This window comes from Pseudomonas sp. S1(2024), assembly GCF_046557535.1.
On the sequence record NZ_JBKGFP010000077.1, the window covers coordinates 1 to 57,671 of the forward strand.

Genomic DNA, 57,671 nt, shown 5'->3' on the forward strand with positions numbered 1-57,671 from the left:
TCGATAACAAAAGACATTTTCCAGGGACACTCCCTTCCCTTGGGGGGGGTTTTTTTGTTTCCCGATGGGCTGCAAAGCAGCCCCAAAGACCCCAACGCCCTACACCTTCCCCGGCCGACCCGCTACAATCGCGCCCTTCCCCCGCAGTCTCCAAGGATCGCCGATGTCCGGCCTTGAACTCATCGCCGCCGTCCTCGGCGTCACCGCTGTCTGGCTCACGGTCAAGCAGAACGTCTGGTGCTGGCCCATCGGTCTGGTCATGGTGCTGATCTATGGCTGGCTGTTCTACGAGGTGAAGCTGTACTCCGGCATGTTGCTGCAACTGGCCTATGCCATCCTGCAGGTCTACGGCTGGTGGCAATGGAAGCGCCCGGGCCATGCTGAAGACGCCCGCCAGGTCACCCGCCTGCAGCGCCCGGCATTGCTCGTCGGTTTGGCCGGCGGGGTGCTGTTGAGCGCCACCTTGGGCGCGGCGATGGCCACCTGGACCGACGCCGCCCTGCCCTGGCTGGACGCCACCCTGACCGGCTTCAGCCTGGTGGCACAACTGTGGATGGCGCAGAAGCGCCTGCAGTGCTGGCCGCTGTGGGTAGTGGTAGATATCGTCTACGTGGGCCAGTACCTGCACCAGCAGTTGTACTTCACCGCCGGTTTCTTCGCCGTGCTCACCCTGATTGCCGTGCGCGGCTGGCTGGAATGGCGCCGTGACCCGGCGTTGGTGCAGCCATGAGCGCGGCACAATCAATGAAGGTACTGGTGCTGTGCGGCCCGGAATCCAGTGGCAAGAGCTGGCTCAGCGGTGTGATCCAGGCGCATTTCGGCGGCGTGGTGGTGGCCGAATACGTGCGCCACTTCATCGATCAGGAACGCCGCGACACCTGCTATGCCGATATCCCTGCCATCGCTCGTGGTCAGCTGGCCTGGGAAGACCAGGCCCGTGAGCAGGCACCGTCGCTACTGATTCTCGACACTCACCTGCTCAGCAACATGCTCTGGAGCCACGCCCTGTTCGGCGACTGCCCGGCCTGGCTGGAACAGGCGTTGCTGGCGCGGCATTACCACCTGCACCTGCTGCTGAGCCCGCAAGGCGTGGATTGGGTTGCCGATGGCCAGCGCAGCCAGCCGGAACTGCGCGACCGCCAGCGCTTTTTCGACGACAGCCTGCACTGGCTGCAACGGCATGAGCAGGCGTACAAAATAATTGAGGGCAATTGGCCACAACGCCAGTTGCTGGCACTGCAAACAGTCGCTAAGCTCATTGATAGCGATACGCCATCCTGCCCCACCGAGTGTTAACCCACTGACACACCCTTGTGGGGCGAAGCCCCTGAAAACATGAGGTCTTGCGGGGCGTCGAAAGTAATGTCAAGGCGCTGAAACACTCCTGCAAAAACCCTTCCAATCAAGGCCGACACTGGCTTTGCCTGCACCACTCGCGGCTGCCTGTTTCAGCCCTGAGACAGAATATGCCGCAGCTTGTCATGGTGCCTACCTTAACCTTTTGATCTGAAACCGCTTCTCGAAAGCGGCACACCTTCTGCTCCCTCGTTCACATCGCCGAACAGGGCCAGCGCTCATTGAAGGAGTTGCCGTCGTGAGGAAAACTGACAAACGCCTTTATCACCTGCTGCTGATGGGCTATGTGCTGGGTTCGTTGAGCCTGACGGCCCAGGCCGACAACGGCATCATCGTGATAACCCGTGATGTGCAGACACGCAACGCTGTGGTCCCGCCGTTAAGACCCGACCCCAACCCCACCACCGTCAATGCCAATCCTTCCGCTCACATCCTCAAGCAAACCAACGAACTGAGTGATGGCGACTTCGCCAACATCAGCAGCGGTGCGGGCATCAGCACCCTGATTACCCAGCAGACCAACAACCTGGGCGGCAACCTCAATAACCAGTCCCAACTGCCCAACCTGGCCGGTGGCCGCGGTACAGGCTCGGGAAATGGCATCTCGAACATGGTCAACTCGAGTGTGCAGCGCGGCCTGGCGCCGCTGCAGATCCTGACCGGAGGCAAGTGAGATGAAGCACACGCTGCTGATCCTGGTCACGCTGTGCAGTACATCGGCCTTCGCGCAATCCCCGGTCCCCGTGATCAACAACGCCGACATCGACAGCTCGGGCAGCCGTTACCAGGGCAACCTGTCGGTCAACCAGGCAGCCGGCGACCAACAGCAACAGGCCAACGCGCGCGCCTTCGCCGCAGGGCCCGAGGCTGGCGCCACCACGCAGATCCGCCAACGGCTGAACGCCCCCGCAACTTCCGCGATGGACGCGCGCGCGACCATACAGGGCGACGCCTTCAGCAACGGTAGCGGCGCCCTGGGGGTCAACCAGAGCGCCGGCGCCAACACCCAGCAAGCGAACGCACTGAGCATCAGTCTCGGTGCCCAGCCGCAAAGCATCGACGACAGCGTCCTCATGCAACAGAACGTGGCGCTGCTCAACAACTCCGGTCCGATTGACACTTCAACTGGCAATCGCCAGGTCACCACAAGTGACCAGGCCTTCACCGGTAGCCGTGGAGTGATTCAGTTGAACCAGAGTGCCGGGGTGGGAAACCGAATGGCCAACACCTTGAGCATCCGGGTCGCGGATTGACCCATCCAGTTAAGAACAACACTTAACCTAAAAGTACGGAGAATCACCATGAAACCCTCGATGGCAATCAAGCCTCTGGTTTTCGCAATTGCTGCGGTCATGGCTGTTGCTGTACAAGCTGATCAGAACGACCGGCGTGGCGGGCACCACAATGGTCACCACAATAACGGGCATCACACCCCTCCTCCCACCCGGATCCCTGTGTATGCCACAGCCAACGCCATGGACAGCCAACGCAGCACGGGTAACACCATCACCAACCAAGGCACCATCAACGAAGCCGAAATGAGCAGCTCGGCCACGGGTGCAAGCGGCAACGTGGGTGTCAACGTGGCAGCCGGTAACGGCAACCAGCAGGACAATGCTGCGGCTATTGCCAATGCATCGTCCGAGTCCAGCCTGGACAACAGCTTCGTGTTCGGCACCGCCGAAGCCACCGCTGACGTTCGCCAGTTCAGCAACAACAACCGTGTCGACAACTGGTCCACCCAGAACTCGGCAGTCATGGCCGGCTCGGCCGATGGTGCGGAGGGTAACGTCGGCATCAACATCGCTGGCGGCGACCTGAACCAGCAGAAGAACACCATGGCCATCGCCAACACCGGTGCCCCGCTGGGCAATGCCACTGCCACCGCCTCTGCCGACCAGAACGGCCCAGGCCTGACGGTGAACAACGGCGCCGACCGCACCTACCGGGTGGACACGCTGACCATCACCACCACCAAGAGCGGTTCCAGCTCGCGTGAGGGCACGTTCAATTCGACCGACGACCGCAGCTCGTCCTCGAGCTTCAGCGTGGCCGGCTCGCGAAGTGCCAGTTCCAGTGGCTCCAGTGGCTGGAACTCCAGCGGTTCGAGCAGCATGAACGCCAGCGGCTCGCACAGTTCCACTGCCAGCGGCTCCAACAGCTGGAACGCCAGTGGTTCGATGGCCGGCAACTCCAGTTCGTCCAGCAGTGCCAGCCTGAGCGCCTCCTTGGCCGCGGCAGCCGATGCGACCCGCACCACGACCACCGATTACGGCCGTCACGAGCGCACTCGCACCGACAGCTTCGATGCCTCGCTCAATGCATCGCTCAATGTGGATGTCGACCACTCGCGGGAAAGCTCTTACGACAAGTCGTTCGAGAAGGCATTCGACTCGTCGTATGACAAGGCTCGCCAATCGAGCTACGAGAAGTCTCGCGACTCCTCGTATGAGAAGGCTCACGAGTCGTCCTATGCCAATGCATCGGAATCGGCGTTTGAAAAGTCTGGCGAGAAATCGTCTCAATCGTCGAACGACGTGTCGAAGAGCTACAGCGAAAGCAGTGCCTACGACTTGAGCAATACCGTGTCCTTCCAAGTGCTGACCCCGACCGGATGGGCAAACCCTGTTACCAACACTGCAACCCTTAGTGGTTCGGTGAATGGCGGCAGTGGCAACCTGGGCGTGAACGTGGCAGCCGGTGTGGGCAACCAGCAGAGCAACTCGCTGGCCATCTCCAACACCTCGTTCTGATCGCTGTGCTTGAGGCCCCCTTCGGGGGGCCTTTCTTCAACAGAACCGGAAGGCATCCGATCATGCGCATCATTGCCCTGGCGTTTTTGCTGTGCCTGGCCAGCATGAGCGAAGCTGCACAAATGCCGCTGTCCGTCCTGCCGGGCGGCGCCGTGGTGTTCAAGCCCATCCAGAGCATACGCGAGCGCAAGTTCGCCGACCTGGTGCAACAGAAAACCGACTTCAGCTGCGGCGCCGCCGCGCTGGCCACCATCCTGCGCCAGGCCTACTGGCTGGATGTGGACGAGCAACAGATCATCGAAGGCATGCTGGCCCACGCCGACCAGGACCTGGTGCGCACGCAAGGCTTCTCGATGCTCGACATGAAACGCTACGTGGAAAGCCTGGGGATGCGTGCCCGCGGCTACCGGGTGGCACCCGAGACCCTGCACAGCGTGCGCATCCCGGTCGTGGTGCTGATGGACGTGCGCGGCTACAAGCACTTCGTGGTCATGCAGAAGGTCGACAAGGGTTGGGTGTATATCGGTGACCCGGTACTGGGCCACAAGCGCTACAAAGTCGAAGATTTTCTCAAGGGCTGGAACGGCATCATCTTCGCCGTCATCGGCCAAGGCTACGACAAGAACAACATCCTGCTTGACCCGCCCCTGCCGCTGACCGCCAAGGGCCGGGTGAACAACTTCACCCCGGTGCAGGATGCAGAGCTGCTGGACTTCGGTTTCATCAAAAGCGACTTCTTCTAACGACTCTTGCAACGACAAGGAGCACGAGGCTCCGGGGAGCACCCCAATGAAGAACCCATTCTGGCTCGCGATCGCATGCCTGGCCGTCAGCCTTCCCACCCATGCCGAAACGTTCAAGCCCATCGAGCTGAAGGACCATGAGTTGGCGACCCTGCGTGGCCGCTACGTGATGCCGGGGCGGATCGTGAGTTTCGGCATTGTCATGTCCAGCACCTGGCAGAATGCCAAAGGGGACGTGATCGGTGCCACGAGCACGATGCAGATTCAGCAGTCGACCATCAAACCGCAATTCTATGTGTCGTTGATCGACGAAAGCGGCACCGGCACAGCGTCAGCTGGATCCACCGCACCAGGTACCGGTACCGTCACGGGCGGTGCCGGCCTCAACACCACAGAGGGTGTTACCCAGGTGGTACGCGCCGCTGGCGACAACAACACCGCCTACAACGATGTCGCCATCAATGTCTCCAAGGCCAACCAGGCGCCCGCCATGCAGCCGCAGGGCCAAGCACTGGCCAACGGCCAGACGCTGACGGGCGAAAACGGCGCGGGTGCGCTGAGTGTGTCTGCCAGCGGCGTAGGGGTGCAGTTCAATATCAATGCCAATAACAACCAGGGCAGCAGCGTGCAGCGTCTGGCGCAGGGTGGCTTGATGCAGAACTCGACGCTGCTGGGCAATGGCAACCGGGTGAACAACGTCACCACGCTCAATGTGGTGATGCGTGAAAGCGTGCCAACAGCCGCTTCGCTGAACGGTAGCCTCGATCAGCTCAAAGGTCTTCGCACATTCGGATACTGATCTACGCTCAGTCTCATCAAAAGAAGTCGGCAGGGACGGCAATTCCATGCACCGATCTTTATCGCTCAAAGTTTTTGTGTGTTTGACCACCTTGGCCCCGGCCACATTGCTCTACGCCGCCTCCGACCCACAGGTTGAGGCTCTCAAGCAGGAACTGATGGAACTGAAACGTCGCTACGAAGCCCAGCAGCAAGCGCTGATGGTGCTGGAGCAGCGCGTACGCCAGGTCGAGGAAACCCCGGCAGCACCACCGCCCAAACGCCTGGTCAGGTCCCCGGCCGAAGGGGTCAAGGGCGCACAGACGGTGGCATCGGGTGCACCGGGCACCACCGGCAGCTCCTATGGTCAGGCGCTGACCGCCGACGCCGAACCGGCACAGAGCGTGTCCAACCTGTATGACGAGGCCAGCGGCTTCTTCGGCGGCGGCAAGTTCAGCTTCGAGACCGGTGTCACCTATACCCACTACGATACTCGGGCGCTGGTGCTCAACGGCTTCCTGGCACTGGACTCGATCTTCCTCGGCAGTATCAACCTTGACCGGGTGAAGGCAGATAACTGGACCCTGGACATGACTGCCCGCTACAACCTCGCCCAGCGTTGGCAGTTCGACATCAACGTCCCGGTGGTGTACCGCGAATCCACTTATTCTTCCGGCGGTGCAGGGGGAGCCGGGGCGAGCACCTCGGACGAAACCGTAACCCGCGACCCGGAAATTGGCGACGTCAACGTCGGCGTCGCCTACAAGTTCCTCGACGAAGACGAGACCTGGCCTGACGCCGTCGCTACCTTGCGCATAAAGGCACCGACCGGCAAAGACCCGTATGGCATCAAATTGCGCCAGGTCGAGGGCAACGACAACCTGTCGGTACCGGAAAGCCTGCCGACCGGCAACGGCGTCTGGTCGATCACGCCGGGCATCTCGCTGGTCAAGACGTTCGACCCGGCCGTGCTCTTCGGCAGCCTGTCGTATACCTACAACATGGAAGACTCGTTCAGCGACATCAGCCCACAGGTCAACAGCAAGGTGCCCGGCGACGTGAAGCTGGGCGACTCCTGGCAGATCGGCGGCGGTATCGCCTTTGCCCTGAACGAGAAGATGAGCATGTCGTTCTCGGTGTCCGACCAGTTCGCCCGCAAGAGCAAGATAAAGCCGGATGGTGGTGACTGGCAGTCGATCTCCAACAGCGACTACAACGCAGCCAACTTCAACATCGGCATGACCTTCGCCGCCACCGACAACCTGACCATCGTGCCCAACCTGTCCATTGGTCTGACCGATGACGCACCGGACTTTTCCTTCAGCCTGAAATTCCCCTACTACTTCTGATACTTGCCATCGGCCGGGCCCGCGCTAAAGGGCCCGGTTTTGGTTACCAGCCTTGTCCCGGACCGCCTTCCATGCCACGGCCTGTTATCATCAAGCACAGTTGCATGACGATTTAATGGCAAAAGGGATGTTTTCGTGAAGAACCTGTCAGACCACCCACGTACCCGGCTTGTCGCCCTGGCGACCCTGGTACTGGTGATCCCACTGGGTACGCGCGCCATGCTGGGTTGGTCCAACCCGCTCGGTTACCTGTCCGACCTCGCACTCGGCAGCCTGCTGGTCTTGCTGCTGCACCGTCGGCCGTGGTGGTTGGCGCTCCCCGTATTGCTGGCCTGGGCGGCCCTCTGGGTGGCTTCGGCCGAACTGGTCAGCGCGGTTGGCCGTTTGCCCACCAGCGCTGACCTCACATACCTGCTCGACCCGCAGTTCATGGAAAACTCGACCGGTGGTGGCCTGGCCCATGCCTGGCTGCCCTTGATCATGGGCACCGGCCTGCTGGGCTGGCTGGCCATCGCCTGGCGCAGCCGTAGCCAACGCAGCCAGCCGGTGCCCATGATCAAGGGCAGCCAGGCCTGGGCCATTCCGCTGCTGCTGTTTGGCGCCCATTGGGGCAGCCAGCAACTGGTACCTTCCGACGCCGACCAATGGCGGCAATACAACCTCACCCACCAGTTGCTGTCGGCCGGGGCCGGCAACCTGCAGCGCCAGGTCGAAGGCTGGATGGGCCGCACACATACCTTCACCCCTCTGGCCAGTACCGGCCTGACCCAGTCCGACCTGCATGGCCAGCGGCTGCTCGCCGGGCCAGGCAACGCCCGCAACCTGCTGATCATCACCGTGGAAGGCATCCCCGGGGCCTACCTGCGGCCCAACCGCCACGCCCTGCACAGCCGCTTCGACGAAGAGCTGATGCCAAAGCTCAGCCAGTGGGCCGAGCGCGGCATGAACACCCCGGACTACGTGCTGCATACCCACCAGACCATCCGTGGCCTGTACGCGATGCTCTGCGGTGACTATGACAAACTGGCCAACGGCACGCCCAAGGGCATGGAGCTGCTGACCCAGAACGATCGCAACCAGGCCTGCCTGCCGGCGCAGTTGCGCCAGGCCGGTTTCACTACCCACTACCTGCAGGGTGCCGGCCTGCGCTTCATGGCCAAGGACCGCATCATGCCGCACATCGGCTTTGACTCGGTGCACGGCCAGGAGTGGTTCCGCAACAAGAACTACCTGGACTTCCCCTGGGGCAAGGATGATCGCTCCTTCTTCGAGGGGGCGCTGGACTACGTCGGCCAGCTGCAAAAGCAGGACAAGCCATGGATGCTGACCCTGCTCACCGTGGGCACCCACCAGCCCTACTCGGCGCCGTTCGAGTACATGGAGCGCTACGACACGCCGAAACAGGCGGCAGTCGCCTACCTGGACGATGCGCTCGGTGCATTCCTCGACAACCTCGAACGCCAGGGCGTACTCAAGGACACCCTGGTGGTGGTGACTTCCGACGAGTCCCACGGCATCGACGGTGTGCGCCTGGCCTCGTCCTGGGGCTTCAACCTTACTCTGGCGCCGGAGCAGGCGCAGTTGCCACGGATCAAGCGGGGTACCTACGGCCATATCGACCTGGCCACCTCCCTGCTCGACTATTTTGCGCTGCCCATCCCCATGGCGCTCGGCGGTCGCTCGCTGTACCGCGATTACGACAGCGGTCGTGAAATGATCTCCTACACCAACGGCATGCTGCGCTATCACGACGGCCGGGGTGTGTTCACCGAATGCGATTTCCAGCAGCGCTGCCGGCGTTACGCCAGCGAGGGCTTCATCGCCGACCAGGCACGTTACCTTGGGCTGGGCGACAGCCTGCTGGGCCAGCAGATCGGTGCCCTCGCGGGGGTGCTCGACCAGTCCCTGCTGCAGACACCGCTCAACCTGCGTTACCAGTTCGGCGGCCCATCGCCGATCCAGCTGCGCAAGCGCATCAAAGATGACTGGGCCGACAACCTGATCGGCGCCCAGTACCTGGAAATGCCCGAGGGTTCGCATACCCGCGTACGGGTCAAGGTACGATCGCTGGACCCCAAGCGCGCAGCCTATATCCAGCTCAAGGCCAAACAGCTGGAGCAGGACGTACCGCTAGGCTTGCCTTACGAAGTGAAAGTCACCGCCGACGAGCCGCTGGAAATGGAGTTCAGCTTCGACAACCCGACCGCGCGCAAAGCGTTTTCCTTCCATTTGCTGGGCTATGGTGGTGGCCAGGTGGAAATCAGCGACTTCAGTGTGATAACCGCGCTGCCAGGGGAAGATGAAGCAGCGGATGAGCTGACCGAAGGGCATATCGCCCATTCGGGCTGAACGGTACCACTCATCGCCGGGCCGCCGCGACCTGTCGATTCAACCCGCCCGTGCTCGACTAGTGTGTGAATCACCCAATGTGGAGATAACACCATGAGCACGAGCGAAAGCAGGCACCCGGTGGTTTCCCGCAGCCAGTGGCTGGCGGCCCGCCGGCAGCTGTGGCTGCACGAAAAGGCCTTCACCCACCACCGCGACGCGCTGTCCGCAGCCCGTCGCGCCCTGCCCTGGGTCAAGGTGGAGCACGACTATCGCTTCCAGGGGCCCGACGGCGAACTGAGCCTGGCCGACCTGTTCGCAGGCCGCAGCCAACTGCTGGTTTACCACTTCATGTTCGCCGAAGGCTGGAGCGAAGGTTGCCACGGCTGCTCATTCCTGGCCGACCACTTTGACGGCGCCAACCTGCACCTGGCCCATCACGACGTGTCGCTGGTGGCGGTGTCGCGTGCGCCGTATGCCGAGTTCCAGGCATTCCGCCGGCGCATGAGCTGGCAGTTTCCCTGGTATTCGTCACATGGCAGCGGCTTCAACGAGGACTTTGGCGTCAGCGTCGGCAGCGAGGGCCAGCGGCAGTACAACTATGAGCCATATGAGGGCGATGAAAGCGAGCTTCCCGGGCTGAGTGCGTTCTACCGCGAGCCGGACGGCAGCGTGTACCACACCTACTCGACCTATGCCCGCGGGCTGGACATCCTGGTCAACACCTACAACTTCCTCGACATCGCGCCACTGGGGCGCAACGAGGCCGGGACCATGGACTGGGTGCGGCACCACGACCGTTATGAAGGGCAGCCGGACAAGCCTAACTGCTGCCACAAATAACGTGAGGCAACACATATCCCTTGTGGAAGCGGGCATGCCCGCGAACACCGGCAAAGCCGGTGCCAGGCACCGCATCGCCTGTTTCGCGGGCGCGCCCGCTCCCACTGGGGCCGCGGTATGTCAGCCGCGCACACCCAGCATCCCGCGCTCGACGATGAAGTCGATCACCGCCTGCAGCCCCTCGCCCTTCTTCAGGTTGCTGAAGGTCCATGGCCGCTCCGGGCGCATGCGCTGGGTATCGCGCTCCATCACTTCCAGCGAAGCCCCCACATAGGGCGCCAGGTCGGTCTTGTTGATCACCAGGAAGTCCGACTTGGTAATCCCTGGCCCACCCTTGCGCGGGATCTTCTCCCCTTCGGCCACGTCGATCACGTAGATGGTCAGGTCGGCCAGCTCAGGGCTGAAGGTGGCACTCAGGTTGTCACCGCCGCTTTCGACAAAGATAACCTCGAGGTTGCCAAATTTGCGCGCCAGTGCTTCGACCGCCGCCAGGTTCATCGAGGCGTCTTCACGTATCGCCGTGTGCGGGCAGCCGCCGGTTTCCACGCCGACGATGCGCTCCGGCTCGAGGGCCCCGGCTTCGGTCAGGATGCGCTGGTCTTCCTTGGTGTAGATATCGTTGGTGACCACTGCGATCTGGTAATGGTCGCGCATGGCCTTGCACAAGGCTTCGAGCAGCGCCGTCTTGCCGGAGCCGACCGGGCCGCCGACACCGACGCGCAGGGGTTGTTGATAGCTTTGCATGCAGGCAGTCCTCAGGAACGGAACAAACGGGTGTATTGGGTTTCGTGACGCGATGAGGCAATGGCCAGCAATGGCAGGCCACCGCCAAGCTGGTCATCGCCCAGGCCCAGTGCCTGGTCGAGGGCCGCGGGCAGCCCTGCCCCCAGGTCGCGCAGCAAGGTCTGGGCGGCCTGCTGGCCGAACGGCACCAGCTTGACCCCGGCCATTACCGCGCCCTCCAGCCAGGCAAAACCATGGCCCAGGGCCAACTGGCGCAGTGGGATCGCCCAGTGCGCAGCCAGCCAGGCCATACCGCCCAGCTGGGTGAGTTCTAGGCTGGCCCGCCAGGCCGGCGCCTGGCCCAGTTGCCAGCCGTCCAGCAGCCGTGCCAGCGCCGCGCCGCGCTGCTGTTCTTCCAGGCGCAGCTCGGCGGTTTCACGGTTGGCCAGCAGAAAGCGGCTCCAGTGGCCGAAGGCTTCGGCGTCCTCGGCCTGGCAGGCGTGGTACAAGCGCGCCAGCACCGGCCAGTCGAGGCAGGCCAGGGTGTCGTCGATCTGCTCGCGCTGCCAGGCAGCGAAACCATCCACGTCCCGTACCCAGCCCGCCTCGACCGCCCACTCCAGGCCTTGCGAGTAGGTGAAGCCACCCACCGGCAAGCCAGGGCTGGCCAGCTGCAGCAGGCGCAACAGCGCCAGGTCGCTGTCCATCAACCAGCCAGTACCAGCGCGGCGCCGGCCAGCAGGCCGCCGCCAAAGGCCTTCTGCAGGCCGCTATGCCTGCGCAACAGGCAACCGACCGCAAAGCCGGCCGCCAGCAACAGGCCGCTGACCGTGACGAAGCCGGCGCTGAACTGCCAGAACGCGCTTGGCGTGGCTTCCACGCCATGGGCCCAGCCATGGAACAGGGCGAACACCGGCATGGCCATTGCCAGCAGCAGCTGGCGGCTGGGCAGCAGCACGGCACCGGCAGCCACCAGCAGCGACACAGCAATCAGGGTTTCCATACCCAGTACATCGCCGAACAGGTGGCCGCACACCGCGCCGCCAAACATCGCCGCCAGGGTTGCCAGGGGTAGCGTCAGGTTGCGCCGGGTCAGCGCGGCGAGCGCACCGGTGCCCAGCAGCATCAGCAGGTGGTCAAGACCGGTCAGCGGGTGTAGCAGGCCGTCCTGCAGCGGGTTGGCGTCGTGCCCGGGGTGGGCGAAGGCAGGCAGAGCCAGCATCAGCAGAAACAGGGCGAAAGTCTTTTTCATCGGTTGCTCCAGGCAGTTCAGGAATGGGCAGGCAGGCGCACGAACGGGTGATCGTGGCCGTGGGCATGGCTATGGCTGTGGCTGTGCGGTGCGCTCTGGTAGGCGCCCGCTTCAGGCTCGAACGGCGCCTGTTCGGCCTCTACCGTCAGGCCCAGGCCACGCAACATGTCGTCCAGCACGTGGTCGTGCTGGAAGCGCAACAGGCCGGGTTCGATCTGCAGCGGTACATGGCGGTTGCCCAGGTGATAGGCCGCGCGGGCCAGCAGGTGCGGGTCGGCGCAGCGCACCGTGGACACCGCCTCGGGCGCCGCCAGCACACGGATCAGCTGGGTGCCCTCGGCATCGGCCAGCAGTTCGCCTCCGCGCAGCAGGTGGCCGCGTTCGAGCATCAGCCCGGCCTCGCGACCATCATCCAGGGTCACCCGCAGGCGGCTCTTGATGCGGCTGTCCACGTCCAGGGTGACGGTGCCGGTTTCGCCCAGCTGGCCGGGCTCGGTGATACGGCGGGTCAAGACAATCATCGGTGCTCCTTCAGAACAGGAAGTAACGCTGGGCCAGCGGCAGTTCGCGGGCCGGTTCGCAGACCAGCAGTTCACCGTCGGCACGCACCTGGTAGGTCTGCGCATCGACCTCGATCAGCGGCTGCAAGGTGTTGTGGACCATGTCGGGCTTGCGCACCCGGCGGCAGCCGTGGGCCACGCCGATCAGGCTGCGCAGGTTCAACTCCTCGGCCAGGCCACGGTCCATCGCCGCCTGGGGCAGGAAGGTCATGCGCGTGGCATGCCGCGCCGCGCCCAGGGCGCCGAACATCGGGCGGTAATGCACCGGTTGCGGCGTGGGGATGGAACCGTTGATGTCCCCCATGGGCGCGGTGACGATCATCCCGCCCTTGATGACCAGGGCCGGCTTGACCGCAAAGAACGCTGGCGCCCACAGCACCAGGTCGGCCAGTTTGCCGACTTCCACCGAGCCCACTTCGTGGCCGATGCCGTGGGTCAGGGCCGGGTTGATGGTGTACTTGGCGATGTAGCGCTTGACCCGGAAGTTGTCGCTGTAGCTGGTGTCCGGCGCCAGTGGCCCGCGGCGCAGCTTCATCTGGTGGGCCACCTGCCAGGTGCGCAGCACCACCTCGCCAACCCGGCCCATGGCCTGGGAGTCGGACGAAGTCATGGCAAAGGCGCCCATGTCGTGGAGGATGTCCTCGGCGGCGATGGTTTCGCGGCGGATGCGCGACTCGGCAAAGGCCACGTCTTCGGCGATGCTCGGGTCCAGATGGTGGCAGACCATGAGCATGTCCAGGTGCTCGTCCACGGTGTTGACCGTGTACGGCAGGGTCGGGTTGGTCGAGGACGGCAACACGTTGGCCTGCCCTGCCGCGCGGATGATGTCCGGGGCGTGACCGCCACCAGCACCCTCGGTGTGGAAGGTGTGGATGGTGCGGTCGCCGATCGCCGACAGGGTGTCTTCGATGCAGCCGGACTCGTTGAGGGTGTCGGTGTGGATCGCCACCTGGATGTCCATTTCCTCGGCCACGCCCAGGCAGCAGTCGATGGCTGCTGGTGTCGAACCCCAGTCTTCGTGCAGCTTGAGGCCCACGGCGCCGGCTGCGATCTGCTCGCGCAGCGCTTCCGGCCGCGAGGCGTTGCCCTTGCCCAGCAAGCCGATGTTGATCGGCAGGCTGTCGGCAGCCTGGAGCATGCGCGCCAGGTACCAGGGGCCGGGCGTGCAGGTGGTGGCGTTGGTGCCGGTGGCCGGCCCGGTACCGCCGCCGATGAAGGTGGTGACACCGCTGTTCAGCGCCTCGTCCACCTGTTGCGGGCAGATGAAGTGGATGTGCGAGTCGACACCACCGGCGGTGACGATCTTGCCCTCGGCCGCGATCACCTCGGTGCCGGGGCCCACTGGCACGTTCACGCCCGGCTGCACATCGGGGTTGCCAGCCTTGCCGATCACCGCGATACGCCCGTGCTTGATACCGATATCGGCCTTGACGATGCCCCAGTGGTCGATGATCAGGGCATTGGTCAGTACCAGGTCCATGGCTTCGGCAGCCAGCATCTGGCCCTGCCCCATGCCATCGCGGATGACCTTGCCGCCACCGAACTTCACCTCTTCGCCATAGATGGTGAAGTCGTGCTCCACCTCGACCCACAGCGCGGTGTCGGCCAGGCGCACGCGGTCGCCCACGGTGGGGCCGAACATGTCGGCATAGGCCTGGCGGGAAATGCGGCTCATGCCCTGCCCTCCAGCGCGCCCATCACCTTGCCCTGGAAGCCGTAGACCTCGCGCTTGCCGGCGTATGCCACCAGTTGCACGGTACGCGCCTGGCCAGGCTCGAAGCGCACGGCGGTACCCGCGGGGATGTCCAGACGAAAGCCCAGCGTAGGCGCGCGCTCGAACACCAGCGCCTCGTTGACTTCGTAAAAGTGGTAGTGCGAGCCGACCTGCACCGGCCGGTCGCCATGGTTGGCCACGCTGACGCTGACTGTCGCGCGGCCGCTGTTCAGCTCGATGTCGCCGGCGGCGACCTGGATTTCACCTGGGATCATGCGGGGCTCCTGGGCAACTTCAAACGATGGGGTCATGCACGGTCACCAGCTTGGTGCCATCCGGGAAGGTCGCTTCGACCTGCACGTCGTGGAGCATTTCGGCGATGCCAGGCATTACCTGCTCGCGGCTCAATACTTCACGCCCCAGGCTCATCAGCTCGGCGACGGTGCGGCCATCACGGGCGCCTTCGAGCACGGCGGCACTGATCAACGCCACCGCTTCCGGGTAGTTGAGTTTCAGGCCACGGGCCAGGCGCCGCTCCGCCAGCAGCGCGGCGGTGAACAGCAGCAGTTTGTCTTTCTCTCTCGGGGTCAGCTCCATGGCGCTCTCTCAGGTGGCCCAGATACGCGGCGGGCAGGCCGGCAGGCCGAGGACGGCCGGGCGCAGCACATGCCACAGGCGTTGCAGGGTGCGTTGCAGGTGTTGGTTGTCATGGTCGAGCACGCGAATCACCAGCAACGACCCGAGCAGGGTCGCGCCGGCCGGGTTGGCCATCTCATCGAGCAGCGGGCGCACCAGATCCAGCACGGCCTGGTCGGCGGGTGCGGCGCAGAAGGTGGCCAGCAGCGGATGCCCGCCAAGCTTGCTCAGGCGCCCGCCTTCGACGCGTAGGCGCTCGTGCAGGCCCACTTCGTCGGGCAGTTCGATGTGCAAGCGGCTGTCGAGGGCTCCGTGATCGAACCGCTCGCTCATCACCGGGCGCCCCAGGCACAGGGTTTCCCAGGCCAGCAGGCGCGCCCCCGGTTCGAGGGTGAAACGGCTGTCGAGGCTGGCGCGGGCGCCGGAGAAGAAGATGCTGTCCTGCGGCAGCCACTCCAGGGTGCTGTCGGCGCCCAGGTGAAAACGCTGGACCAGCCGCGCGGTCGGGCCGATGCTGCGGTAGAACTTGCTGGCGCCGGGCATGGTCAGCAGCGCGTGGCTGCCCGGCTCCAGCTGGATATCCAGCTCCAGGCGGTCGCCAGCGACGATCCCTCCAGGAGGGTGCAGCACGTAGACATGGCACGGTGCACCTTCCGGATAGAACGGTCGCTGCACCAAAAGAGGTCCGAAATGCCGCCACGCACCAAGGCGGGTCACCTTGTCGCGTCTGACGAAGCGCAACTGCAGGTGAGCACTCCAGCCGGCATCGTCGTGTTGTTGTTCGATCTGCTCCGCGAGCGACATCCTGCGGCCCCTGAAATCCGTGGCCTGCTGGCCGTTTAGAGTGGCAGGCACGCACGGCTACGGCGTGCGCGCCCTGACCACTCGATCAAATTCGCAGGCTGGATATAGCAGGTTGCGGGCCAACTCCGCAGGTGAACGAAGATGAAGGATTTGCCATGGCCGCTCTGGCATCGGGCATACGGGGGGATGGCGCACAAGGCAGGGGCGTGCTTCGGCCCTGTTTCGGTGCCGGAGCAAGGTGAAAATGGGGCTGCGTTGCAGCCCTTCGCGGGCGCGCCCGCTCCCACAGGATGGGTGGGTGGTGGGGGGTTGTGTGGTACTCTTGGGGGTGGAGGAGCTCGCGAAGGGGCGCAAAGCGGCCCCAACTATCAAAACTCAGTAATCGAAGCGGTCCACCGCACGTCGGCGTTCGTTGTCGTCACGCCGGTCATAGATGGCGGTGGTCTGGATATTGGCGTGATGCGCCAGCTTCTGCGCAATGGACAGGTCGTGCTCTTCGATCACCCGGGTGATGAACGCGCGACGGAAGTCGTGCGGCATGATCTTCACGCCCACCTGCGCACCACGCTGGCGGGCGATGTAGTAAATGGCATGCTTGGTGATGCGCGCTCGGGTTATATGGCTGCCACGGCGGATGCGGTTGAACAGGAATGGGTCGTCTTCGGCCCCTGCGGGCAAGTCCTGGCGGCGCAGGTCCAGCCACGCCTGCAACTTCTCGAACGCCCATGGCGGGGCGTACTTGATCAACTGGCGGTTGCCCTTGCCCAGCACCTGCAGGCTGCGCGCCTCGAAGTCGACCTGGTCCAGGTCGATGTCCACCGATTCCGACTTGCGCATGCCGGTGCCGTACAGCAAGGCGATGATCGCCGCGTCACGCACACCCTGCGGCCGTGGGTCGGCCGCACACACATCCATCAGCTCGCGAATCAGGCTGCGGCGCAGGTTGCGCCCCGGCGGCAGGCGGCTGCCGGTGGCCGGCTTGACCTCGCGAATGCGCAGCAACTGCTCGTGATCGATCAGGCCCTGGCGCCAGGCTTCGTTCATCACACCGCGAATGGCGTTGACGTACAGCGACGAACTGTTGGGGGCGTAACCGTCCGCACGCAGCGCCGCCACCAGGGCGATCACATGGCCGGGCTCGAGCCGATGCCAGGGCACATCGACGATATTGCAGTCGACAAAACCCAGCCGATCGGCGGCGTCCTGAAGTATGTAGCGCATGGTTTGCTGGCTGGATGGGGCCAGGCGGGCCATGTACTGCAGCAGCGGATTTTTCGAGAGATCGGACAAAACGTGAATCCTGTAGCGAAGCGTTGGCCAGCGGCGAACCGGCCAGACCCTGAAGCAAGTCAATACGACATACAAGCAGGTCCAAATAACAGCGGAATACACATGTCATTCGGACCCGGAGAAGTGCCATCACCTTGATATACAAGGGGTTCGGAGCTGGCACGGATCGTGATCTTACCCCAATTGAGCCCACTGAACGAACGAAGGTCAGCCCATGCTTGTGCAGCCGATCGATTCACGCCCACGCCAGGCCGTCTGGGGCCTGGGTTTCCGCCCATTCTTCCTGGGTGGCAGTTTGTTTGCGCTGCTCGCCTTGCTGTTGTGGGGCGGCGTACTGGCCGGTGCGCTGGAGCCCACGCCCCCCGGCGGCATGCTCGCCTGGCACCGCCACGAAATGCTCTATGGCTTTGCTGCTGCCATCATCGCGGGTTTCCTGCTGACCGCCGTACAGAACTGGAGCGGCATCCCAGGCTTGAACGGGCGCGCGCTACAGGGTTTGTTCCTGCTTTGGCTGCTGGGCCGGGTGAGCTGGTTCCTGCCACTACCGGGCGGCCTGCTGGTAGTGATCGAGGGCAGCTTCCTGCCACTGGTGGCACTAGCCCTGGCACGGCCGATCGTGCAACGGCGCTTGCGTAACAACTACCCGATCGTCGGCCTGGTGCTGTTGATCGCCGCCTGCCAGTGGCTGACCCTGGCCGGCTGGCTGCGCCAGGACGAACTGTGGCAGCGCCGCGGGGTGTTTGCCGGGTTATGGCTGGTGGCCGCGGTGATGACCGTGCTTGGCGGGCGGGTGATCCCGTTCTTCACCCGGCGCGGCCTGGGCAACATGGCACCGACCCCTGCCCGCCCCTGGCTGGACCGGGCCTGCCTGCTGCTGAGCGTGGCGGTACCGCTGGCCTTTGCTTCGGGTTTGGCCGATACGCCGCATATCGGCCTGGCCGTGCTGTTCGGCACCTTGTTTGCCTTGCATACGGCCCGCCTGACCTTGTGGCATGACCGCGGCCTGTGGCGTGTACCCCTGCTGTGGTCGCTGCATCTGGCCTATGCCTGGATTGCCATTGCCTGCCTGGGCATGACGCTGTGGCATGCCGGGGTGGCGCTGGGCCCGAGCCTGGTGACCCACGCCCTGACCGTGGGCGCCATGAGCGGGCTGATCCTGGCGATGATGGCACGGGTCAGCCTGGGCCACACCGGCAGGCCGCTGCAGGTGCCGACCAGCATTGCCTGGGCCTTTGCCTTGATCCAACTGGCGACGCTGGCGCGGGTGGTGCTGCCGCTGTTCACGCCGCTGGGGGTGAGCCTTTCAGTAGTTTGCTGGAGCCTGGCGCTGCTGCTGTTCCTGCGCCACTACCTGCCCATCCTTCTGCAGCCACGGGCTGACGGTATGCCGGGCTAGCCTTGATGCCTAGATTGGGGCCGCTTTGCGGCCCATCGCCGGCAAGCCAACTCCCACACCGACCGCGCCGACCTCAAGGCCAGCGCTGTACCTGTGGGAGCTGGCTTGCCGGCGATGGGCTGCGAAGCAGCCCCAAGGTTTCAGCACAGATGCACAAATTGCCGGGGCCGCGTTAACCTCCCGGCGCCGGCCACCACCCCGGGAACATCTGCTGCACCCGGGGTTCGGCGAAGCGCTCGTCGATCAAGACCAGAACGCCACGGTCCTGGTCGCCCCGGATGACCCGGCCTGCCGCCTGGATAACCTTGCGCACGCCCGGGTAGAGATAGGCGTAATCGAACCCCGCACCAAACTGCCGCCCCAGGCGCTGCTTGAACTGCTCGTTGACCGGGTTGACCTGGGGTAGCCCGAGGGTGGCGACAAACGCGCCGATCAGCCGTGTGCCCGGCAAGTCCACCCCCTCCCCGAATGCACCACCCAGCACCGCAAAACCCACGCCGCGGCCATCCGCCACAAAACGGTCGAGAAAGCCCTGGCGGGCCGCTTCGTCCATGCCTGGTTCCTGGGCCCACATGGGTATCTGGGCATGCCGCTCGGCCAGCAGCCCGGCCACCTGTTGCAGGTACTCGAAACTGCTGAAGAACGCCAGGTAGTTGCCCGGCATGCACTCGTACTGCCGGGCAATCAGCTCGACGATCGGCGCCAGCGAAGCCTGGCGTTGCTGGTAGCGGGTGGATACCTGGTTGGCGATGCGCACTTCCAGCTGTTCGGCGCGAAACGGCGCGGCCACTTCCAGCCAGGCGGTATCGACCGGCATGCCCAGCAGGTCGCTGTAGAAGTGCCGTGGGCTCAGGGTGGCGGAGAACAGCGTCACGCTGCGCGCCGCCTGCATGCGTGGGCCCAACAGGCGCGCCGGGGTGACATTGCGCAGGCACAGGGTGGCCAGCCGCCGCTTGCGTGGCCCCTGGCGCTGGCTGATGTCGAAGAGGAAGTGCTCGTCGAACAGCTCGGCAACCCGGCTGAACTGCAACGCCTGGTAGAAGAACTGCAGCACCTGCGGGTCCATTTGCGCAGGCGTCTGGTTCATTTGTTCCTGGATCAGCCCGATGCATTGCTGCAGGGCACGCAGCAAAGCATCTGGCAGCGACTCGCTGGCCTGGTACGGCGCGCGCTGCTCCTTGTAGAGGGCGTTCCACTGCCGGTTCAGCCGGTCCAGCGCACTGACCAGCCCAGGCGGTTTGCTCTGGCGCAGGGCCTGCAACTGCCCCTGGTCGAGGCTGGCGCTGTACATGCCGCGGCCGCGCTCGACCAGGTTGTGCGCCTCGTCCACCAGCACCGCGACCCGCCACTGGTTGGCCTGGGTCAGGCCGAACAACAAGGCATGGGCATCGAAGTAGTAGTTGTAATCCGCCACCAGCACGTCTACCCAGCGCGCCATCTCCTGGCCCAGGTAATACGGGCATACCTGGTGCGCCAAGGCCACTTCGCGCAGCTGGGCGCGGTCAAGCATGGGCAACGCTGCCGCCGCAGCGCGCGCGGCCGGCAGGCGGTCGTAGAAGCCTGCGGCCAAGGGGCAGGATTCGCCATGGCAGGCCTTGTCGGGGTGCTCGCAGGCTTTGTCGCGGGCGATCAGCTCCAGCGTGCGCAAGGCCGGCTGCGGCGTGGCATCGGTGATCTGGCGCATGGCATCCAGGGCCAGGGCCCGGCCCGGGGTCTTGGCCGTGAGAAAGAACAGCTTGTCCAGTTGCTGCGGCACCATGGCCTTGAGCAGGGGGAACAAGGTACCGAGGGTCTTGCCAATTCCGGTACTGGCCTGGGCCATCAGGCAGCGGCCGGTACTGACCGCCTTGTACAGGGTTTCTGCCAGTTGTCGCTGGCCCTGGCGGAACGCCGGATAGGGGAAGCCCAGCGCTTGCAGGCCCTGGTTACGCTCGGCCAGGCGCTGCTCCTGCCCTTGTGCCCAAGCCAGAAAGCGTTGGCACTGGGTTTCGAAGAAGGCCTGCAGTTCGGCTGCCGTGCAGTGTTCACTGATCAGCGTCTGGCCATCGCTGTCCACGTCCAGGTACACCAGCGCCACCTCGATGTCCGGCAGTTGCCGTGCCTGGCACATCAACCAGCCATAGACCTTGGCCTGCGCCCAGTGCAACTGGCGATGATTGGCCGGCTGGCGCGCCAGGTCGCCACGGTGGGTCTTGATCTCTTCCAGGCGGTTGCAGGTGGGGTCGTAACCGTCGGCGCGGCCACGAACTTTCAGGGTTTCGAACTGGCCTTCGAGGGTAATTTCCGACTCATAGCCCGCAGCGCGTCGCGCCACCACCCGACGGTGCCCATCGATCCCCTCCTGAGCGGTGGGTGATGGGGTGAAGCGCAGGTCCAGGTCGCCGACCTTGGCGCTGAACTCGCACAAGGCCCGTACCGCCACGCTATAGCTCAAGGCGTTTCGCTCCAGCGTACATGGCACACCGCGACAGGCAAACCGTGCGCCCGGCAGAACTCCAGCCAGCGCAGCTGGTTGTCCTGCAGGCGGTCGCCGGGCCCCTTGACCTCGACCATGCGGTAGCGGCCCTGTTCGGGCCAGAACTGGATCAGGTCGGGCATGCCGGCGCGGTTGTTGCGGATGTCCTGCAGCAGGCGCAGGAAGCACTGTTTCAAATGGACCGCCGGCAGGCAGGCCAGGGCTTGCTCAAGCAACTCTTCGCTGAGCACGGACCAGAACACGAACGGCGACTGCAGGCCTTGCTTGGCGGTGTAGCAGTCGAGAATCGCGCTGTGATGGCTGCCATCGTCGAGTCGCCCCAGGCAACGTTCGAACAGAGCACTGCGGCGTTGCTGGAAATCACCGTCGTGCAGGTCCTGCGGGGCGGCCTGGAACGGGTTGAAGAAGGCGCCAGGCACCGGGGCGAAGATCGCCTCCCAGCACAGCAGGCCGAACAGGCTGTTGAACAGCGTGTTCTCCACGTAATGCACCGGCCCACCGGCTTCGGCCAGGTACTGGCGTACCGCCTCCTCCACGCCCAGCGCTGCGTGTTCCCGGGGCAGCTCCAGCTCGATCAGTTCCAGCGGCGCGACACGCTGGCGCCGCTGTGGCGGGCCACCGAGCTTGCGTGCCAGGCGTGGCAACATGCGTTCCAGCGCCTGCACTTCCAGGGCGTTGGCCGGTGCCGCGGCCAGTTGCAGCGCCAGCGCATGGGCTTGGTGCCACTGCTCGCTGCGCTCCAGCACCCGCACCTGGCGGATGCGCGCTTGGGCGTGGCTGCACTGCGTGTAAACAGCCATGGCCTGCGTCCAGTCGCCCAGACGCTCGCATTGCTGGCCCAAGGCGAATTGCAGGCGCGCATGGCGCCGGGCCAGCCATGGGTTGTCGCTGTGCAGGCCCTGCATGGCTGCCAGGATCGCCTGCGGGTCGTCGCCTTGCTCAAGGCGCTCGGCGCAACGGTGCAAGGCCATGGCCAGGTCGACTTCGGCACGTTGTTGCAGGGCACGCGAATCGGGGCTGAACGGCACCTGTTCGTAGCGCAACAAGCCAAGGTCGGCGAGGACGAAGTCCGACCAGTCCTGGTACAGGTTGCCGAAGAACAGCAGGCGCATGCGGTCGCACAAGGGTTGCAGGCACCAATGGAGGATGCGCATGCCGCTGTCCGGGAACCACTCGGCCAGTGAACGGGCTTGCAGGCCCAGAGGTTGCAGCTGTGCAAGCAGGTCATGCTTGGCGGCGCGAGGGCGGCTCAGCTGTGGGGCAAAACAACGGGCAAATTCGTCCTTGCGCAACAGGGCGAACAGTTGCTCCAGTTCCAGTTGCGCGGGCTCCCGTACCCAGCCGAGGGCCAGCAACGGCTGCAGGGCCTGCCCGGTATCGCCGATTTCGGCATAGTCGAGGCGGTCGCTGCGAAACAGCTCGCCCTTGCGCATGACCATGCGCACCATCAGGGCCTGTGCCGGGGCGTCCAGTTGGCCGAAGGTGCGGATGAAAGCGAGTTCCTGATCGTCGAGCAGGTCTTCGTAGCGCTGTTCGACCCACAGCAGCACCTGGCGGAAGTTGTGCAGGTAGTAGAACGGGTCGTCGACGGAATGGGCGATCACGGGCTGGGGTCAGGCGGCTGGAATGAATACTGGTTATACATACAGACCAGTATGCCTGGCAAGTGCCGTGGGTCATCTCGGTGGCGCTGTCTGTAGGAGCGGCGCAAAGGTTACTCAGTCGCGGCAACCATCTCCGCCGCCTTGACCTTGGCACTGCCAATCGGCGCCTGCAGCAGCAGGAAGTAGGCCACCGCCGAACACAGCGCCACTACCGCACTGATCATGAACGCCGTGGTGAACGAGCCCGAATACTGGATGCTGAAGCCGGTGACGATCGGCGCCACCGAACCGGCAATGTAGCCGCCGAAGTTCTGGATCGAGCCAAACGACGCCACGCGCTGGCTGTCGACGATGGTGTTGACGATCATCCAGGCGGTGGCACTGGCCATGTTGATGCTGAACAGCGCCAGGCACAGCAGGATGATGCAACCGGTCAGGCCAGTGACGAACGACAGCGGCAAAGTGAACAGCGCCGCCAGCACCAGGCCGGTGATGACACTGAACTTGCGGCTGGCCAGCACGCTCATGCCGCGCTTGACCAGCAAGTCGCAGAAGCGCCCGGCAACGATCGTGCCCGCTGCGCCAAAGCCATAGGCCAGCGACACTACCCAGGCGGTCTTGTACAGGTCCAGGCCGTGCTCACGCTCGAAGTAGCCAGGCAGCCAGGTCAGGTGCAGCCAGAGCATGTAGATCACGCCCATGAAGCCGAGCACCGCGCCCCAGGTACTGCGGTGCTTGAACAGGTCGAGCCAGCCGGCGAAGTACGAGGCTTTCGGCGCATGTGCAGTGGCTGCAGGCACCTGCTGCCCACTCGGCAACGGCTTGCCCTCGGCAGCAAGCTCCGCCAGGTAACGTGCCTTGCTTTTGTAGAAGGTCAGCCAGCACAGCGCCAGCACCACGCCGATCACACCGGTGATGATGAACATGCCGCGCCAGCCGAAGTTGACCATGAACAGCGTCAGCAAGGGTGGCGCCAGGCACGGGCCGAGGCAGGTCGAGGACCAGACCACGCCGGTCGGGGTACCGCGTTCATTGGCATCGAACCACTCAGACAGGGCCTTGGCCGCCGACGGGAACATCGGCGCCTCGCCAATCCCCAGCAGCACCCGCAGGCCCATGAAGCCGGCGAAGCTGTTGACCATGCCGAACGCTGCCTGGGCCACCGACCAGCCCAGCAGCGAAGCGCCGAGGGCGATCTTGCTGCCCAGGCGGTCGATGATCATGCCCATCGGCAGCTGGGCAAAGGCATAGGCAATGGAGAACGCCGACAACAGGATGCCCATCTGCGACGGGCTGATCATCATGTCTTTCTGGATCGAGGTGTTGGCGATCGACAGTGCACTACGGTCCAGGTAGTTGACGATGCCGATCAACAGCAGGAACACGACGGTGATGCGTTGGTACTTCTTCATAGGGTTCATGTGATGACCTTTATTATTATTGTTGCCGCGCTGTCAGCGCCTTGGCGGTCCTTCGTTCAAGCTGCGCCCTCCCTGACGCAGCGCGCCGCTCAAGGCTGGCGCGCGGTGGTTGCAACTTCCAGCAGCCCGCGTCGGCCGAGGCTGTCGATCAGCGCACGCAGGCCAAAGTGCCACTGCGGTGCCAGGTCGCTGGTGGTCACGCGGTTGCACAGGGTACCCAGTTGCGGGTTGCTGATGCTCACCACATCGCCCGGCTTGTGGGTGAAGCCGTTGCCCGGTTGGTCGCGGTCCTGCTTGGGGGCGAACAAGGTACCGAGGAACAGCACCAGGCCGTCGGGGTACTGATGGTTCTCGTTGAGGGTTTGCTGCACAAGGTCCTGCGGGTCGCGACTGATCTGGCGCATGGAGCTGCGCCCGGCGAGGATGAAACCGTCTTCGCCCACCACCTGCAAGTCCACCTCGGCGGCGCGCACGTCGTCCAGGCCGAAGCTTTCGTCGAACAGGCGTAACAGCGGGCCGAGCGCAGTGGAGGCATTGTTGTCCTTGGCTTTTGACAGCAGCAAGGCGCTACGGCCTTCGAAGTCACGCAGGTTGACGTCGTTGCCGAGCATCGCGCCCTTGATGCGACCATCACTCGACACCGCCAGTACCACTTCAGGCTCCGGGTTGTTCCAGCTCGACTTGGGGTGGATACCGATGTCGGCGCCGTGGCCGACCGCCGACAGCGGCTGGGCCTTGGTGAACACCTCGGCATCCGGGCCAATACCCACTTCCAGGTACTGCGACCACAGGCCCTGCTCCACCAGTACCTTGCGCAGCGCCTCGGCCTGGGCCGAGCCCGGCACGATCTGCGACAGGCCGGCGCCGATGCGGCTGGCCAGGGTGTCACGGATGGCATCGGCCTTGGCCGGGTCGCCCTTGGCCTGCTCTTCGACCACGCGCTCCAGCAGGCTGGTGGCGAAGGTCACCCCAGCGGCCTTCACCGCCTGCAGGTCGATGGGTGCCAGCAGCCATGGCTGGCGCGGGTCGCGTCGGGCCGGGTCACTGTTGCCCAGCAAGGCTGGCAGCCCGATCAGTGGCTCGGCCAGCGGCAGGCCGCGCAGGTAGGCCACCGGGTCGGCCACTTCCAGCAGGGCCGAGACGGTGGCTACATGGGCGCTGATGTCGTGCACGGCACCGGCCTTCACCAGTACCACCGCAGGGCCCTGCTCCGGCAGCCAGACCCGCCCTACCCAACTGCCGCTGTCGAACGCGCTGGCATCGTGATTCAGAGGCAGCGGTCGCTTGCCGTTCGCTCGATCAGTCATCTGTGTACCCTTACTGTCATTCATTGGGAAAGTGCCGGCAGTTGCAGCTGCCCGGCCAGGCGGTCAAGGTCGGACACCAGCTGTGACGAAAGGCTTGCGCCCTGCTCCAGGGCCTGGCGGCGCAAGGCAAGGCCAGCCTGCCCAGGCAGGCGCACCGGGCGCTCGGGGTCGAGTGGCCGGCTGGCCAGGACCAGCCGGCCGAGGAAGCTGGTTTCGTCGGTGAACGCTTGCAGGCCGCCGAAGAAACGCGGGTCGATGACCACGGCGGTGGCCGAGGCACCCCACTGGTCTGGTGCGTCCTTGCGGCCATGGCCGGCCAGCCCCGAGGTCAGGGCTTCTACCAGCAGCGCCAGGGCGAAACCTTTGTGGCCGAAAGCCTGGCCACCCAAGGGCAGGATGCTGCCTTGCGGGCTGGTGAAGAAGTCGCGTGGGTCGTCGCTCAGTTGCCCGTCATTGCTCACCAGCACCGGGTGCGGCAGGCGGCTGCCGGCGTCGCGGCACTGGCCGACCAGGCCGAGGGTGACGGTGGACATGCTCACGTCCAGCAGAATCGGCTCGCCCTGGGTCGGGATGCCCGCGGCAATCGGGTTGGGGGTGTACACCGGGTCGACGCCACCATGGGCGCAGACCAGCCCTACCGACGGGTCCGAGGAATACAGCATGGCTACCAGGCCCTGGTCGGTGTAGGGCTTGAGGTAGGCTGCCAGGCAGCCGATATGCGCGGCACGGCGCACAACGGCGATACCGATACCCTGCAAAGTGGCGCCCTTTGCCGCGCAGTCCAGGGCACGGCTGACGCAGTACGGCCCCAACACGTAGTGGCCATCGAACAGGCTGGAAATGCCACTGTCCGACACCTGCTCCAGTACCTGAGCGCGGGCCTTGACCTGGCCGCCGAGCATGCCGTCGATGTAGCGGCTGACCAGGTTCAGGCCATGGGTGCGATGGCCCAGCAATTCGCCTTCGAGGAGTACCCGGGTCACTACCTGGGCGACTTCGGCATCGGCGCCGGCCTTTTCGAACAGCCGCTCGACGAAGGTGGTGAGCGTTTGCACGTTGTAATGTGTGGCTTGAGTCATTGCGGTTGCCTCGGAAATGGGACAGGGCTGGCGATCAGGTCACGGCACCGATCTGCCAGGGCACGAATTCGTTCTGCCCGTAGCCGTGCAGCTCACTCTTGCTGCGCTCACCGGAAGCGATGCGCAGCATCTGTTCGAAGATGAACGCGCCGCGCTCCTCGATGCTGGTGGAGCCGTCGGCGATGCCGCCGCAATTGACGTCCATGTCTTCTTCCTGGTGCTCGAACACCCGGTTGTTGGTGGCCAGCTTGATCGACGGCGCCGGGGCGCAGCCGTAGGCCGAGCCACGGCCGGTGGTGAAGGCAATCAGGTTGGCACCGCCAGCGACCTGCCCGGTGGCCGAAACCGGGTCGTAACCGGGGGTATCCATGAATACCAGGCCCTGGGCGTGCACCGCTTCCGCGTACTGGTACACATCGACCAGGTTGCTGGAACCAGCCTTGGCCACCGCACCGAGGGACTTCTCGAGGATGGTGGTCAGGCCCCCGGCCTTGTTGCCGGCCGAGGGGTTGTTGTTCAGCTCGGCGTTCATGCGCTGGCAGTAGTCTTCCCACCAGCGGATGCGGGCCACCAGCTTTTCGCCAACCTCGCGGCTGACCGCACGGCGGGTGAGCAGGTGCTCGGCACCGTAGATTTCCGGGGTCTCGGAGAGGATTGCGGTGCCGCCGGCGGCCACCAGACGGTCGACGGCATTGCCCAACGCCGGGTTGGCGGTAATGCCGGAATAGCCATCGGAACCGCCACATTGCAGGCCGACCACCAGGTGCCGTGCACTGACCGGCTGTCGCTGCACCTGGTTGGCCTCGGCCAGCAGCGCCTTGACCTGCTCGATACCGGCGGCGATGGTTTTGCTGGTGCCGCCGATACCCTGGATGGTGAAGGCGCGCAGCTGGGCGCTGGCCTGCAGGCCCTGGGTTTCCAGCAGGCTTTCGATCTGGTTGGTTTCGCAGCCCAGGCCGATGATCAGCACGGCAGCGAAATTGGGGTGTACGGCGTACCCGGCCAGGGTGCGGCGCAACATGCCCAGGGCTTCACCGCTGGGGTCCACCGCACAACCGGCGCCGTGGGTCAGCGCCACGACGCCGTCGATGTTCGGGTAATCAACCAGCACTTCAGGGTGGATGTCGCGGCGAAAATGGTCGGCCACGGCCCGGGCCACGGTCGCCGAGCAGTTCACCGAGGTGAGGATGCCGATGTAGTTGCGGGTGGCGACCCGGCCATCGGTGCGCACGATGCCCTGGAACTGCGCCTCGCGGCCGGGCTGGCTGCGGGTGTCGACACCGAAGGCGTAGTCACGGGCGAAATCGCCCATCTGCACGTTGTGCACATGCACGTGTTCGCCGGCGTCGATGGCCCGAGAGGCAAAACCGATGATCTGCCCGTAACGGCGCAGGGGCTGGCCCTGCTCTACACGCTCGGTAGCGAGCTTGTGGCCCGAGGGGATCGGCTGACGCACGGTAATCGCCTCGGCGTCCAGGCGCAGGCCTTGCGGCAGGGCCTGGCGGGCGATGAGCACGTTGTCCAGCGGGTTGAGGCGGATGACGGCAAGGTCACCGGATTTGGCAATCAGTTGCATGGGACCTCTCAGGGCGGTGCGGCTGGCTTCTTGTTATGGCTGCGACCACTGTAAGAAGCCTTGGGCAACATTCCCAATGAGATGATCCGATCGTGCGATAACCTTGGGTTATCAAAAGCAGGTATCAGAGCGCGTTTATCAATCACTTTGAGGGCCATTGGGGCCGCTGCCCAGCCCTTCGCGGGCTTGCCCGCTCCCACAGGTACAGCGCATGCCTTGAACCTTGTGCTGTGCCTGTGGAAGCTGGCTTGCCTGCGATGGGCTGCAGAGCAGCCCCAATGGCTTCATCCCCGCTCTTACTGACGGCGCCGAGCCCCCTCCAGCAAAATCTCGACAAACGCACGGGCCGAAGCACTCAGCGGCTCGTCCTTGCGGGTAACTACGCCGTACTCCAGCGCCGCCAGGTGCAAGGGGCTGCGCAATTCTTTCAGTTGGCCGCTGGCCAACTGCGCGGCAACCATCGAGCGCGGCAACATGGCGATCATCGGCGCCGCCTGCAGCAATTGCAGGAACATCGGCATGGAGATGGTTTCAACGCTGTCGGCAGGCGTGGCAATGCCGGCAAGCCGGAAGGCCTGCTCCAGGCGGTTGCGGATCGGCGTACCCACCGGGTACAGCACCCACGGCCAGTCGCCCAGCGCTGTCAGCGGCGTGCTTTCCAGCTGGTTGAGCGGGTGCTCGCTGTTGACCACCAGGCTGAACGGTTCCGGCTCAAGGGGCTGAAAGTCGAACAGCTGGCTGAAGCGTTCTTCGGTGAAGCGGCCAATCATGATGTCGAGCTTGTTCTGCTCCAGCATGGTCAACAAGTGATCGCTGGAATGCTCCACCACTTCGATCGACAGCAACGGGCTGCGCGCCTTGATCGCGGCGATGGCCTGCGGCAACACCAGCGCGGTGGCGGCAAAGATCCCGCCGACGCGGATAAAGCCGTGCCCGCCATTGCGCAGGCGGTTTACCTGGTCGACGAACTGTTGCGACTCGGCCAGCGCGCCTTGGGCATAACGCACCACATATTCGCCCAGTTCGGTGGGTGGCATGCTCCGCGGCAGGCGCTCGAACAGGGCGAAGCCGAACTGCTCCTCAAGGTCACGCAACATCTTGCTCAGTGCCGGCTGGCTCAGGTTCATGCGCGTGGCGGTGGCGTGCATGTTGCGGGTGCGCGCCAAGGTGTCGATCAGCACCAGGTGCTTGTAGCGGATCCAGTTGCAAAAGCTGGAATGGGTCATGTCCGGCGGCATTGACGCAGGGCCTCAGGCAAGTGAAAAGGCAGGGCTATTGCGCCCGCAGGTAGTGCAGCAAGGTGTCCAGGGCAACCGAGTTGGGCCGCGAGCGCAGGGTCAGCACGCCCAGGTTGGCCATGGCCAGCGGCAGTTCCACCGGCAGGATGGCGACCATGCCATAGCGGGCATAATGCTTGGCCACGTCATCGGGCACCACCGCAATCATCTCGGAGGCTTCGAGCATGGCGGTGGTAGCCAGGATCGAGGCAGTTTCGACGATATCCAGTGACTGCACCATGCCGCCGGCCTGCAGCGCGCTTTCGACGCGGCGGCGCATCGGGCTGCCGATCGGGTGCAGTATCCAGGTCGACGCCACCAGGTCGGCCAGTTGCAGCCCGGTGGCATTGGCCAGCGGGTGGTCGGCGCGGGCGATAACCCGCATCTGCTCACCGCCTTCGAACAGTTCGATGTTCAATTCCTGGCTGTCGCTCTGGTCCGGCAGGCGCCCCACCACCATGTCGAAGTCGCCACGCAGCAAGGCCGGCAGCAAGGTGTCGCTGGTGCCAACCTCCAGGGAAATGCGCACTTTGGGGTGATCGCGCTTGTAGGCCAGTACCGCCCTGGTCAGCACACCCGGCACCGGGCCCATGACGCTGCCCACCCTCACCAGGCCCTGAGCCCCGCGCGCCAGCTCGGCAATCTGCGCCTGGGCGTGCTCGAACTCATGCAGCGCGTTCTGCGCATAGCGGATCATCACTTCGCCATACAGCGTCGCTTGCATGCCCCGTGGCAAACGCTCGAACAAGCGTACGCCAAGGCGTTCCTCGAGCTGTTGCAGCAACAGGCTCGCTGCCGGTTGCGTGGTGTGCATCGCCGCGGCAGCACGGCGCAGGTTAGCGAACTCGCCCAAGGCGTTGAGCAGCGTGATCTGCCGGCTGGAGATCTTCAATGCGCCGAGGCTGGCAGGCGTCTGGGCGCTGTCGGGTGGCAAGCGAGACATATCGAATCCGGTATCGCTGGTTAAGATTTGGCGATTATGCCTGTATCGCTCGACAACCTACAGTCAGGTCCCCCAGTGCTTGAACAGAACAAGAGCCGACCATGAGCATACGTATTACCCACCTGAGCGTTCGCGACATTCGTTTCCCCACTTCGCTGTCGCTGGACGGCTCCGACGCCATGAACAGCGCCCCCGATTATTCAGCGGCCTATGTGGTGCTGCACACCGACGCCGAGGCCCTCGAAGGCCACGGCCTGACCTTCACCATCGGCCGAGGCAACGAGATTTGCGCGGCGGCGGTGCAGGCGCTGGCGCCGCTGATCGTCGGCCTTACCCTGGAGGAAATCACGGCCGACATGGGCGGTTTCTGGCACCGCTTCACCGTCAGCGACAGCCAGTTGCGCTGGCTGGGCCCGGAAAAGGGCGTGATCCACCTGGCCACTGCCGCCATCATCAATGCCGTGTGGGACCTGTGGGCCAAGCACGAGGGCAAGCCGGTGTGGAAGCTGCTGGCCGACATGACGCCCGAGCAGCTGGTGCGCTGCCTGGACTTCAGCTACGTCACCGATGTGCTCACCCCCGAAGAAGCCATCGCCCTGCTGCGCCGCCAGGCCCCGGGCAAGGCCCAGCGCGAAGCGCAGATGCTGCGCGAAGGCTACCCCGGCTACACCACCGCGCCTGGCTGGCTGGGCTACAGCGAAGAAAAGATGCGCAAGCTGGCCCGCGAGGCGGTGGAAGATGGCTGGACCCACATCAAGCAGAAGATCGGTGCGGACCTGGAGGAAGACATTCGCCGAGCCAGCATCCTGCGCGACGAAATCGGCTGGGAACGCACCCTGATGATGGATGCCAACCAGGTATGGGGCGTCGAGGAATCCGTTGCCAACATGCGCCGCCTGGCCGCCTTCGAGCCACTGTGGATCGAAGAGCCGACCAGCCCGGACGACATCCTCGGGCACGCCACCATCCGCCAGCGCATTGCGCCGATTGGCGTGGCCACCGGTGAACATTGTCACAACCGGGTGATGTTCAAGCAGATGTTCCAAGCCGGCGCGCTGGACTTCTGCCAACTGGACGCGGCCCGCCTGGGTGGCCTGAACGAAGTGTTGATCGTGCTGCTGATGGCAGCCAGGTACGACGTACCGGTGTGCCCGCACGGCGGCGGTGTCGGCCTGTGCGAATACGTGCAGAACATTGCCCTGTTCGACTACATCGCGGTGTCGGCTTCGCTGCACAACCGGGTGCTGGAGTACGTCGACCACCTGCACGAGCATTTCATCGACCCGGTGGTGATCCGCCGCGGGCGCTACATGCCACCGCGACGCCCGGGCTACAGCATCGAAATGCATGCCGAGACCCTGGAGCGCTACCAGTACCCCAACGGCGCGGTGTGGCTCGACATCAACCGTTCCTGACCCACCTACCTGGGTGTGCCGCCTTTGCGCGGCACGCCACCAGCACTTTTCACGGGGAAAAAACAATGACAATCCTCACCGGTACTGCAGCGGCGCCCGCCCCTGCAGCCACCACCGAACAGCGCCTGAACGGCCTGCTGCTGCGCAAATTGATGCCACTGCTCATCGTTGTCTACGTGATGAGCTTCCTTGACCGGACCAACATTGCCCTGGCCAAGGCCAGCATGGGCATCGACCTCGGCCTGTCGGCAGCGGCCTACGGCCTGGGCGCCGGCCTGTTCTTCCTCACCTACGCCCTGGCCGAAGTACCCAGCAACCTGATCATGCATCGGGTGGGCGCACGCTTCTGGATCACCCGCATCATGATCACCTGGGGCCTGCTCTCGGCGGGCATGGCCTGCGTCCAGGGCGAAACCTCGTTCTACGTCATGCGCCTGTTGCTCGGGGTCGCCGAAGCGGGCCTGTTCCCCGGCGTGATGCTGTACCTGACCTACTGGTTCGACCGTGAACAGCGTGCCCGCGCCACGGGTTACTTCCTGCTGGGCGTGTGCCTGGCCAACATCCTCAGCGGCCCGCTGGGGGGTGCGCTGCTGGAAATGGACGGTGTGCTGGGCTGGCACGGCTGGCAATGGCTGTTCGTGCTCGAGGGCCTGCCGGCAGTGGCCCTGGCCTATGTGGTATGGAAGAAACTGCCCGATGGCCCGGCCTCGGCGCCCTGGCTCTCGCCCGCCGAAGCCGAGGACATCGAGCGCCGTCTGGCTGCGGAGCGTGCCGCCGCACCGCAGCAGAGCAAGTTGGGGCAGATGTTCCGCGACCGGCAGATCTGGCTGGCGATCGTGGTGTACTTCGTGCACCAGATCACCATCTACACGGTGATTTTCTTCCTGCCGGGCATCATCGGCACCTACGGCGCGCTGTCGCCCTTCCAGGTCGGCCTGCTGACCGCCGTACCGTGGATTGCTGCCGCCATCGGCGCCGCCACCTTCCCGCGCCTGGCCACCTCGCCGAGCCGTTGCCGTACCCTGCTGTTCGGCGGCCTGCTGACCATGGCGGCCGGGCTGCTGCTGGCGTCGCTGGCCAACTCGTTCATCGGCCTGATCGGGTTTTCGCTGACTGCCCTGATGCTGTTCGTGGTGCAGTCGATCATCTTCGTTTTCCCCTCCAGCCGCCTGAGTGGCAGCGCCCTGGCGGCAGGCCTGGCCTTTGTCACCACCTGCGGCCTGTTTGGCGGTTTCGTCGGCCCATCAGTGATGGGCCTGATCGAGCAGGCCACCGGCAGTACCCGCAATGGCTTGTGGATCATCGCCGCGTTGCTGGTGGTGGCAGCGCTGGTCAGTACCCGCTTGCGACAAGGGCAGGAGCAAGCGAATCGCTGACAGGAGGCGTTTGCCTGCCAGGGCCTAATCGCCGGCAAGCCGGCTCCCACAGGTACAGCGACAACCTTGAGTTCAACGCTGCCCCCGTGGGAGCTGGCTTGCCGGCGATGGGTTGCAACGCAACCCCGGCGGCTCAAGGTGTAGCGCCGGCAGGCCGGCCGCAGCGCAGTTCCAGCACCTGAGCCAGGCGCTCTACCGCCTGTTGCAGCTCCCCCGGGTGATCACCCAGCCACGCCATCGCCAGGCACTGCTGGTAGCGCCCCTGCAAGCTGAACTGCTCGCCCGGCATTGCATGCAGCGCTGAACCCGCCAACGACGCGGCAATTTCCGCCCATGGCAGTGGCTGGCGAAAGCGCACCCACAGGGTCCGACCGCCCTCCGGCGTTTCCAATGCAACCCGCTGGCCAAATTGCAGCTGCAGCTCACGCGCCAGGCATTGCATACGCTTTTGCAGGTCCGTACGTAGCCGCACCAGTTGCGTCTCGATCTCGCCTTTGCCCAACATGTGCGCCAGCGCTTGCAGGCGAAGCGGTGCAAGCCGAAACGCACGCTCCGCGAAAGCCTCGGCCAGCCCGGCATCATGGCCCAGCAAGTAGGCATAGGGCGCCTCGCTCCCCACTGCGGCATCGAACGCCCCCATCACCAATAGCCAGCGGGGGTCGACCCAATCGCGCAGGCGCATATTCGGCGGCCCGCTGTAACAGTGCTCACTGTCCAGGTCGTTTTCCAGCACCCATACAGAGTGCTGCCCAAGCATCTGGCCAAGCTGCTGCTGAAAGTGCGGTGATACCAGCCGCCCCTGCGGCATGCCAAGGCACGACGGCATCACGAGCATGCACACCGGCTCGCTATCCAGTAGCCAGGCCAGGGCGCGCAGGTCCGGGTTGCCGCAGGTATCCAGTGGTACCTCCAACACTCGCATGCCGGCGCGGGCCAACGCGCGCAGTACCTGCCAGCAACAGGGCGAGTGCACCACCACGGTTCCTCCTTGCACGGCCAACGCCGCCAGCAAGGTCTCCAGCAACGCCTGCACATCCGGAGCCAACTGAACGTCCTCGGCACGCCAGTACCGGTTGGAGGAACGGGTATAGCGTTCTGCGACGGCATTGCGCAGGCGGGCGCTGCCGGGCGCGTCCCAAGGGGCACCATTGTGCGTGCGCTGACGTGCCAGGCGCCGTTCGTGGCTGAGCAGGGTTCGCTCCAGCATCGGCTGTGCCGGCAGGGGTGCCTGCAGGGGCAGGGCCGCAGCAGCATCCTTGGCAGCGCCCTGTACGTAATAGCCCGACCTGGGCAGGCATTGCACGCGGCCCTCCTCTTCCAGCAGGCTGTAGGCACTCTGTACGGTGGCCAACGACACCCGCAACCGCCGGGCCAACTCGCGCAACGACGGCAAACGGCAGGGGCCACTTCGTGGAGCCTGGTCGATCAGTGCTTCCAGGTAGCGATAGACCTTGCGATAGGCGAACTCTCCGGCGCCCGATTGCTCCATCAAGGCGGCCCCGCATGACCACGCCGCCGCCCCGCTGCCCGCCGCGGCAGCAACCTCAGCTGTACATCGCGACGGGCCAGATGGCTCATCAGGCGCCAGGAGGCCAGCGGCAGGCCCCCGCCATAGATCAACCTGAGTTGCCCCAGCGGCAGGCCGCTGGTGTTCACCAGCCAGTTTTTCACCGCTTCAGGGCAGGGTTTACCCTGCAAGGCCCGATGCAGATATGGCAGCGCCACCAGCATGTCGGCATGCCAGCACTGCAGAAAACGCTCCAGGTTCTTCCCCTGCCTGGCAAACGGGCTGAACAGCAGGCACACCTGTTGGATCTGGTTGATGCCGTATGCCCTGCCGAACTGCAGTTGATGCACATCGCGCCGCTTGTTGGCGCCCGGCTGGCCAGCCAGCCGCAATGCCGGGCGACTTGCCTGCGGTTCGAGACTGCGCGCGTGCAGTTCCTGCAACTGCGCCGGGGCCAACGGCTCGACGAACGCGGCCAATGGCCGGGCGTCCTGGCCCCCCTCGAAGCGGCAACCGAGCATGAGGTCAAGCTGCTGTTCTTCGAGCAACGGCGGCAGCAGGTCGTCAATGGCAATCAACCGCACCGGCGTATTCTGCGGCACCGCCCCCACGGCCGGTTCCGCCAAGGCGCTCGATGGGCCCCCGATGCTGCCGTGCAGGCGACTGAGCCCCTGTGCCAGCGTCGCCAGGCACTGGTGCACCGCATGCGAACCCCGCTCCCCTGCCAGGCGCAAGCTGCGCCGTGCCCAGGCAAGGTACCGGCGGCGCTGGCACGCCGGGATGGCGGTGATCAATACATCCGCAGGGGTATGGGCCTGCAGCGCAAAGCCCACCGCGGCCGCCAACTCCAGGTGCAGGCGACTCCCTAGCAGCGCTTCGGGGCTGGCGTCGACCAGGTGACCGAACATCAGCATGGCGTCCCTCGCCAACAGCCAGCTCTCCTGCGTGGCAGGGGTATGCCGGCTGAACGGCACTACTTCACGCCCCTTGATCATCTGCAGTTGCACCCGCGGGTCATCCTGCAAGAACAGCGCATTGAAGCCGCGTTCATGGCATTCGAGCGTGGCACTGTCAGCCACGGGCAGGCTCACTACCAGCACCCGCAGCTGGAAGGTTACCGGCGCACGCAGGGCGATACTCAGTTGTGCGGCACGCAGCATCGCCAGCAGCCGGGCGCTGCGGTGATCGTTGCCTTGCAGCACCAGCAAGCGGTAGGTGCCGATGTATTCTGGCCCGCCTGCAGCAACCAGCAGCCGTTGTATCAACAACTGCAAGGAAGCACGCTGCGCCTGTGACATATGACTGAGCAAGCGCTCGAGTACTTGCTGGTAGATATAGTGCATTGCCTGGTCGTGAATAGCAGTCACGAAATCACCTCATCAACTTCATGCAGCCAGCGCACGTTGATCAGAGAACCTGAACATCAACATGCCCTGAACTTTTCCAGAAGAAATTTCCTACAACTAATTGGAAGTAATGACGTAACCAGTCACTGTCGCCAAGACATCGAGAAAAACGCATCGTAGCGACGCCCCGCCGCTGCCATACACCGCCCTGGCCTGGGCATAGCCATGCTCATTCCACGCTCCTTGCGCAAACTATCATTGAGCCATTATCGAGGGATGCAAGGCGAATAGAAGATACAGATCAGGGTAAAAAAACCATTCAGCGGAAGTGAGAAAACACATTGACTGCCAGACGGGAACAGTACAAGACAAAAAACTTGGCGGGATATTTCGGCAAGCCACGGAGCAATCAGTTCAAATATAGTCCGCGTCGTATTTAATTGTAGGAAACTTCTTTTTTTAACGTAAAACCAGTCTCTATTAGGCACAAAAAACCCGGGACTCTGCCCGGGTTTCCTGATAGATGCAGACCGCTGTCAGTGTTGCGCCATGTCCAGCACCACACGCCCGCCGCACGGGCATTGGTCCATGTAGCGATGCGCCTCGACCACCTGTTCGAACGGGTACACCTTGATGATCTGCGGTGTCAGCAACTGGTCGGCAGTGAACTGGTTGATATCGCGCAAGGCGCGCTGCAGCGCCACCTGGTCCTGGCTGATACCCAGCTCCGGCTTGCCGGTGAAGTTGCCGATGCAGTGCACATAGAACTGGATGTTCTTCTGGAACGCCGCACAAGCCGGGAACGGCGTCTGATTGCCGCCTTGCAGGCCATACAGCACCAGGCTGCCGCGCGGTGCCAGCACATCGCCGAGCAGCGACATCTGCGGCCCACCCATGCCATCCAGGACCATGTCCACACCACGGCCATCGGTGTACTTGCCAACCTGCAGCAGCAGGTCCTGCTCTTCGGTGACAATAACCTTGTCGGCGCCCAGGCCCAGCAGGTACTCACGCTGTTCCGGCTCCTTGGTGGCGGCGAACACCTTCAGCCCCAGGGCCTTGCCCAGTTGCACGAAGGCAGGGCCCGCGCAGTGGCTGGCATCGGTGACCAGCGCCGTCTGCCCGGCTTTCGCCCGGGCCAGGTCGACGTAGGCGAAATAGGCGATCAGCAGCGGCGTGTAGTGCACGCTGGCCTCGATCGGGGTAAGCACATCCGGATAACGGGTAATGGCCGAACGCGGCAGCACGATGACATCGCCATACACCGGGTGGTCGTTGGCACTGGTGGCCGGGAAGCTGGCAACCCGGTCACCCACCGCAATATCCTCGACCCCTTCACCGACCGCGGTCACCACCCCGGCCATCTCGTGGCCGATCCCCGCCGGCAGGCGCGCCTGGGACGGTGCCAGGTTCTGGCGCCAGAGCACGTCATACCAGCTGACGCCAACCGCCTCGACGCGGATCTGTACCTCGCCGGCAGCGGGTGACGGTTCGGGCTGCTCCTCGCAACGGAGCACATCGGCAGCGCCGAACTTGTGGAAACGGATCATGCGGGACATCGCATACCTCGCCATTGTGAACCTCTAATTACCACGAACTCTATCCGGGCTTTGCCGGTTAGACCATCAGTGGTCATTAATAGTCGACATGCTTGTCATCGATTGGGCACCTGACTTTCCCTGCGATTGGTCCCCCTAAACCCGTGCAGGGTACCAGCCTTTGGCCTTAAGATTCACCTCTGCCCCACTTCAGGCGAAGCTCACCGATGAATCGAAACGACCTGCGTCGTGTAGACCTCAACCTGCTGATCGTGTTCGAAACGCTGATGCACGAACGCAGCGTGACCCGTGCCGCGGAAAAACTGTTCCTCGGCCAGCCCGCCATCAGCGCGGCGCTGTCGCGCCTGCGTAACCTGTTCGACGACCCGCTGTTCGTGCGTACCGGCCGCAGCATGGAGCCCTCGGCCCGGGCCCACGAGATCTTCGCCCTGCTGTCCCCGGCGCTGGACTCGATTTCTACCGCCGTCAGCCGCGCCGCCGAATTCGACCCGGCCACCAGCAATGCGGTGTTCCGCATCGGCCTGTCTGACGACGCCGAATTCGCCCTGCTGCCGCAGTTGCTCAAGCGCATCCGCGCCGAAGCGCCGGGTATCGTGCTGGTGGTGCGCCGGGTCAATTACCTGCTGATGCCGACGCTGCTGGCTTCGGGCGAGATCTCGGTGGGGGTCAGCTACACCAGCGAGCTGCCAGCCAACGCCAAGCGCAAGGTGCTGCGCCGCAGCATGCCGAAACTGCTGCGCGCCGACAGCGTGCCCGGCGCCATCACCCTGGACGACTTCTGCGCGCGGCCGCATGCGCTGGTGTCGTTTGCCGGGGACCTGTCGGGGTTCATCGACGAGGCCCTGGAAGAGATTGGCCGCAAGCGCCATGTGGTGCTGGCGGTGCCGCAGTTCAACGGGCTGGGGAGTTTGCTGGCGGGCACCGATATTGTCGCTACGGTGCCGGACTACACAGCGGACGCGCTGACCGCGGCGGGTGGGTTGCGGGCTGAGGATCTGCCGTTGGATGTGCGTAGTTTCGAGCTGCACATGGCCTGGCGCGGGGCGCAGGACAATGACCCGGCGGAGCGGTGGTTGCGGTCGCGAATACAGATGTTCTTCGGCGACCCTGACAGCCTATAGGGGCTTCGCGCATGCTTAATAACTAATCATTTCTGCCTCTTCCTAGCCTCGAAGAGCCATTTTCCTCCAGCTAATTGCTAAATTTGGGGCATATTTGAGGGCATGCTTTGGATGGTTTGAAAAGGATGCCCCCAACCTGATGTCTACACCCCCTGCCGCTCCCAAACTGAAATCGATGGCCATTTGCTCGCTTAAGATTGTCGACTTGAACCTCTTTCCTTACACACCTGAGATAATGAAAACCCAATTCAGGAAACGGCACAGATCATCAAGAACTGACGTTGTTGTGAGAGTTGGAGCGCTGCTGTTTAGGTAGGGCCGCGCAGCAACCATGCCTAGTACTCTTTATCAAGAATTTACGCCGGCGAAAAATAAACCGACAGCAACTTGGCACGCGAATCAATACGCTTTAGTCACTTCTTCGGAGTATCGAGAGCGTTACATGTTCCTGTACGTCAATACCTTCATTCGCCCCACCCAGTCCGCTTCGTTCGCAAAATCCTGCAAGACCAAGCCCCTCGCCCTGTTGCCCGTCCAGACTGGTCTTGCCACATTCCTGATGATCGGGCCAGCACTGGCGGATCCACTTCCTACCCCTGCCATCGCCAGCACCCTGCCATCCACCCCCAACCCCTTCGCCGTGGACACGACACTGCTGGGCAAGGTCTACGTCAGCGGTCAACTGACCGGGCTCGGCCTGTGGCAGAACCATATTATCGATGCTCCCGGTAACGATAACGACACCTTCCGCGCCGACCTCAGCAATGCCCAAGTCGAGATCCAGACCATCGACGGGCCGCTGCAGTTCTATATCCAGGCCGGTGGCTACTCGTTGCCGTCCCTGGGCAGCACCTACATGAAGTCGACCAAGACCGCGACATCGGCATCCATGCAGCCGCCGAAAGCTATGGCGCCGCGCTCCTGGCCAAGTACAGTTTCGATGAACACTGGGCCTTGGGCGTGCGTGCCGAATTCATCGACAGCCAGGGCGGCAGTTGCGGCACCGACCAGAATTGCGCCTCGACCAACCTGCTCTACGGCCCAGGCTCCGCCGCCTGGGCGTTGACCGCCACGCCGACCTACCGTGACGGCCCGTTCTTCGTACGGGGCGAGGTGGCCTACGTCAAGGCACTGGGCGCCGACGATGGTTCGGTGCCAGCGGTGATGAGCGTGACCAGGTTCGGGTACTCGCCGAAACCGGCCTGATGCTCTGCCCCTAAAGCCCTGTGGTCGCACAGGGCTCGACCCACGGGCGTCAAGGAATAAATGTCCAATCCGACGAGGCTTTCATGAATAACCCCCTTGAGCAGTTGCAAGAGCAACTGAGGCAACACGGCATCACCGAAGTCGAGTGCGCGCTCAGCGATTTTTGTGGCATCGCCCGAGGCAAGATCGCCGCCACCGCTCGCTTTCTCGAAGAAGGTGGCATGCGCCTGCCGGAAAGCGTCCTGCTGCAAACGGTGACCGGTGAATACGTCGATGACCATGTGTTCGATACCCTGCTCGACGAGGCAGGTGCCGACATGTACTGCCGCCCCGATCCGCAGGCCTGCTTTGTTCTACCCTGGCTGGCCGAGCCTACCGCCATGGTCATCCACGACCCGTTCGACAAGGCCGGCAACCCGATCGAACTGTCGCCGCGCCATGTACTCAAGCAGGTGCTCGGCCTGTATGCCGATGAGGGCTGGCAACCGGTGGTAGCCCCAGAGCTGGAGTTCTACCTGACCCGGCGCAGCCTTGATCCGGACGTGCCACTGGAGGCACCCGACGGCCGCTCCGGCCGCCCGGAACGGGGTCGGCAAAGTTTCTCCATCGACGCCACCCACGAATTCGCACCGTTGTTCGAAGACCTCTACCACTGGTGCGATGCCCAGGGGCTGGACCTCGATACCCTGAGCCATGAAAGCGGTCCCGCCCAAATGGAAGTGAACTTCCGCCACGGCGACGCTTTGCGCCTGGCCGACCAGCTCATCCTGTTCAAGCGCACCCTTCACGAAGCGGCGCTCAAGCACGGCATCAGTGCGACCTTCATGGCCAAACCGATCGCCTACCAACCCGGTAGCGCGATGCACATCCACCAGAGTGTGCAAGCCTTGCATACCAGCGACAACCTGTTCGCCCGCGATGACGGCGGCATGAGCGAGCAGTTCCTGCATTACATCGGCGGCTTGCAGCGCTACATCCCGCAGCTGCTGCCGCTGCTCGCGCCCAACGTGAACGCGTTCCGCCGTTTCCTGCCGGACAACTGCGCGCCGGTGAACGTCGCCTGGGGCCACGACAACCGCACCGTCGGCCTGCGTGTACCCTGCGCATCGCCCGCCGCGATGCGCGTGGAGAACCGCCTGCCCGGCGCCGATGCCAATCCCTACCTGGCGCTGGCCGCCACCTTGCTGTGCGGTTATCTGGGCATGCGCGAACGGATCGAGCCAAGCGCCCCGTTATCGGGACGTGCCTACGCTCACTGCGGCCTGAGCCTACCTAACACGCTTGACGAGGCGCTGGCTCGAATGGACGCCTGCGACAAGCTCAAGACCTACCTGGGTGACAGGTTCGTGCAAGGGTATGTCGCGGTCAAGCGCACCGAACACCGCCACTACCGGCAAGTCATCAGCACGTGGGAACGCGAGTATCTGCAATTGAGTGTGTAACACCGCTCCAAAAAACCGCACGAATGGACTTGATGCGATCTTTATCCAGAAAGCCCCAATCCTTCTGACATCTTGCGCTGCGGGCCACTAGCCTTCCTTCACTACTGGAGGAAACGCCATGGACCTGATCTTCATGGCCCGGACCTGATCGTGCTCGACCGGTTCATTCCTTAGGCCAACGTCACATCTCGACCTGAGTGCCCAGTTCGATCACCCGGTTCAGCGGCAACTTGAAGTACTTGAGGTTGCTGTTGGCATTCTTGAGCAGGAAGGCGAAAAGGTGCTCGCGCCACTTGGCCATGCCGATCCGTTTGGTGGGCACCACGGTTTCCCGGCTGAGGAAGTAGGTGGTGCGCATAGGGCTAAAGTCCAGCTCAGCAGTGCTGCTCTGGCTTAGGGCAAGCGGCACGTCGGGCTCTTCCATGAAACCGAAGTGCAGGCTGACTCTGAAGAAGCCTGCGCCAAAAGCTTCCACTTCGAAGCGTTTGTCAGCGCTGACACGCGGCGAATCTTCCGAGACCACCGTCAGCAGTACCACCTGTTCGTGCAGCACCTGATTGTGCAGCAGGTTGTGCAGCAGGGCATGGGGTACGGCGTCGGTACGGGCGGAGAGGAACACCGCAGTACCCTGTACACGGTGGGGCGGCTGCGCCTGTACGCTGCCGATGAATAACGGCAGCGGCAACGCGGTTTCGTCCAGCCGTTCGACGACAATGCTGCGCCCGCGCTTCCAGGTGGTCATGAGCACGAACAATGCCAGGCCGGCGATCACCGGGAATGCGCCACCTTGGAAGATCTTGGGCGCGTTGGCGGCAAAATACAGGCCGTCCACCAGCAGGAAGCCCAACAACAGCGGAACGGCCAGCCAGCGCGGTGTCTTCCACAACAGCAACACCACTGCCGACGCCAGGAGCGTGGTGATCAGCATGGTTCCGGTCACTGCCACGCCATAGGCTGCTGCCAGAGCACTGGACGATTCGAAGCCGATCACCAGAAGCACAACGCCTACCATCAGCGCCCAGTTGACCATGCCGATGTAGATCTGCCCCTGCTCTTCGCTGGAGGTGTGCTGGATGAACATGCGCGGCACATAGCCAAGCTGGATGGCCTGGCGAGTCAACGAGAACGCACCGGAAATCACCGCCTGCGAGGCAATGATAGTGGCCAGGGTGGCCAGCGCTACCATCGGCAGCAGTGCCCACCCGGGAGCCAGCAGGTAGAACGGGTTTCGCACCGCGGCTGGGTCGTTGAGGATCAGTGCGCCTTGCCCAAAATAGTTGAGTACAAGGCCCGGTAGCACCAGCATGAACCAGGCGCGAGAAATCGGTTTGCGACCGAAATGCCCCATGTCGGCGTATAGCGCCTCGGCCCCGGTCAAGGCCAGTACCACCGCGCCCAGAATGGCGATGCCCACGCCGGGATGAGCGACGAAGAAGTGCACGGCCCAAGTCGGGCTCAGCGCCTGTAGCACATCGGGCCGCTGGGCAATGCCATAGACGCCCAGCGCGCCGAGCACCACAAACCACAGCACCATCACCGGCCCGAACAGGATACCGATGCGTGCTGTTCCGTGCTTCTGGATAATGAACAACCCTAACAGGACTACGACCGAAATCGGCACGACCCAGTGGTCAATCCCGTCGATCCCCAGTTGCAGGCCCTCGACCGCCGACAGCACGGAAATTGCCGGGGTGATCATGCTGTCACCGTAGAACAGCGCCGCGCCGAACAGGCCCAACAGCACCAGCACCCTGCTCAGCACTGGATAAGGCCGCGCCGCCCGCCTGGCCAACGCAGTCAAGGCCATGATCCCGCCTTCGCCCTGGTTGCTGGCGCGCAGGATGAAAAGCACGTATTTGACCGACACCACCCAGATCAACGACCAGAACACCAGCGAGAGAATGCCCAGCACCCCTTCGATGTTGGCCTGCACGCCGAAGTGGCCATTGAACACTTCCTTGAGGGTATACAACGGGCTGGTGCCGATGTCGCCATAGACCACGCCAACAGCTGCGACCAACAGGCCAACGCCCGTGCTCTTGCCTGCGTGGGATTGATTTTCAGCGGTTGCGGTCTGACTCACAGATAACGTCTCGTCTGTTTTGCGTAAAGTCTGAGTGTAGGCGGGAATTCGGGGGCTTGAAAAAGCTGCACCAGTATTGGCCCTGGCCGTGATCCAGCGCATAAAGAATGGGTAAGAAATGCTCGTCGGTCGTCTCACCGACCACGCAAAAGAACGGCCGCCCTCACCCGCTGCCTGCCAAAGCAGTTCATGCGTGCAAATTCGCCATGACTGACCGGCAGGTGCTGGCAATCCAGGCTGCGACGGTGGCGGCTGTGGTCCACGTCCGGGTCGTGCAGGTAGACGAACTCCTCATCGCAGCCGGTTACCAGTACCCAGTGCGGCGCCTTCAGACGGGTGAAGCGATAACAACTGATCAGCACCAGTGGTCTGAAACCCGCTTGCAACACCGAACGGATATCGAAGCCAGGCGCCACCACCTGTTGCACGTCAGTCTCCCCCAGAGCCTCGACGAACTCGTCCTCTACCAGCCTCATGACGTCTTTTTTCTGCGGGCTGCGCACACCGTCGAGAAAAAGAGACCCCGGCTGGCTAAGCACCACGCGCACCTCGAACCCACGGCGCCAGGCCGCCAGAGCCAGGCCCTGCGGGCTACAGCCGCCATGGCCGGCCGTCATGAAGATGGTGGTGGCCTCACGCCAGAGCTGAATCTCCTCGGCGCGCAACAGCGGCCGCCCACGCTCGATCGCAGCCATGGCCATCAGTAGACAGGCCGCACCGCAGGTGAACTCTGTCGTTTGCGCGTAATAGGGCACTTGCCGAGCAGGTGCAGGTGCGTTGCAGAGGATGCGCTTTTCATAACGCAACGCCTGGCCATGGTCTTCGTAGTAGTCTTCGACCACGGCGAAGCGATAATAGCCATTGCTTTCGTACAGGCTGATCGCCGTCGGGTTGTCGGCGCGCACCTCAAGCCTCAACCAAGCGCAATTGCGCTCCAGCGCTGCCGCCTCGGCCTGCTCCAGCAAACGCTGCCCTAGGCCATGGCCACGCCAGCCGGGGCTCACAGCAATCGAGTAAAGGCGCGCGAGTGACGTACCGCGATGAAACAACAGCAGCGCATAGCCGGCCATTTGCCCCTGCTGCTCGGTAACGATCAGGCAGGCATTGGCACGGCGCACCATCCAGCTGAAATTGCGCGGGCTCAGGCGATCAAGGGTGAAGCAGTCCTGCTCCAGGGCCGCCAGCGCCTCGACATCGGCCACCGACGCAAAGCGAAAATCAAAAACCATGGCACCACCGTAATGTTTGAGTAACGAACCGGGACAGGTCGAGAAACCCGTGATTTATTGAAGCGGCGTGTTCTTCAACAGGGATCGAATACTCATGTCAGCGGTGCAAGCCAACGTGGCCGAAGTATTGGCCAAAAGCGAAACTTCCACAATCACCCTCAACGAGGAACCTCCCAGTACACGGCGCGCCGGTAGCCGCTTGCTGATCCTGGTGGAGCGCAAGGAGGACTGGGCCAGCTACCTGCCCAGCGAAAGCCTGATGCTCGCCCAGGCCTACCTTGAGCACAGCGATGACGCACCCGGTCGCACTCAGGTGCTCAACCTGTGCCGCAACTACAAATACCTGGGCCAGGGCTACTACTGCTCGCTGCTGGCCGAGGCACGTGGGCACAAGGTGTTCCCGTCGGTACGCACGGTCAGCGAACTGAGCCGCAAGGCGCTCTATGGCGTGGGGCTGGACGACCTTGAGCGCACCCTCGAGCGTGCCTTGGTCAACCACCCATATGGCAGCACCGAGGCCTTCACCCTCACCCTGTACTTCGGCCGCACAGCCATCGAACCACTGCAGGAGATCGGCCGCCAGCTGTTCGAGGCGTTCCCCTGCCCCATCCTGTTGGTGGAGTTTCGTCGCGGCGACGCCTGGCAGATCGCCGGCATCAAAGCAGGCGCCCTGCACAAGCTGCGCGATGAGCAGCAGCATTTCTTTGCCGACGCGCTGGATGCCTTCAACCGCCGCACGTGGCGCCAGCCCGCCTCCAAGCGCCTGGCGCGTTTCGACCTGGCGATCCTGCACGATCCGGCAGAGGAACTGCCGCCGTCCAATGCCCAGGCCCTGGAACAGTTCATCGAGAACGGCAAGCCGCTCGGCATCGACGTGGAGCTGATCGAAAAGAAAGATTACGCACGCCTGGCCGAGTTCGACGCGCTGTTCATCCGCGAAACCACGCGGGTGGACGATCACACCTACCGCTTCGCGAAGAAGGCCGAGAGCGAAGGCCTGGTAGTGATCGATGACCCCTCCTCGATCCTGCGCTGCACCAACAAGGTGTACCTGGCCGACCTGCTCAAACGCCACAACCTTGGCGCACCGGCCACCGAGATCCTGTACAAGGACCGCCCCCAGGAACTTGAACTGGTGGGCCGCCGCCTAGGCTTCCCATTGGTGCTGAAGATCCCCGATGGCTGCTTCTCCAAGGGTGTGATCAAGGTTGCCGATGCCCAAGCGCTGGCCTCGGCGGCACAGGAGCTGTTCGAGCACTCGGTGCTGCTACTGGCCCAGGAGTACTGCTACACCGAATACGACTGGCGCATTGGCGTGCTCAATGGCGAGGCGCTCTACGCCTGCCAGTACTTCATGTCCAAGGGCCACTGGCAAATCTACAACCACAAGGCTCAGGCCGGCGAAGTCAATGGCCAGTGCCGTGCGGTGCCGGTGGAGCAGGCACCGCCCGAGGTGGTGAAGCTGGCCGTGGACACCGCGCGGCTCATCGGCCATGGGCTGTATGGCGTGGACCTCAAGCAGGCCGGCGACCGCGTGCTGGTGATTGAAGTCAACGACAACCCCAATCTCGATGCCGGCATCGAAGACGCCGTGCTGGGCGACGAACTGTACCGCCGTGTACTGCAGGCCTTCGTGCAGCGGCTCGAACGCAAACATCTTGGCCAGACCTGGTGAGCGATGATCGAATGCTACTGCACCGAGCACGGTGCCCTTCTTGAGTCGTCCGAGGATCAGGCCAGCATCTGGTTGTGCGTGGCGCCGGACGCAGCCGAACAGGCTCGACTATGCGGGCGTCTGGGCGTCAGCGCCCAGGCGCTGGAGTCGTCGCTGGACCCGGACGAAGTGGCGCGTATCGAGATCAAGCCCGATCACCTGTTCCTGATCTGGAAACGCCCGGAAAGCTTCGACGGCCGAGTATTCAACGTATCGTCATTCGGCGTGGTGCTCAGCGAGAAACGCCTGGTGGTGATTTGCGCCAGCAATTCGCTGCTGGACGGCGTGGATCCTCAGGCCGGTATCAGCACCCCGCTGGATGTGCTGATGGCAATGCTGGCCGAAAGCGTGCATCACTACCTGGGGCATTTGCGGGTGGTCAAGCAGGTGGCCAGGGAGATCCAGCTGCAGTTCGACCGACCCATGGACAGCCAGCACCTGGTGCAGATGTACAGCCTGAGCGAAAGCCTGGTGTATTACGTCAACGCGATCCAGAGCAACGGCGCCGTACTCGCGCTGCTGCGCAGCCACGGTCAGAAGCACGGCTTCAGGCCCGAGCAGCTGGAGGCGCTCAACGACCTGATCATCGAGAACGAGCAGAGCTATCAGCAGGCGAAAATCCACGCCCAGGTTTTCACCAACCTCATCGAGGCCCGCGGCAACCTGGCCAACAACGGCATGAACCACGCCCTGCGCAATTTGACGCTGATCAACGTGGTGTTCCTGCCGTTGAACCTGCTGGCCAGCATCGGCGGGATGTCGGAATTCAGCATGATGACTGCTGGCATGCCCTGGTGGCTGTCATTTCCGGCCTTGTTGCTGGGCATGGCGGCGCTGGGCGGGGGCATGGCCGTGGCGTTGCGGCGCGTAGCATGAGCCCTTGCCCTCTACTTATTGTGCAGACACAGGCCGTTGAGCACTGCCAGCAGGCTTACCCCGACAGCGAACACAGCCATCCACAGGGTCCCCATTTCCAATGCACGGTTTTCTGCCTGGTTCAGGGAGGTCACCGCGAGCTCATGCCAGCCCGACGCAGGCCCTTTATTGAGTCTTTACGCCAGCGTGCAGAAAACCGACAGCAACTTGACCTGGAAAAGCCGTAATCTCGATGCACGCCAATGAAACGGCGTACTGGCAGCGCACGGATCAACTCGCCCAGCGCAAACGCAAGGCAGACATCTCCATTTTTCAGACAGACTGGCAGGAAGATTCTCATGGAAAACTCAGACATCGGACTGTTTTTACTGGCGCTGGTAACCATCACTGGGACGCTCATCAGTCTGTTCGAGCGCCGTATCAATAAACCAGCAAGGCCGTTAATGAAAAGTCAGGCCACCAAAGTTCAGCGGCGTTCATGAGACAGCGCTGAAGCATTGCGCGATCCGCTGTTAGGCTGCCTTGTCAGTGTCCGCAATAATTATGCGGTGTGTTTTTTCGGCTTCCTTGATCCAATGAATCTTCTGGTGGGTAAATCCTATCGGCAACATCTGCTCACCATGCCGGTAGCCACCAGAAGATCGCTTGGTGCACATCAGACAGATCGTGTCCCTGGAAGTGGTGTAACTAATCTTGCGGCGCTATTGAGCGTCCTCCCCGCCTGTGCTTGATCAGCAGAAAACCAAGATTGACCGTGTAAGGATTATTCCTTACCACCCAATCAATACATCCGGGAGAACGCCCATGCCTGCCATCCACGAAATCGCCACGCTAACCTCGAAGGGGCAGATCACACTGCCCAAATCCGTTCGCCAGCTACTGGGCATTGACACTGGTGGCAAGATTGCATTCGACGTACGCGGGGGTGAAATCGTGGTCAGCCGCGTAGAAACCACCCACGAAGACCCTGCCATCGGTGCGTTCCTGGGTTTGCTGGAGGCTGATATCCGAGGCGGCCGCAACCTCACCACTCTGCCGGAAGACTTGGCGCAAACCATGCTCGCCAACGCAAAGCACTCCGTAAACCTGGACGAAGATATCGACGGTGAGGTCGCGATCTGATGCTGCGACATGGCTGGACACTGTTGTTCCATGAAGGTGTGACTTTACAGCTACGCAAATTGCAAGAAGCCGCCGCCCGAGCCGAGCAGAACGATCCGCAAGGTTTTGAGAGCAACGCCAACGTCAAGCTGTTTCGGGCATTGAGCCATCTGATCATGGAGGCTGTGCCTGCCGACCCAGGCCGTGATGAGTTCCGCCAAGGCAACACGCTGGGCACCGCCTACCGACATTGGCGGCGCGCAAAAATCGGCAGGCGTTTTCGGCTGTTCTTTCGCTACGACTCAAGGTCCAAGGTCATCGTCTATGCATGGGTCAACGACGAAAACACCCTACGGTCCGCAGGCAGCAAAGCTGCGCGACTGGGTGAGGGATTGCACGTTTGACACCGGCCCTCCCCTCGGTGCGTCCAACTGTAATCCACTCGTAGCTGCTGTAAAAAAGGGTACATCTGGGGGTACAAAACCAATTCCCCGTTCATAACCATTTGATTTATATGAAGGGCCAAATGTTCTTCGGGGATCCGGACAGTCTCTGAGCACGATCCCCAACACCTCATCGCGCAAATGGCCCAGGCGCTATGGATCAAGGCTTTCAAGCTTGGCCGGCAAGAACGCCACGCCCCCCCTGTGGGAGCGGCTTCAGCCGCGAAGCAGGCGCCGCGGTATTACATGGATTTCATCAGTCCCGGTCAATCTTGGCATTTGACAAGGCTAAGGACAGGGTCGATACCAATGACATCTCTGCCAAAGGAGTCACCCATGTCGAAGCTTTATCCCAGCATTGATCCTGAGGGGCTGGTCGAGTACTCGGTGGTGTACAGCGACCGCTCGCTCAATCACATGTCGCAGACGTTTCAAGGCGTGATGAAGAACATTTCCAGAACCCTGAAACAGGTCTATAACGCCCAGGCTGTTGCGGTAGTGCCAGGCAGCGGTACATTCGGCATGGAATCGGTAGCGCGCCAGTTTGCCACCGGTCAGCAATGCCTGGTGATACGCAACGGCTGGTTCAGTTATCGCTGGAGCCAGATCCTTGAGACGGGCAACATCCCGGCGGCCACCACGGTGCTGAAAGCCCGACCGGTCGACACTGGTCGCCAGGCTGCCTATGCTCCGCCCCCTCTGGACGAAGTGCTGGCGGCGATAAAGGCGCACAAGCCGCAGATTGTCTTCGCCCCCCACGTTGAAACCTCATCCGGGATTATCCTGCCCGACGATTACCTGCGGGCCGTCGGCGACGCTGTACATGCGGTGGGCGGCCTGTTCGTGCTCGACTGCATCGCCTCAGGCACGATATGGGTTGATATGCAAAAGTGCGCAGTCGACCTGCTGATCAGCGCTCCACAGAAAGGCTGGAGCGCCTCCCCTTGCTGCGCCCTGGTGATGCTCAGTGCTTTGGCCCTGGAGCGTATCGAGCAGACGCAAAGCAGCAGTTTCGCCTGCGACCTGAAAAAGTGGCTGCAGATCATGCAGGCCTACGAACAGGGCGGGCATGCCTACCATGCGACCATGCCCAGCGACTCTCTCGCGCGATTTAACAAAGTAATCAACGAGATGCGAGCCTACGGTTTCGACAAGGTCCGCGGCGAACAACAGGCTCTGGGCGATCGGGTGCGCGCCATGTTGACTGGCAAAGGCATCAAGAGCGTGGCCGCAGCCGGCTTTCAGGCCCCGGGCGTAGTGGTGAGCTACACCGATGATGCCGATATCAAGAGCGGTAAGAAATTTGTCGAGCACGGCCTGCAGATTGCCGCCGGAGTGCCGTTGCAATGTGACGAGCCGGCCGACTTCCAGACCTTCCGCATCGGTCTGTTCGGGCTCGAAAAACTGCACAATATCGAGCGCACGGTCAGCACCCTCGAGCAGGCACTGGACGAAGTGATGGTGAACTAAGGCCTCATCCTGGCATTTGCCGCTTTCGTGTCCTCGGTGATCGAAAGCGGCACGCCACCGGCACAGATGGCGGCAATTCGCGAGCGTCTGCGTGTACTTGGCCTGGAACCTTACGACTGCTTGTCGCCCCCCACTCATGGATGCACTCGCGGTTCACGCCGCCAAGCAAAAAGGCACTTACCGCGAATGATGGTGATCTGAACCCTTAAACTGCTTGCAGTTGCCGGTCAGCGTGGTAAGACGAGCGCACCAGCGGCCCGGAGGCCACGTTTCTGAACCCCATCGCCAAGGCCTGCTCGGCAAGCATGGCGAAGGTGTCAGGGTGCACGAAGCGCTGCACCGGCAAGTGGCTGCGGGACGGTTGCAGATACTGCCCCAGGGTCAGCATGTCAACCTGATGCTCACGCATGCGCTGCATCACCTCGACCACCTCGGCATCGGTCTCGCCCAGGCCTAGCATCAGGCCGGACTTTGTCGGTACCGCCGGCAGGCGTTGCTTGAAGCGCTCCAGCAGGTCCAGTGACCACTCGAAGTCCGAGCCCGGCCGTGCCGCCCGGTACAGGCGCGGCACGGTTTCCAGGTTGTGGTTGAACACGTCTGGCGGCTCTTGCGCCGTGATGTCCAGAGCAACGTCCATACGGCCACGGTAATCCGGCACCAGGGTTTCCAGCTGAATACCCGGCGACAGCCTGCGGATCTCGCGCAGGCAATCGGCGAAGTGGCGGGCGCCGCCATCGCGCAGGTCGTCACGGTCCACCGAGGTGATCACCACATACTTCAGGCCAAGGTCGGCAATGGCGATGGCAAGGTTCGTCGGCTCATCGGCATCCAGTGGTTTGGGCCGGCCATGGCCGACATCGCAGAACGGGCAACGGCGGGTACAGATGTCGCCCATGATCATGAACGTCGCCGTGCCGCCCGAGAAACACTCGCCCAGGTTCGGGCAGGACGCCTCTTCGCACACGCTGTGCAGCTTGTGTTTGCGCAGCAGGGCCTTGACCCGTGCCACTTCCGGCGTGGTGGGAATCTCCACGCGAATCCAGTCGGGTTTGCGCGGCACCTGCTCGGTGGGCAGGATTTTCACCGGGATGCGCGCCACCTTGTCGGCGCCGCGCAGTTTCACCCCGGCCTGCAAGGGCTGCGGGTGCGTAGGGGCAGTCTGGATTTCACTCATGCTCATGCTCCGACAGTCTGGCCTTTAGCCACGGTAGTAACGTTGCGCCACGAACGGTGTGCGCACCACCTGCATCGGCACGTGCTTGCCGCGCACCTGGGCGAACACTTGCGTGCCCAGCGCTGCCTGCTCGCTCTGCAGGTAGCCCATCGCCAGCGGCGCGCCCAGGCTGGGACCGAAACCGCCACTGGTGACCCGGCCGATCACCTGCTCCCGAGCATCGACGATCACTGCCCCTTCACGCACCGGCACGCGCTCTGCAGGCAGCAGGCCCACGCGCTTGCTGGCCACGCCTTCGTGCTGCTGGGCAAGGATGCGCTCGGCGCCGGGGAAGCCGCCAGCGCGCTCACCCTCGGCACGCCGGGCCTTGGAGATCGCCCAGCCCAGGCTGGCCTCGATCGGCGTGGTGTGCACCGCCATGTCATGGCCGTACAGGCACAGCCCGGCCTCCAGGCGTAGCGAATCACGGGCCCCCAGGCCGATGGGCTGGACCTCGGCTTCGGCCAGCATCGAACGGGCAAGCATGGGCGCCGCCTCGACCGGTACCGAGATTTCGTAGCCGTCTTCGCCGGTGTAGCCCGAGCGGCTGACGTAACAGTCGACACCCAGCAGCCTCACACTGGCGAACTGCATGAAAGTCATGCCGGCAACCTGGGGCGCCAGTCGCGCCAGTACCTTGGCCGCCGCCGGGCCTTGCAGGGCCAGCAAGGCCCGGCTGGCAAACAACGACTCGACCTCGCAATAACCTTCCAGGTGCTGGCGCATGTAGGTCAGGTCCTGCTCCTTGCAGGCGGCGTTGACCACCAGCAACAGCTCGTCGTCACCCAGCCTGGCCACCATCAGGTCGTCGAGGATGCCGCCATCGTCATTGGTGAACAGCGCATAGCGCTGCATGCCCACCGGCAGGTCGATGATGTCGACCGGCACCAGCGCTTCCAACGCCCTGGCGGCCTCTGCGCCGCGCAGGCGGATCTGGCCCATGTGCGAAACGTCGAACAGACCAGCCTGTTCACGGGTGTGCAGGTGTTCCTTGAGCACACCCAGCGGGTACTGGACCGGCATGGCATAACCGGCGAATGGCACCATGCGTGCCCCCAGCGCCAGGTGCAGGTCGTGCAGCGGGGTTTGTTGCAGTTGTTCTGTGGTCATGGCTGGCTCCTGGCCTTCGATGATATGGGCTGCCGGCACACTGCCGACAGCCGCCAAGCCCTGAGGTCAGGCCGGATAGACAGGGAACAGCTTGCACAGCGCTGCCACCTGGCGCGCCACCTGGGCCTCGACGTCGGCATCACCGAGATGGTCGAGGATGTCGCAGATCCAGGTCGCCAAGGCGCGGCATTCCGCCTCCTTGAGCCCACGGGTAGTCACTGCCGGGGTACCGATGCGCAGGCCCGAGGTCACGAACGGCGACTGCGGGTCGTTGGGCACCGCGTTCTTGTTCACCGTGATGTGCGCACGGCCCAGCGCGGCGTCGGCATCCTTGCCGGTGATGCCCTGGCGGATCAGGCTGACCAGGAACAGATGGTTGTCGGTGCCACCGGAGACCACGTCGAAACCGCGCTGCATGAACACCTGCGCCATGGCCTGGGCGTTGCTGATGACCTGGCGCTGGTAATCCTTGAAACCAGGCGCCAGGGCCTCCTTGAAGCACACCGCCTTGGCCGCGATCACGTGCATCAGCGGCCCGCCCTGCCCGCCTGGGAACACCGCCGAGTTGAGTTTTTTCTCAAGCTCCGGGTCGGCCTTGGCCAGAATCAGGCCGCCACGCGGCCCGCGCAAGGTCTTGTGGGTGGTGGTGGTGACCACATCGGCATACGGCAGCGGGTTGGGGTACAGGCCTGCCGCGACCAGCCCGGCAACGTGGGCCATGTCGACGAACAGGTAGGCCCCGACCTTGTCGGCGATCTGCCGGAAACGCGGGAAGTCGAGGGTCTTCGAGTAGGCCGAGAAACCAGCCACGATCATCTTCGGCTGGTGCTCGACCGCCAGGCGCTCGACTTCGTCGTAGTCAATCAGGCCGTTGGCATCGATGCCGTATTGCACGGCGTTGTACAGCTTGCCCGAGGACGACACCTTGGCCCCGTGGGTCAGGTGGCCGCCGTGAGCCAGGCTCATGCCCAGCAAGGTATCACCGGCCTGCAGCAGGGCCAGGTAGACCGCCGCGTTGGCCTGGGAGCCCGAGTGTGGCTGGACGTTGGCATAACCGGCACCGAACAACTGCTTGGCGCGGTCGATGGCCAGCTGCTCGACCACATCGACATGCTCGCAGCCCCCGTAGTAACGCTTGCCCGGGTAGCCTTCGGCGTACTTGTTGGTCAGTTCGGTGCCCTGGGCCTGCATCACCTGGGGGCTGGTGTAGTTTTCCGAAGCGATCAGCTCGATGTGGTCTTCCTGGCGCTGCACTTCACGGCCGATGGCCGCGGACAGTGCAGGGTCGAAATCGGACAGGGTCAGGCTTTTGTGGAACATGGGTGAGATTCCTTGTTGTTCGGTCGGCAAGCACGGTCCGGAAGCGTCCGGGCCAGCAGGGTCAGGCATCTTGATAGCTCGACAGCGGCGGGCAGGCACAGGCCAGGTTGCGGTCGCCGTAGACGTTGTCCACGCGCCCCACCGGCGGCCAGTACTTGCTGTCGCGCAGTTCGGCCAGCGGGTACACCGCCAGCTCCCGGGCATAGCCGTGGGGCCATTCGCCCACCAGTTCGGTGGCGGTATGCGGGGCGTTCTTCAGCGGGTTGTCGAGCTTGTCCAGGGTGCCGTTTTCCACGGCGCGGATTTCCTCGCGGATGCAGATCATCGCTGCGCAGAAGCGGTCCAGTTCTTCCTTGGATTCACTCTCGGTCGGCTCGACCATCAGCGTGCCAGCCACCGGGAAGGACATGGTCGGGGCATGGAAGCCGAAGTCGATCAGGCGCTTGGCCACGTCCTCGACGCTGATGCCGCTGCTGTCCTTGAGCGGGCGCAGGTCGAGGATGCACTCGTGGGCGACCAGTCCGTTCTCGCCGGTGTACAGCACCGGGTAGTGTTCCTCCAGGCGGCGGGCGATGTAGTTGGCATTGAGGATCGCCAGCTGCGAGGCGCGCTTGAGCCCTTCCCCGCCCATCATACGGATGTACATCCAGGTGATTGGCAGGATGCTGGCACTGCCATAAGGCGCCGCGCTGACCGCGCCCCGCGGGTTCGCCAGATGGGCGTGACCGGGCAGGAACGGCGCCAGGTGCGCCTTGACGCCAATCGGGCCGACACCGGGGCCGCCACCGCCATGGGGGATGCAGAAGGTCTTGTGCAGGTTCAGGTGCGACACGTCGCCACCGAACTTGCCCGGGGCGCACAGGCCGACCATGGCGTTCATGTTGGCGCCATCCAGGTACACCTGGCCGCCGTGCTCGTGAATGATGTCGCAGATGCGGGTGATGGCATCTTCGAACACGCCGTGGGTCGAGGGGTAGGTGATCATCAGCGCAGCCAACTGCGCCCTGTGCTGCTCGGCCTTGAGCTGCAGGTCGGCGACATCGACGTTGCCACGCTCGTCGCAGTTGACCACCACCACCCGCATGCCGGCCATCTGCGCCGTGGCCGGGTTGGTGCCATGGGCCGACGACGGGATCAGGCATACATCGCGCCCTGCCTCGCCACGGCTGGCGTGGTAGGCGCGGATCGCCAGCAGGCCGGCATACTCACCCTGGGAACCGGCATTGGGCTGCAGCGACATGGCGTCATAGCCGGTGGCCGCGCAGAGCATGGCCTCCAGTTCATCGGTCAGCTGGCGGTAACCCTGCGACTGCTCAGCCGGGGCGAATGGGTGCAGGGCGCCGAACTCGGGCCAGGTGATCGGGACCATTTCGCTGGCGGCATTGAGCTTCATGGTGCACGAGCCGAGCGCGATCATGCTGCGGTCCAGGGCCAGGTCCTTGTCGGCCAGGCGGCGCAGGTAGCGCATCAGTTCGGTTTCGCTATGGTAGCGGTTGAACACCGGGTGTAGCAGGAACGGGGTCGCGCGCAGCAGTGGCACGGGCAGGCAATCGCTGCTGCCGGCGGCCAACGCGGTGAAGCTTGGAAGCGCCTGGCCGGGTTCGGCGAACACCTGCCACAGGGCCTCGACACTGGCCTGTTCGCAGGTTTCATCCAGCGACACACCAACCCGCAGTTCGTCAATCAGGCGCAGGTTCAGGCGTGCCGCATTGGCGGCAGCCAGCACATCGGCCAAAGGCCTCGCGGTGACCACGCTGATGGTGTCGAAGAAGTGCGCCTGCTCGACCTTGTGCCCGAGCTGTTTCAGCCCTTGCACCAGGATCGCGGTCAGCCGGTGCACACGCCGGGCGATCTGCTCCAGGCCCTGGGGACCGTGGTAGACCGCATACATGCTGGCGATGTTGGCCAGCAGCACCTGCGCGGTGCAGATGTTGCTGGTGGCCTTTTCGCGGCGGATGTGTTGCTCGCGGGTCTGCATGGCCAGGCGCAGGGCCGGCTTGCCGAAGCGGTCGATGGACACGCCGACCAGGCGGCCGGGCATGTCGCGCTTGAACGCATCGCGGGTGGCGAAGTACGCCGCATGCGGGCCGCCAAAGCCCAGCGGCACGCCGAAGCGCTGGGCGCTGCCCAGCACCACGTCGGCATCGAACTCACCCGGTGGGGTCAGCAAGGTCAGTGCCAGCAGGTCAGCGGCCACAGCCACCAGCGCACCCGCCGCATGGGCGCGTTGCACCAGGGCGCGGTGGTCGGTGATGGCACCAGTGCTGGCCGGGTACTGCAGCAACAGGCCGAAATAGCCGTCCAGGGCTTGGCAATCCAGCAACGCTTCATCAGCGATGACCACTTCGATACCCAGTGGCTGGGCACGGGTACGCAGCACATCGAGGGTCTGCGGGTGGCAATGGCTGGACGCGAAGAACGCCGGGGCCTTGTTCTTCGCCAGGCGCTTGCAGAAGGTCATGGCCTCGGCGGCGGCGGTGGCTTCGTCGAGCAACGAGGCGTTGGCGATCTGCATGCCGGTGAGGTCGCTGACCAGGGTCTGGAAGTTCAGCAACGCCTCCAGGCGGCCCTGGGAGATTTCCGGCTGGTACGGCGTGTAGGCGGTGTACCAGGCCGGGTTTTCCAGCAGGTTGCGCAGGATCGGCGTGGGCGTGTGGCAAGGGTAATAGCCCTGGCCGATGTGGTTGCTGAACAGCTGGTTGTTCGCAGCGATGGCCTTGAGTGCGGCCAGGGCTTCAGCCTCGCCCTGCCCCTTGCTCAGCTCGAGCACGCTGCTGCCCCTGATGCTGGCGGGAATGACGCTGTCGATCAGGGCTTCCAGTGAGTCATGGCCGACCAGCGCCAGCATGGCGTCGATATCGCCCTCGCGCGGGCCGATATGGCGGGCGATGAATTCGTTGTCAGTGCCCAGCGGGATGGATGCGTTGGTCATCTCTGCCCCCTGGCTCAGGCGTTGTCGGCCAGGAAGCGGTCGTAGCCGTCCTGGTCCATCAGGCCGTCGAGCTCCGACGGGTTGGCCGCCTGGATGCGGAAGAACCAGCCGTCCTGCATGGGCGAGGTGTTGACCAGCTCGGGGTCGTCGGCCAGGGCCTGGTTGACGGCCACCACGGTGCCGCGCAAAGGCATGGTGATGTTGCTGGCGGCCTTGACCGACTCGAGCACCGCGACTTCGTTGCCCTCTCCGTACTCGCCCGGCTCCGGCAGTTGCACGAACACCACGTCACCCAGGGCCTGCTGGGCATAGCTGGTGATGCCGACGGTCAACTCGCCAGTCGCTTCCAGACGCAGCCATTCGTGTTCAGGAGTAAAACGCAGCGTGCTCATGGATCTTCCTCTCTTGTTATCAGATAGGTCCTGATGCAGGACTGACTGATACAGAGCAAGGGTGATGCCAACTCACTAAAACCCTTACACATCAATGCCTTACTGTTTTATTTCGGTCCATCCCAAGCCTGCGCGATGGAGCGTATTCGCTCCGTGGCCTGGGCACGGCAGCCAACCCTGACAGCACGGGCCAATGAACCCGGGACCACGCCCGCCTGGAGCATAATCACTCCAGCGGAGCGTATTCGCACCGGGCCGGCTACGAGACCCGACTGGCGATGCCGTACTTGCGCAAACGCTGGCCGATCGCCGTGTGCGAAGTCTGCAAGCGCACCGCCAGTTGCCGGGTCGAGGGGTAGCTCGTGTACAGCTTTTCCAGCAAGGATTTTTCAAATGCCTGCACGGCCGCTTCCAGGCTGACGATCTCCAGCCCCTCGGCTTGCTGGCTGCTCAGGGCGGTGCCAGCCAGCTCCAGGTCATCGCAGTCGATCACGTCCCCTTCGCTGATGGCCGCCGCACGGAAGATCACGTTCTGCAACTGGCGCACATTGCCGGACCAGCGATTGCCCAGCAGCAGCGGATGGGTGGCCAGCGCCAGCCGGCACGGGG

49 protein-coding genes and 2 pseudogenes (1 of these 51 running past the window's edge) are annotated in these 57,671 nt (G+C 63.7%); 23 read left to right on the plus strand and 28 right to left on the minus strand.

Annotated features, from left to right (window positions below; all coding sequences use genetic code 11):
* Window positions 1-163 precede the first annotated feature (163 nt).
* The 10 genes from pnuC to ACLCGK_RS21335 all read left to right on the plus strand — a co-directional run bounded on the left by pnuC (window position 164) and on the right by ACLCGK_RS21335 (window position 10,149).
* Window positions 164-730 carry a nicotinamide riboside transporter PnuC gene (pnuC, locus tag ACLCGK_RS21290; protein WP_410952844.1) on the plus strand — a complete coding sequence of 189 codons (567 nt, stop codon included), beginning with the start codon at window positions 164-166 and terminating at the stop codon, window positions 728-730.
* Window positions 727-1,296, plus strand: coding sequence for an AAA family ATPase (locus ACLCGK_RS21295; protein WP_085719917.1), 570 nt, complete (start codon window positions 727-729; stop codon window positions 1,294-1,296). Before pnuC ends, ACLCGK_RS21295 begins: the two co-directional genes overlap by 4 nt.
* Before the next feature lie 298 nt (window positions 1,297-1,594).
* Entirely contained in the window at window positions 1,595-2,029 is a 435-nt protein-coding gene (locus ACLCGK_RS21300) for a hypothetical protein (RefSeq protein WP_015270165.1), read from the plus strand.
* A gap of 1 nt (window position 2,030) precedes the next feature.
* Entirely contained in the window at window positions 2,031-2,609 is a 579-nt protein-coding gene (locus tag ACLCGK_RS21305) for an adhesin (RefSeq protein ID WP_085719915.1), read from the plus strand.
* Between the two features lie 48 nt (window positions 2,610-2,657).
* A complete protein-coding gene (locus ACLCGK_RS21310; RefSeq protein ID WP_031324312.1) occupies window positions 2,658-4,109 on the plus strand; it encodes a hypothetical protein in 1,452 nt (483 codons plus the stop codon).
* Between the two features lie 62 nt (window positions 4,110-4,171).
* Window positions 4,172-4,852, plus strand: coding sequence for a C39 family peptidase (locus tag ACLCGK_RS21315; RefSeq protein WP_013972457.1), 681 nt, complete (start codon window positions 4,172-4,174; stop codon window positions 4,850-4,852).
* 46 nt (window positions 4,853-4,898) lie between these two features.
* A complete protein-coding gene (locus ACLCGK_RS21320; RefSeq protein WP_410952845.1) occupies window positions 4,899-5,651 on the plus strand; it encodes a hypothetical protein in 753 nt (250 codons plus the stop codon).
* A 46-nt stretch (window positions 5,652-5,697) separates the two neighbouring features.
* On the plus strand, window positions 5,698-6,978 hold the full coding sequence (locus ACLCGK_RS21325) for a transporter (protein ID WP_015270160.1): 1,281 nt from the start codon (window positions 5,698-5,700) through the stop codon (window positions 6,976-6,978).
* 135 nt (window positions 6,979-7,113) lie between these two features.
* On the plus strand, window positions 7,114-9,327 hold the full coding sequence (locus tag ACLCGK_RS21330) for an LTA synthase family protein (RefSeq protein ID WP_410952846.1): 2,214 nt from the start codon (window positions 7,114-7,116) through the stop codon (window positions 9,325-9,327).
* A 93-nt stretch (window positions 9,328-9,420) separates the two neighbouring features.
* The gene (locus ACLCGK_RS21335) at window positions 9,421-10,149 is read left to right on the plus strand and encodes a DUF899 domain-containing protein (RefSeq protein ID WP_410952847.1); all 729 of its coding nucleotides are present in this window, start codon (window positions 9,421-9,423) and stop codon (window positions 10,147-10,149) included.
* A gap of 120 nt (window positions 10,150-10,269) precedes the next feature.
* On the opposite strand, the gene ureG is transcribed toward ACLCGK_RS21335, so the two are convergent.
* The 9 genes from ureG to xerC all read right to left on the minus strand — a co-directional run bounded on the left by ureG (window position 10,270) and on the right by xerC (window position 17,128).
* Complete coding sequence (gene ureG, locus ACLCGK_RS21340) at window positions 10,270-10,893, minus strand: urease accessory protein UreG (RefSeq protein WP_410952848.1); 624 nt, start codon at window positions 10,891-10,893, stop codon at window positions 10,270-10,272.
* A gap of 11 nt (window positions 10,894-10,904) precedes the next feature.
* A complete protein-coding gene (locus tag ACLCGK_RS21345) occupies window positions 10,905-11,579 on the minus strand; it encodes an urease accessory protein UreF (protein WP_039612955.1) in 675 nt (224 codons plus the stop codon).
* Window positions 11,579-12,124, minus strand: coding sequence for a HupE/UreJ family protein (locus ACLCGK_RS21350; protein ID WP_061552167.1), 546 nt, complete (start codon window positions 12,122-12,124; stop codon window positions 11,579-11,581). Before ACLCGK_RS21350 ends, ACLCGK_RS21345 begins: the two co-directional genes overlap by 1 nt.
* A 17-nt stretch (window positions 12,125-12,141) precedes the next feature.
* Window positions 12,142-12,645: an urease accessory protein UreE gene (gene ureE, locus ACLCGK_RS21355; RefSeq protein WP_015270156.1), complete on the minus strand. Its 504-nt coding sequence runs from the start codon at window positions 12,643-12,645 to the stop codon at window positions 12,142-12,144.
* 10 nt (window positions 12,646-12,655) lie between these two features.
* The gene (gene ureC, locus ACLCGK_RS21360) at window positions 12,656-14,359 is read right to left on the minus strand and encodes an urease subunit alpha (protein WP_013972449.1); all 1,704 of its coding nucleotides are present in this window, start codon (window positions 14,357-14,359) and stop codon (window positions 12,656-12,658) included.
* Window positions 14,356-14,673, minus strand: coding sequence for an urease subunit beta (locus ACLCGK_RS21365; RefSeq protein ID WP_015270155.1), 318 nt, complete (start codon window positions 14,671-14,673; stop codon window positions 14,356-14,358). The genes ureC and ACLCGK_RS21365 overlap by 4 nt, the downstream gene beginning before the upstream one ends.
* A 19-nt stretch (window positions 14,674-14,692) precedes the next feature.
* Window positions 14,693-14,995, minus strand: coding sequence for an urease subunit gamma (locus ACLCGK_RS21370; protein ID WP_003256923.1), 303 nt, complete (start codon window positions 14,993-14,995; stop codon window positions 14,693-14,695).
* A gap of 9 nt (window positions 14,996-15,004) precedes the next feature.
* Window positions 15,005-15,838, minus strand: a complete 834-nt coding sequence (locus tag ACLCGK_RS21375; RefSeq protein ID WP_410952849.1) for an urease accessory protein UreD — start codon at window positions 15,836-15,838, stop codon at window positions 15,005-15,007.
* Window positions 15,839-16,213: 375 nt separating this feature from the next.
* Window positions 16,214-17,128 carry a tyrosine recombinase XerC gene (gene xerC / locus ACLCGK_RS21380; RefSeq protein WP_015270152.1) on the minus strand — a complete coding sequence of 305 codons (915 nt, stop codon included), beginning with the start codon at window positions 17,126-17,128 and terminating at the stop codon, window positions 16,214-16,216.
* Window positions 17,129-17,342: 214 nt separating this feature from the next.
* Here xerC and ACLCGK_RS21385 point away from each other — a divergent pair, with 214 nt between their 5' ends.
* The gene (locus tag ACLCGK_RS21385) at window positions 17,343-18,524 is read left to right on the plus strand and encodes an NnrS family protein (RefSeq protein ID WP_410952850.1); all 1,182 of its coding nucleotides are present in this window, start codon (window positions 17,343-17,345) and stop codon (window positions 18,522-18,524) included.
* 172 nt (window positions 18,525-18,696) lie between these two features.
* Here ACLCGK_RS21385 and ACLCGK_RS21390 read toward each other — a convergent pair whose 3' ends face one another.
* The 8 genes from ACLCGK_RS21390 to ACLCGK_RS21425 all read right to left on the minus strand — a co-directional run bounded on the left by ACLCGK_RS21390 (window position 18,697) and on the right by ACLCGK_RS21425 (window position 30,207).
* Window positions 18,697-20,958: an ATP-dependent DNA helicase gene (locus ACLCGK_RS21390; RefSeq protein ID WP_410952851.1), complete on the minus strand. Its 2,262-nt coding sequence runs from the start codon at window positions 20,956-20,958 to the stop codon at window positions 18,697-18,699.
* Window positions 20,955-22,604, minus strand: coding sequence for a VRR-NUC domain-containing protein (locus tag ACLCGK_RS21395; protein ID WP_410952852.1), 1,650 nt, complete (start codon window positions 22,602-22,604; stop codon window positions 20,955-20,957). Before ACLCGK_RS21395 ends, ACLCGK_RS21390 begins: the two co-directional genes overlap by 4 nt.
* A gap of 110 nt (window positions 22,605-22,714) precedes the next feature.
* On the minus strand, window positions 22,715-24,016 hold the full coding sequence (locus ACLCGK_RS21400; RefSeq protein ID WP_410952876.1) for an MFS transporter: 1,302 nt from the start codon (window positions 24,014-24,016) through the stop codon (window positions 22,715-22,717).
* A gap of 98 nt (window positions 24,017-24,114) precedes the next feature.
* Complete coding sequence (locus tag ACLCGK_RS21405; RefSeq protein WP_410952853.1) at window positions 24,115-25,332, minus strand: fumarylacetoacetate hydrolase family protein; 1,218 nt, start codon at window positions 25,330-25,332, stop codon at window positions 24,115-24,117.
* Window positions 25,333-25,352: 20 nt separating this feature from the next.
* Window positions 25,353-26,411 carry an Ldh family oxidoreductase gene (locus ACLCGK_RS21410; protein WP_410952854.1) on the minus strand — a complete coding sequence of 353 codons (1,059 nt, stop codon included), beginning with the start codon at window positions 26,409-26,411 and terminating at the stop codon, window positions 25,353-25,355.
* 34 nt (window positions 26,412-26,445) lie between these two features.
* The gene (locus ACLCGK_RS21415; RefSeq protein WP_410952855.1) at window positions 26,446-27,987 is read right to left on the minus strand and encodes a UxaA family hydrolase; all 1,542 of its coding nucleotides are present in this window, start codon (window positions 27,985-27,987) and stop codon (window positions 26,446-26,448) included.
* Between the two features lie 296 nt (window positions 27,988-28,283).
* Entirely contained in the window at window positions 28,284-29,225 is a 942-nt protein-coding gene (locus ACLCGK_RS21420; RefSeq protein WP_410952856.1) for a LysR family transcriptional regulator, read from the minus strand.
* Between the two features lie 34 nt (window positions 29,226-29,259).
* Complete coding sequence (locus tag ACLCGK_RS21425) at window positions 29,260-30,207, minus strand: LysR family transcriptional regulator (RefSeq protein ID WP_410952857.1); 948 nt, start codon at window positions 30,205-30,207, stop codon at window positions 29,260-29,262.
* 101 nt (window positions 30,208-30,308) lie between these two features.
* On the opposite strand from ACLCGK_RS21425, the gene ACLCGK_RS21430 reads away from it, so the two are divergent.
* Window positions 30,309-31,622, plus strand: a complete 1,314-nt coding sequence (locus ACLCGK_RS21430; RefSeq protein ID WP_410952858.1) for an L-fuconate dehydratase — start codon at window positions 30,309-30,311, stop codon at window positions 31,620-31,622.
* Between the two features lie 65 nt (window positions 31,623-31,687).
* Window positions 31,688-32,998 (plus strand): MFS transporter, encoded by a 1,311-nt coding sequence (locus ACLCGK_RS21435; RefSeq protein WP_410952859.1) that lies wholly within the window; start codon window positions 31,688-31,690, stop codon window positions 32,996-32,998.
* 133 nt (window positions 32,999-33,131) lie between these two features.
* Here the strand turns inward: ACLCGK_RS21435 and ACLCGK_RS21440 are convergent, their stop codons facing one another.
* The 3 genes from ACLCGK_RS21440 to ACLCGK_RS21450 all read right to left on the minus strand — a co-directional run bounded on the left by ACLCGK_RS21440 (window position 33,132) and on the right by ACLCGK_RS21450 (window position 37,410).
* Entirely contained in the window at window positions 33,132-34,487 is a 1,356-nt protein-coding gene (locus ACLCGK_RS21440; protein ID WP_410952860.1) for an aminotransferase class I/II-fold pyridoxal phosphate-dependent enzyme, read from the minus strand.
* Window positions 34,487-35,872, minus strand: a complete 1,386-nt coding sequence (locus tag ACLCGK_RS21445; RefSeq protein WP_410952861.1) for a hypothetical protein — start codon at window positions 35,870-35,872, stop codon at window positions 34,487-34,489. Before ACLCGK_RS21445 ends, ACLCGK_RS21440 begins: the two co-directional genes overlap by 1 nt.
* A 515-nt stretch (window positions 35,873-36,387) precedes the next feature.
* Window positions 36,388-37,410: a zinc-dependent alcohol dehydrogenase family protein gene (locus ACLCGK_RS21450; protein ID WP_410952862.1), complete on the minus strand. Its 1,023-nt coding sequence runs from the start codon at window positions 37,408-37,410 to the stop codon at window positions 36,388-36,390.
* Window positions 37,411-37,616: 206 nt separating this feature from the next.
* Between ACLCGK_RS21450 and ACLCGK_RS21455 the strand changes: the two genes are divergently transcribed.
* The 3 genes from ACLCGK_RS21455 (at window position 37,617) to ACLCGK_RS21465 (ending at window position 41,179) form a co-directional block, all read left to right on the plus strand.
* Complete coding sequence (locus ACLCGK_RS21455; RefSeq protein WP_013972367.1) at window positions 37,617-38,531, plus strand: LysR family transcriptional regulator; 915 nt, start codon at window positions 37,617-37,619, stop codon at window positions 38,529-38,531.
* A 921-nt stretch (window positions 38,532-39,452) separates the two neighbouring features.
* Window positions 39,453-39,737: an outer membrane beta-barrel protein gene (locus ACLCGK_RS21460; protein WP_410952877.1), complete on the plus strand. Its 285-nt coding sequence runs from the start codon at window positions 39,453-39,455 to the stop codon at window positions 39,735-39,737.
* Between the two features lie 83 nt (window positions 39,738-39,820).
* Window positions 39,821-41,179, plus strand: coding sequence for a glutamine synthetase family protein (locus ACLCGK_RS21465; protein ID WP_410952863.1), 1,359 nt, complete (start codon window positions 39,821-39,823; stop codon window positions 41,177-41,179).
* A 181-nt stretch (window positions 41,180-41,360) separates the two neighbouring features.
* On the opposite strand, the gene ACLCGK_RS21470 is transcribed toward ACLCGK_RS21465, so the two are convergent.
* Window positions 41,361-43,262 carry a potassium transporter Kup gene (locus ACLCGK_RS21470; RefSeq protein ID WP_100413524.1) on the minus strand — a complete coding sequence of 634 codons (1,902 nt, stop codon included), beginning with the start codon at window positions 43,260-43,262 and terminating at the stop codon, window positions 41,361-41,363.
* A 134-nt stretch (window positions 43,263-43,396) separates the two neighbouring features.
* The gene (locus tag ACLCGK_RS21475; RefSeq protein ID WP_100413525.1) at window positions 43,397-44,491 is read right to left on the minus strand and encodes a GNAT family N-acetyltransferase/peptidase C39 family protein; all 1,095 of its coding nucleotides are present in this window, start codon (window positions 44,489-44,491) and stop codon (window positions 43,397-43,399) included.
* Window positions 44,492-44,585: 94 nt separating this feature from the next.
* Between ACLCGK_RS21475 and ACLCGK_RS21480 the strand changes: the two genes are divergently transcribed.
* The 7 genes and pseudogenes from ACLCGK_RS21480 to ACLCGK_RS21510 all read left to right on the plus strand — a co-directional run.
* Window positions 44,586-46,166 (plus strand): RimK family protein, encoded by a 1,581-nt coding sequence (locus ACLCGK_RS21480; protein WP_410952864.1) that lies wholly within the window; start codon window positions 44,586-44,588, stop codon window positions 46,164-46,166.
* A gap of 3 nt (window positions 46,167-46,169) precedes the next feature.
* Window positions 46,170-47,081 (plus strand): magnesium transporter CorA family protein, encoded by a 912-nt coding sequence (locus tag ACLCGK_RS21485; protein ID WP_410952865.1) that lies wholly within the window; start codon window positions 46,170-46,172, stop codon window positions 47,079-47,081.
* Window positions 47,082-47,419: 338 nt separating this feature from the next.
* Complete coding sequence (locus ACLCGK_RS21490; protein ID WP_410952866.1) at window positions 47,420-47,563, plus strand: hypothetical protein; 144 nt, start codon at window positions 47,420-47,422, stop codon at window positions 47,561-47,563.
* Window positions 47,564-47,885: 322 nt separating this feature from the next.
* Complete coding sequence (locus ACLCGK_RS21495) at window positions 47,886-48,203, plus strand: type II toxin-antitoxin system PrlF family antitoxin (RefSeq protein ID WP_009406937.1); 318 nt, start codon at window positions 47,886-47,888, stop codon at window positions 48,201-48,203.
* A pseudogene (locus ACLCGK_RS21500) lies at window positions 48,203-48,556 on the plus strand (type II toxin-antitoxin system YhaV family toxin); the annotation flags it as partial. The gene ACLCGK_RS21495 and the pseudogene ACLCGK_RS21500, both read left to right, overlap by 1 nt.
* A gap of 405 nt (window positions 48,557-48,961) precedes the next feature.
* Window positions 48,962-50,095, plus strand: a complete 1,134-nt coding sequence (locus tag ACLCGK_RS21505) for an aminotransferase class V-fold PLP-dependent enzyme (protein ID WP_410952867.1) — start codon at window positions 48,962-48,964, stop codon at window positions 50,093-50,095.
* 15 nt (window positions 50,096-50,110) lie between these two features.
* Window positions 50,111-50,285, plus strand: a pseudogene (locus ACLCGK_RS21510) (glutathione-dependent formaldehyde-activating protein); the annotation flags it as partial.
* Between the two features lie 15 nt (window positions 50,286-50,300).
* Here ACLCGK_RS21510 and lipA read toward each other — a convergent pair.
* From lipA to ACLCGK_RS21540, 6 genes are all read right to left on the minus strand, one after another.
* A complete protein-coding gene (gene lipA / locus ACLCGK_RS21515; protein WP_410952868.1) occupies window positions 50,301-51,275 on the minus strand; it encodes a lipoyl synthase in 975 nt (324 codons plus the stop codon).
* A gap of 18 nt (window positions 51,276-51,293) precedes the next feature.
* Window positions 51,294-52,418 carry a glycine cleavage system aminomethyltransferase GcvT gene (gene gcvT / locus ACLCGK_RS21520; RefSeq protein ID WP_410952869.1) on the minus strand — a complete coding sequence of 375 codons (1,125 nt, stop codon included), beginning with the start codon at window positions 52,416-52,418 and terminating at the stop codon, window positions 51,294-51,296.
* 66 nt (window positions 52,419-52,484) lie between these two features.
* Window positions 52,485-53,738, minus strand: coding sequence for a serine hydroxymethyltransferase (gene glyA, locus ACLCGK_RS21525; RefSeq protein WP_085663887.1), 1,254 nt, complete (start codon window positions 53,736-53,738; stop codon window positions 52,485-52,487).
* Window positions 53,739-53,799: 61 nt separating this feature from the next.
* Complete coding sequence (gene gcvP, locus ACLCGK_RS21530) at window positions 53,800-56,670, minus strand: aminomethyl-transferring glycine dehydrogenase (protein WP_410952870.1); 2,871 nt, start codon at window positions 56,668-56,670, stop codon at window positions 53,800-53,802.
* Between the two features lie 14 nt (window positions 56,671-56,684).
* Complete coding sequence (gcvH, locus tag ACLCGK_RS21535; protein ID WP_085663889.1) at window positions 56,685-57,062, minus strand: glycine cleavage system protein GcvH; 378 nt, start codon at window positions 57,060-57,062, stop codon at window positions 56,685-56,687.
* Window positions 57,063-57,321: 259 nt separating this feature from the next.
* On the minus strand, window positions 57,322-57,671 hold the 3' portion of the coding sequence (locus ACLCGK_RS21540; RefSeq protein ID WP_169774771.1) for a sigma-54-dependent transcriptional regulator. Its footprint extends 1,183 nt past the window's final position; the window shows 350 of its 1,533 coding nt (coding positions 1,184-1,533); its start codon lies beyond the right edge, outside the window; the stop codon is at window positions 57,322-57,324.

Excerpts from the sequence above, each read along its gene's own strand:
- ACLCGK_RS21490 (WP_410952866.1), top strand. The coding sequence starts at position 47,420 with ATGGAAAACTCAGACATCGGACTGTTTTTACTGGCGCTGGTAACCATC.
- ACLCGK_RS21310 (WP_031324312.1), top strand. The coding sequence starts at position 2,658 with ATGAAACCCTCGATGGCAATCAAGCCTCTGGTTTTCGCAATTGCTGCG.
- ACLCGK_RS21315 (WP_013972457.1), top strand. The coding sequence starts at position 4,172 with ATGCGCATCATTGCCCTGGCGTTTTTGCTGTGCCTGGCCAGCATGAGC.
- ACLCGK_RS21305 (WP_085719915.1), top strand. The coding sequence starts at position 2,031 with ATGAAGCACACGCTGCTGATCCTGGTCACGCTGTGCAGTACATCGGCC.
- ACLCGK_RS21345 (WP_039612955.1), bottom strand. The coding sequence starts at position 11,579 with ATGGACAGCGACCTGGCGCTGTTGCGCCTGCTGCAGCTGGCCAGCCCT.
- ACLCGK_RS21455 (WP_013972367.1), top strand. The coding sequence starts at position 37,617 with ATGAATCGAAACGACCTGCGTCGTGTAGACCTCAACCTGCTGATCGTG.
- ACLCGK_RS21295 (WP_085719917.1), top strand. The coding sequence starts at position 727 with ATGAGCGCGGCACAATCAATGAAGGTACTGGTGCTGTGCGGCCCGGAA.
- ACLCGK_RS21325 (WP_015270160.1), top strand. The coding sequence starts at position 5,698 with ATGCACCGATCTTTATCGCTCAAAGTTTTTGTGTGTTTGACCACCTTG.
- glyA (WP_085663887.1), bottom strand. The coding sequence starts at position 53,738 with ATGTTCCACAAAAGCCTGACCCTGTCCGATTTCGACCCTGCACTGTCC.
- ureC (WP_013972449.1), bottom strand. The coding sequence starts at position 14,359 with ATGAGCCGCATTTCCCGCCAGGCCTATGCCGACATGTTCGGCCCCACC.
- ACLCGK_RS21410 (WP_410952854.1), bottom strand. The coding sequence starts at position 26,411 with ATGACTCAAGCCACACATTACAACGTGCAAACGCTCACCACCTTCGTC.
- ACLCGK_RS21320 (WP_410952845.1), top strand. The coding sequence starts at position 4,899 with ATGAAGAACCCATTCTGGCTCGCGATCGCATGCCTGGCCGTCAGCCTT.
- ACLCGK_RS21495 (WP_009406937.1), top strand. The coding sequence starts at position 47,886 with ATGCCTGCCATCCACGAAATCGCCACGCTAACCTCGAAGGGGCAGATC.
- ureG (WP_410952848.1), bottom strand. The coding sequence starts at position 10,893 with ATGCAAAGCTATCAACAACCCCTGCGCGTCGGTGTCGGCGGCCCGGTC.
- ACLCGK_RS21465 (WP_410952863.1), top strand. The coding sequence starts at position 39,821 with ATGAATAACCCCCTTGAGCAGTTGCAAGAGCAACTGAGGCAACACGGC.
- ACLCGK_RS21400 (WP_410952876.1), bottom strand. The coding sequence starts at position 24,016 with ATGAAGAAGTACCAACGCATCACCGTCGTGTTCCTGCTGTTGATCGGC.
- ACLCGK_RS21425 (WP_410952857.1), bottom strand. The coding sequence starts at position 30,207 with ATGTCTCGCTTGCCACCCGACAGCGCCCAGACGCCTGCCAGCCTCGGC.
- ACLCGK_RS21475 (WP_100413525.1), bottom strand. The coding sequence starts at position 44,491 with ATGGTTTTTGATTTTCGCTTTGCGTCGGTGGCCGATGTCGAGGCGCTG.
- ACLCGK_RS21385 (WP_410952850.1), top strand. The coding sequence starts at position 17,343 with ATGCTTGTGCAGCCGATCGATTCACGCCCACGCCAGGCCGTCTGGGGC.
- pnuC (WP_410952844.1), top strand. The coding sequence starts at position 164 with ATGTCCGGCCTTGAACTCATCGCCGCCGTCCTCGGCGTCACCGCTGTC.
- ACLCGK_RS21405 (WP_410952853.1), bottom strand. The coding sequence starts at position 25,332 with ATGACTGATCGAGCGAACGGCAAGCGACCGCTGCCTCTGAATCACGAT.
- ACLCGK_RS21370 (WP_003256923.1), bottom strand. The coding sequence starts at position 14,995 with ATGGAGCTGACCCCGAGAGAGAAAGACAAACTGCTGCTGTTCACCGCC.
- gcvT (WP_410952869.1), bottom strand. The coding sequence starts at position 52,418 with ATGACCACAGAACAACTGCAACAAACCCCGCTGCACGACCTGCACCTG.
- ACLCGK_RS21350 (WP_061552167.1), bottom strand. The coding sequence starts at position 12,124 with ATGAAAAAGACTTTCGCCCTGTTTCTGCTGATGCTGGCTCTGCCTGCC.
- ACLCGK_RS21415 (WP_410952855.1), bottom strand. The coding sequence starts at position 27,987 with ATGCAACTGATTGCCAAATCCGGTGACCTTGCCGTCATCCGCCTCAAC.
- ACLCGK_RS21480 (WP_410952864.1), top strand. The coding sequence starts at position 44,586 with ATGTCAGCGGTGCAAGCCAACGTGGCCGAAGTATTGGCCAAAAGCGAA.
- ACLCGK_RS21335 (WP_410952847.1), top strand. The coding sequence starts at position 9,421 with ATGAGCACGAGCGAAAGCAGGCACCCGGTGGTTTCCCGCAGCCAGTGG.
- ACLCGK_RS21430 (WP_410952858.1), top strand. The coding sequence starts at position 30,309 with ATGAGCATACGTATTACCCACCTGAGCGTTCGCGACATTCGTTTCCCC.
- gcvP (WP_410952870.1), bottom strand. The coding sequence starts at position 56,670 with ATGACCAACGCATCCATCCCGCTGGGCACTGACAACGAATTCATCGCC.
- lipA (WP_410952868.1), bottom strand. The coding sequence starts at position 51,275 with ATGAGCATGAGTGAAATCCAGACTGCCCCTACGCACCCGCAGCCCTTG.
- gcvH (WP_085663889.1), bottom strand. The coding sequence starts at position 57,062 with ATGAGCACGCTGCGTTTTACTCCTGAACACGAATGGCTGCGTCTGGAA.
- ACLCGK_RS21505 (WP_410952867.1), top strand. The coding sequence starts at position 48,962 with ATGTCGAAGCTTTATCCCAGCATTGATCCTGAGGGGCTGGTCGAGTAC.
- ACLCGK_RS21375 (WP_410952849.1), bottom strand. The coding sequence starts at position 15,838 with ATGTCGCTCGCGGAGCAGATCGAACAACAACACGACGATGCCGGCTGG.
- ACLCGK_RS21440 (WP_410952860.1), bottom strand. The coding sequence starts at position 34,487 with ATGGAGCAATCGGGCGCCGGAGAGTTCGCCTATCGCAAGGTCTATCGC.
- ureE (WP_015270156.1), bottom strand. The coding sequence starts at position 12,645 with ATGATTGTCTTGACCCGCCGTATCACCGAGCCCGGCCAGCTGGGCGAA.
- ACLCGK_RS21450 (WP_410952862.1), bottom strand. The coding sequence starts at position 37,410 with ATGTCCCGCATGATCCGTTTCCACAAGTTCGGCGCTGCCGATGTGCTC.
- ACLCGK_RS21435 (WP_410952859.1), top strand. The coding sequence starts at position 31,688 with ATGACAATCCTCACCGGTACTGCAGCGGCGCCCGCCCCTGCAGCCACC.
- ACLCGK_RS21420 (WP_410952856.1), bottom strand. The coding sequence starts at position 29,225 with ATGCCGCCGGACATGACCCATTCCAGCTTTTGCAACTGGATCCGCTAC.
- ACLCGK_RS21485 (WP_410952865.1), top strand. The coding sequence starts at position 46,170 with ATGATCGAATGCTACTGCACCGAGCACGGTGCCCTTCTTGAGTCGTCC.
- ACLCGK_RS21365 (WP_015270155.1), bottom strand. The coding sequence starts at position 14,673 with ATGATCCCAGGTGAAATCCAGGTCGCCGCCGGCGACATCGAGCTGAAC.